Origin of the sequence: Alteromonas sp. CyTr2, from assembly GCF_947311905.1 — a bacterium.
GTDB lineage: Bacteria > Pseudomonadota > Gammaproteobacteria > Enterobacterales > Alteromonadaceae > Alteromonas > Alteromonas macleodii.
In genome coordinates this window covers 1-51673 of record NZ_CAMZMZ010000033.1, presented here as the reverse complement: position 1 = coordinate 51673, position 51673 = coordinate 1, and the positions used below count along the sequence as shown (strand labels likewise).

The 51673-nt window shown below is 43.8% G+C and carries 51 protein-coding genes, 2 pseudogenes and 1 other annotated feature; of the genes and pseudogenes, 25 read left to right on the top strand and 28 right to left on the bottom strand.

All coding sequences use genetic code 11. The features are described 5' to 3' along the window. Window positions 1-126: 126 nt before the first annotated feature. The 4 genes from QME20_RS15595 to QME20_RS15580 form a co-directional block, all read right to left on the bottom strand. Complete coding sequence (locus QME20_RS15595) at window positions 127-780, bottom strand: Slp family lipoprotein (protein WP_014950007.1); 654 nt, start codon at window positions 778-780, stop codon at window positions 127-129. A 343-nt stretch (window positions 781-1123) separates the two neighbouring features. Continuing rightward, entirely contained in the window at window positions 1124-1417 is a 294-nt protein-coding gene (locus tag QME20_RS15590; protein ID WP_014950008.1) for a hypothetical protein, read from the bottom strand. Between the two features lie 128 nt (window positions 1418-1545). After that, window positions 1546-2262 carry a tRNA (adenosine(37)-N6)-threonylcarbamoyltransferase complex dimerization subunit type 1 TsaB gene (tsaB, locus tag QME20_RS15585; RefSeq protein ID WP_281716210.1) on the bottom strand — a complete coding sequence of 239 codons (717 nt, stop codon included), beginning with the start codon at window positions 2260-2262 and terminating at the stop codon, window positions 1546-1548. A 78-nt stretch (window positions 2263-2340) separates the two neighbouring features. After that, entirely contained in the window at window positions 2341-4260 is a 1920-nt protein-coding gene (locus QME20_RS15580) for an ATP-dependent DNA helicase (RefSeq protein ID WP_014950010.1), read from the bottom strand. A gap of 252 nt (window positions 4261-4512) precedes the next feature. Between QME20_RS15580 and QME20_RS15575 the strand changes: the two genes are divergently transcribed. Beyond that, complete coding sequence (locus tag QME20_RS15575; RefSeq protein ID WP_014976932.1) at window positions 4513-4752, top strand: hypothetical protein; 240 nt, start codon at window positions 4513-4515, stop codon at window positions 4750-4752. 157 nt (window positions 4753-4909) lie between these two features. Here QME20_RS15575 and QME20_RS15570 read toward each other — a convergent pair whose 3' ends face one another. Beyond that, the gene (locus QME20_RS15570; RefSeq protein WP_014950012.1) at window positions 4910-5242 is read right to left on the bottom strand and encodes a hypothetical protein; all 333 of its coding nucleotides are present in this window, start codon (window positions 5240-5242) and stop codon (window positions 4910-4912) included. A gap of 103 nt (window positions 5243-5345) precedes the next feature. Beyond that, window positions 5346-6266 carry a cation diffusion facilitator family transporter gene (locus QME20_RS15565; RefSeq protein ID WP_168462831.1) on the bottom strand — a complete coding sequence of 307 codons (921 nt, stop codon included), beginning with the start codon at window positions 6264-6266 and terminating at the stop codon, window positions 5346-5348. 161 nt (window positions 6267-6427) lie between these two features. Between QME20_RS15565 and QME20_RS15560 the strand changes: the two genes are divergently transcribed. From QME20_RS15560 to QME20_RS15545, 4 genes are all read left to right on the top strand, one after another. Next, window positions 6428-7483: an SRPBCC family protein gene (locus QME20_RS15560; RefSeq protein WP_168462830.1), complete on the top strand. Its 1056-nt coding sequence runs from the start codon at window positions 6428-6430 to the stop codon at window positions 7481-7483. 47 nt (window positions 7484-7530) lie between these two features. After that, a complete protein-coding gene (locus tag QME20_RS15555; RefSeq protein WP_187446645.1) occupies window positions 7531-7929 on the top strand; it encodes a GFA family protein in 399 nt (132 codons plus the stop codon). Window positions 7930-8249: 320 nt separating this feature from the next. Continuing rightward, on the top strand, window positions 8250-8945 hold the full coding sequence (locus QME20_RS15550; protein ID WP_187446644.1) for a calcium-binding protein: 696 nt from the start codon (window positions 8250-8252) through the stop codon (window positions 8943-8945). A gap of 134 nt (window positions 8946-9079) precedes the next feature. Next, on the top strand, window positions 9080-9703 hold the full coding sequence (locus tag QME20_RS15545) for a phosphatase PAP2 family protein (RefSeq protein WP_049587711.1): 624 nt from the start codon (window positions 9080-9082) through the stop codon (window positions 9701-9703). 340 nt (window positions 9704-10043) lie between these two features. Here the strand turns inward: QME20_RS15545 and QME20_RS15540 are convergent, their stop codons facing one another. Then, window positions 10044-10931, bottom strand: a complete 888-nt coding sequence (locus QME20_RS15540; protein ID WP_187446642.1) for a hypothetical protein — start codon at window positions 10929-10931, stop codon at window positions 10044-10046. An 828-nt stretch (window positions 10932-11759) separates the two neighbouring features. Here QME20_RS15540 and QME20_RS15535 point away from each other — a divergent pair. The 4 genes from QME20_RS15535 to QME20_RS15520 all read left to right on the top strand — a co-directional run bounded on the left by QME20_RS15535 (window position 11760) and on the right by QME20_RS15520 (window position 13828). Continuing rightward, window positions 11760-12302, top strand: coding sequence for a DUF6624 domain-containing protein (locus tag QME20_RS15535; RefSeq protein WP_071959937.1), 543 nt, complete (start codon window positions 11760-11762; stop codon window positions 12300-12302). Between the two features lie 121 nt (window positions 12303-12423). Beyond that, a complete protein-coding gene (locus QME20_RS15530; protein WP_159578111.1) occupies window positions 12424-12735 on the top strand; it encodes a hypothetical protein in 312 nt (103 codons plus the stop codon). A 179-nt stretch (window positions 12736-12914) separates the two neighbouring features. Beyond that, window positions 12915-13220, top strand: coding sequence for a hypothetical protein (locus QME20_RS15525; RefSeq protein ID WP_187446640.1), 306 nt, complete (start codon window positions 12915-12917; stop codon window positions 13218-13220). Window positions 13221-13270: 50 nt separating this feature from the next. Further along, a complete protein-coding gene (locus QME20_RS15520; RefSeq protein WP_236552046.1) occupies window positions 13271-13828 on the top strand; it encodes a DinB family protein in 558 nt (185 codons plus the stop codon). A 249-nt stretch (window positions 13829-14077) separates the two neighbouring features. On the opposite strand, the gene QME20_RS15515 is transcribed toward QME20_RS15520, so the two are convergent. The 3 genes from QME20_RS15515 to QME20_RS15505 all read right to left on the bottom strand — a co-directional run bounded on the left by QME20_RS15515 (window position 14078) and on the right by QME20_RS15505 (window position 16708). Then, window positions 14078-14296, bottom strand: coding sequence for a hypothetical protein (locus QME20_RS15515; RefSeq protein ID WP_049588654.1), 219 nt, complete (start codon window positions 14294-14296; stop codon window positions 14078-14080). 85 nt (window positions 14297-14381) lie between these two features. After that, window positions 14382-15686 carry an alpha-amylase family glycosyl hydrolase gene (locus tag QME20_RS15510; protein WP_281716209.1) on the bottom strand — a complete coding sequence of 435 codons (1305 nt, stop codon included), beginning with the start codon at window positions 15684-15686 and terminating at the stop codon, window positions 14382-14384. Between the two features lie 113 nt (window positions 15687-15799). Beyond that, window positions 15800-16708: a sulfite exporter TauE/SafE family protein gene (locus QME20_RS15505; RefSeq protein WP_281716208.1), complete on the bottom strand. Its 909-nt coding sequence runs from the start codon at window positions 16706-16708 to the stop codon at window positions 15800-15802. Window positions 16709-16860: 152 nt separating this feature from the next. Here QME20_RS15505 and QME20_RS15500 point away from each other — a divergent pair, with 152 nt between their 5' ends. From QME20_RS15500 to QME20_RS15485, 4 genes are all read left to right on the top strand, one after another. Next, entirely contained in the window at window positions 16861-17343 is a 483-nt protein-coding gene (locus QME20_RS15500) for a DUF2244 domain-containing protein (RefSeq protein WP_014950020.1), read from the top strand. A 116-nt stretch (window positions 17344-17459) separates the two neighbouring features. Further along, window positions 17460-17729, top strand: coding sequence for a DUF6482 family protein (locus QME20_RS15495; protein WP_257721543.1), 270 nt, complete (start codon window positions 17460-17462; stop codon window positions 17727-17729). A 180-nt stretch (window positions 17730-17909) separates the two neighbouring features. Next, entirely contained in the window at window positions 17910-18482 is a 573-nt protein-coding gene (locus tag QME20_RS15490) for a YSC84-related protein (RefSeq protein WP_014950022.1), read from the top strand. Between the two features lie 373 nt (window positions 18483-18855). Further along, entirely contained in the window at window positions 18856-19152 is a 297-nt protein-coding gene (locus QME20_RS15485) for a hypothetical protein (RefSeq protein WP_336246532.1), read from the top strand. A 15-nt stretch (window positions 19153-19167) separates the two neighbouring features. Here the strand turns inward: QME20_RS15485 and QME20_RS15480 are convergent, their stop codons facing one another. After that, window positions 19168-19407 (bottom strand): hypothetical protein, encoded by a 240-nt coding sequence (locus tag QME20_RS15480; protein WP_014950026.1) that lies wholly within the window; start codon window positions 19405-19407, stop codon window positions 19168-19170. A gap of 230 nt (window positions 19408-19637) precedes the next feature. Then, window positions 19638-19756, top strand: a sequence feature (His leader region). Window positions 19757-19806: 50 nt separating this feature from the next. Between QME20_RS15480 and hisG the strand changes: the two genes are divergently transcribed. Genes hisG through hisIE form a run of 8 tightly spaced genes read left to right on the top strand, consistent with a single transcriptional unit; the run spans window position 19807 to window position 26947 of the window. After that, window positions 19807-20709, top strand: coding sequence for an ATP phosphoribosyltransferase (gene hisG / locus QME20_RS15475; protein WP_014950027.1), 903 nt, complete (start codon window positions 19807-19809; stop codon window positions 20707-20709). Between the two features lie 13 nt (window positions 20710-20722). Then, entirely contained in the window at window positions 20723-22027 is a 1305-nt protein-coding gene (hisD, locus tag QME20_RS15470) for a histidinol dehydrogenase (protein WP_187446638.1), read from the top strand. After that, window positions 22027-23106, top strand: a complete 1080-nt coding sequence (gene hisC, locus QME20_RS15465; protein WP_049588647.1) for a histidinol-phosphate transaminase — start codon at window positions 22027-22029, stop codon at window positions 23104-23106. Before hisD ends, hisC begins: the two co-directional genes overlap by 1 nt. Continuing rightward, entirely contained in the window at window positions 23103-24173 is a 1071-nt protein-coding gene (gene hisB, locus QME20_RS15460) for a bifunctional histidinol-phosphatase/imidazoleglycerol-phosphate dehydratase HisB (RefSeq protein ID WP_049588646.1), read from the top strand. Before hisC ends, hisB begins: the two co-directional genes overlap by 4 nt. Further along, a complete protein-coding gene (gene hisH, locus QME20_RS15455; RefSeq protein WP_239219142.1) occupies window positions 24173-24802 on the top strand; it encodes an imidazole glycerol phosphate synthase subunit HisH in 630 nt (209 codons plus the stop codon). Before hisB ends, hisH begins: the two co-directional genes overlap by 1 nt. Then, on the top strand, window positions 24802-25539 hold the full coding sequence (gene hisA / locus QME20_RS15450) for a 1-(5-phosphoribosyl)-5-[(5-phosphoribosylamino)methylideneamino]imidazole-4-carboxamide isomerase (RefSeq protein WP_049588644.1): 738 nt from the start codon (window positions 24802-24804) through the stop codon (window positions 25537-25539). Before hisH ends, hisA begins: the two co-directional genes overlap by 1 nt. Then, on the top strand, window positions 25521-26333 hold the full coding sequence (hisF, locus tag QME20_RS15445; protein ID WP_039222819.1) for an imidazole glycerol phosphate synthase subunit HisF: 813 nt from the start codon (window positions 25521-25523) through the stop codon (window positions 26331-26333). The genes hisA and hisF overlap by 19 nt, the downstream gene beginning before the upstream one ends. Next, window positions 26330-26947 (top strand): bifunctional phosphoribosyl-AMP cyclohydrolase/phosphoribosyl-ATP diphosphatase HisIE, encoded by a 618-nt coding sequence (hisIE, locus tag QME20_RS15440; RefSeq protein ID WP_015067587.1) that lies wholly within the window; start codon window positions 26330-26332, stop codon window positions 26945-26947. Before hisF ends, hisIE begins: the two co-directional genes overlap by 4 nt. 157 nt (window positions 26948-27104) lie before the next feature. Here hisIE and QME20_RS15435 read toward each other — a convergent pair whose 3' ends face one another. The 3 genes from QME20_RS15435 to QME20_RS15425 all read right to left on the bottom strand — a co-directional run bounded on the left by QME20_RS15435 (window position 27105) and on the right by QME20_RS15425 (window position 32076). Beyond that, entirely contained in the window at window positions 27105-27965 is an 861-nt protein-coding gene (locus tag QME20_RS15435; protein ID WP_281716207.1) for an alpha/beta hydrolase-fold protein, read from the bottom strand. A gap of 91 nt (window positions 27966-28056) precedes the next feature. Further along, window positions 28057-28902 (bottom strand): formate/nitrite transporter family protein, encoded by an 846-nt coding sequence (locus QME20_RS15430; protein WP_039225192.1) that lies wholly within the window; start codon window positions 28900-28902, stop codon window positions 28057-28059. 258 nt (window positions 28903-29160) lie between these two features. Beyond that, a complete protein-coding gene (locus QME20_RS15425; protein ID WP_348648757.1) occupies window positions 29161-32076 on the bottom strand; it encodes a pitrilysin family protein in 2916 nt (971 codons plus the stop codon). A 330-nt stretch (window positions 32077-32406) separates the two neighbouring features. Here QME20_RS15425 and lepB point away from each other — a divergent pair, with 330 nt between their 5' ends. Together lepB and QME20_RS15415 are read left to right on the top strand one after the other, a co-directional pair. Next, window positions 32407-33060 carry a signal peptidase I gene (lepB, locus tag QME20_RS15420; RefSeq protein WP_281716205.1) on the top strand — a complete coding sequence of 218 codons (654 nt, stop codon included), beginning with the start codon at window positions 32407-32409 and terminating at the stop codon, window positions 33058-33060. Between the two features lie 444 nt (window positions 33061-33504). Next, a pseudogene (locus QME20_RS15415) lies at window positions 33505-36099 on the top strand (TonB-dependent receptor). Window positions 36100-36618: 519 nt separating this feature from the next. On the opposite strand, the gene QME20_RS15410 reads toward QME20_RS15415, so the two are convergent. The 6 genes from QME20_RS15410 to QME20_RS15385 all read right to left on the bottom strand — a co-directional run bounded on the left by QME20_RS15410 (window position 36619) and on the right by QME20_RS15385 (window position 42794). Next, on the bottom strand, window positions 36619-37014 hold the full coding sequence (locus QME20_RS15410; RefSeq protein WP_014976958.1) for an MAPEG family protein: 396 nt from the start codon (window positions 37012-37014) through the stop codon (window positions 36619-36621). Window positions 37015-37161: 147 nt separating this feature from the next. Beyond that, complete coding sequence (gene adk / locus QME20_RS15405) at window positions 37162-37806, bottom strand: adenylate kinase (protein ID WP_281716204.1); 645 nt, start codon at window positions 37804-37806, stop codon at window positions 37162-37164. Between the two features lie 338 nt (window positions 37807-38144). Next, window positions 38145-40067 (bottom strand): molecular chaperone HtpG, encoded by a 1923-nt coding sequence (gene htpG, locus QME20_RS15400; protein ID WP_014950044.1) that lies wholly within the window; start codon window positions 40065-40067, stop codon window positions 38145-38147. Window positions 40068-40307: 240 nt separating this feature from the next. Then, window positions 40308-40907 (bottom strand): recombination mediator RecR, encoded by a 600-nt coding sequence (recR, locus tag QME20_RS15395; protein ID WP_014950045.1) that lies wholly within the window; start codon window positions 40905-40907, stop codon window positions 40308-40310. 5 nt (window positions 40908-40912) lie between these two features. Beyond that, complete coding sequence (locus QME20_RS15390) at window positions 40913-41860, bottom strand: hypothetical protein (protein WP_014950046.1); 948 nt, start codon at window positions 41858-41860, stop codon at window positions 40913-40915. Window positions 41861-42101: 241 nt separating this feature from the next. After that, window positions 42102-42794 (bottom strand): hypothetical protein, encoded by a 693-nt coding sequence (locus tag QME20_RS15385; RefSeq protein ID WP_231514306.1) that lies wholly within the window; start codon window positions 42792-42794, stop codon window positions 42102-42104. 267 nt (window positions 42795-43061) lie between these two features. Between QME20_RS15385 and QME20_RS15380 the strand changes: the two genes are divergently transcribed. Next, complete coding sequence (locus QME20_RS15380) at window positions 43062-43850, top strand: ferredoxin--NADP reductase (RefSeq protein WP_049588633.1); 789 nt, start codon at window positions 43062-43064, stop codon at window positions 43848-43850. A 136-nt stretch (window positions 43851-43986) separates the two neighbouring features. Here QME20_RS15380 and QME20_RS15375 read toward each other — a convergent pair whose 3' ends face one another. The 7 genes from QME20_RS15375 to QME20_RS15345 all read right to left on the bottom strand — a co-directional run bounded on the left by QME20_RS15375 (window position 43987) and on the right by QME20_RS15345 (window position 50446). Beyond that, a complete protein-coding gene (locus tag QME20_RS15375; protein ID WP_014950049.1) occupies window positions 43987-44313 on the bottom strand; it encodes a YbaB/EbfC family nucleoid-associated protein in 327 nt (108 codons plus the stop codon). A 38-nt stretch (window positions 44314-44351) separates the two neighbouring features. After that, entirely contained in the window at window positions 44352-47426 is a 3075-nt protein-coding gene (gene dnaX, locus QME20_RS15370) for a DNA polymerase III subunit gamma/tau (RefSeq protein ID WP_049588632.1), read from the bottom strand. 41 nt (window positions 47427-47467) lie between these two features. After that, window positions 47468-48004, bottom strand: a complete 537-nt coding sequence (gene apt / locus QME20_RS15365; RefSeq protein ID WP_014950051.1) for an adenine phosphoribosyltransferase — start codon at window positions 48002-48004, stop codon at window positions 47468-47470. Between the two features lie 22 nt (window positions 48005-48026). After that, the gene (locus QME20_RS15360; protein ID WP_256253717.1) at window positions 48027-48149 is read right to left on the bottom strand and encodes a hypothetical protein; all 123 of its coding nucleotides are present in this window, start codon (window positions 48147-48149) and stop codon (window positions 48027-48029) included. A 153-nt stretch (window positions 48150-48302) separates the two neighbouring features. Then, window positions 48303-49067: a putative DNA-binding domain-containing protein gene (locus QME20_RS15355; RefSeq protein WP_049588631.1), complete on the bottom strand. Its 765-nt coding sequence runs from the start codon at window positions 49065-49067 to the stop codon at window positions 48303-48305. After that, window positions 49064-49915: a DUF692 domain-containing protein gene (locus tag QME20_RS15350; RefSeq protein ID WP_049588630.1), complete on the bottom strand. Its 852-nt coding sequence runs from the start codon at window positions 49913-49915 to the stop codon at window positions 49064-49066. The genes QME20_RS15355 and QME20_RS15350 overlap by 4 nt, the downstream gene beginning before the upstream one ends. A 150-nt stretch (window positions 49916-50065) precedes the next feature. Next, window positions 50066-50446, bottom strand: a complete 381-nt coding sequence (locus QME20_RS15345) for a hypothetical protein (protein WP_049588657.1) — start codon at window positions 50444-50446, stop codon at window positions 50066-50068. A gap of 47 nt (window positions 50447-50493) precedes the next feature. On the opposite strand from QME20_RS15345, the pseudogene QME20_RS15340 reads away from it, so the two are divergent. Then, window positions 50494-50850, top strand: a pseudogene (locus QME20_RS15340) (transcriptional regulator); the annotation flags it as partial. Between the two features lie 212 nt (window positions 50851-51062). Here the strand turns inward: QME20_RS15340 and QME20_RS15335 are convergent. Beyond that, window positions 51063-51590 (bottom strand): hypothetical protein, encoded by a 528-nt coding sequence (locus QME20_RS15335; RefSeq protein ID WP_231514307.1) that lies wholly within the window; start codon window positions 51588-51590, stop codon window positions 51063-51065. Between the last annotated feature and the right edge of the window lie 83 nt (window positions 51591-51673).

The window sequence follows — 51673 nt, the reverse complement described above, 5'->3', positions numbered from 1 at the left end:
TGTGCGCTTAGGCCTTTGATTACTTGAAGTTGTCATAAAGAAATCCTCTTTATGTCAACGTATTTTAGGACGGGACATAAAAATAAAAAAAGGCGGCAATATTATGCCGCCTCCATGATGAGATTTTTACTTCGCTTTATCCTGCCTTGCGGGCTGTATCGTTGCCTTTGTCTTGCTTCGTGTAGACTTAGATTTAGAAGGAAGCGTGGCCTTGCTCGGCGCATTTTCGTAACGAATTACGCGCGTTCGATTAAAATGCGGATACATCCAAGGGCCATTGAAGCGATAAAAGGGTGAATACCAACCTGTGTGGTAATTGAAGAAGTAAGTATTTACATCATAAACCTCTTGCTTCCTCCACATGTGGTAGTCATCGGCAATGATCGTCGGATAAATGTAGGGCTGCTCACCCACCATGCCCGCAGTTGGAGCGGTAACTGTACCTAAAAACGTTGCCGCACGCCCTTCTTCAAAAACAATTGGGTCGACGAAGCCATCAATTTGTACTTTGAATCGACCCGACGTCTCTCCATTTGTTGAAGGCTTGCCATAATGATTTAGCGGAAAATGAGCGAGTTCAATGAACGTTTTGTTGGGCTTATTTTCAACACCAACAATCATTCCTCCCCATCTGGCCTTTTGGCCTTGCGCGTTCGCCCCCGACGTGACCGCTTTCGAATAGCTAACTAGCTGCGTTCCTTCAGGCACTTCTATGCTATCTGGGACTATTGTGCAGCCCGCAAATAAAAAGACTGTAAGTAAAACTAAATACCGAGACATCGACGAGCTCCTATAAATCCTAGAAAATGCTGCGTTTGAATAAAAGTCAGTCTACAAGCACTGGGTTGTTTAAAAAATACAGTGAAATTTCGATTACAACCCGCCTCTACTTTCATGTATCTCTTTATGAGAAAAAGAAAAACCGAATACCAACAACCAAACATTAGCATTTATACGAATGGACAACCACTGCCGTTCAAACACTATGTCGCTTAAATGAGATAGATCATCCCAACCAACAATTTGTAGAGTATATACGGTAGGCTTTTGTTCAAAATACACAGCGGGTTTTAACAATTTGTTAAATTTATCTACGGTGTGAATTATGGTGCTTGGAATTGAACTACGCGTAGATGTCCACGCCGAACATAGATTGAATAGACTCGCGTTGCTGCTGCTTTTCAAAGCTTGTGTATGACGCTATGGCATTTTGAGAATACGTGTTGCCATCTTCACGAATGAATTGTTGGTACGCTTTGGCGTTATCCGTTCCCTGTTCGTCGGGCGCAACAACAATCGCCCTAGCAGACGATTCGCTTTGCCCTTTACTTTGCTGTTCAGGGTCTTTGTTAATTTTAGCGACACGGCCTTGCGAAGGTTCGGAAGACGGTACAGCGAAATTATTATTGATAATCATACAGAGTTAACTTAGGCAAGAATCATACCATTGGGAAGCGAGCTTTAACCTTAAGACTCGCTCCTCTTTTCCCGTTGCTCGATTTATTTATTGTTAGTAATGGGCGCCCAATATTTGGCGGCGTGTCGTTACTCTCTGCCAGGTAATTTTTTCCACGTAACTTTATCGCGCAGATATACAGGTTCTACATTCACAGCGTCAGATACTTCGCCTTTACTATGTGCATCTATTGCAAGTTTAAGCATGTATTGCGCGTTTGGAAGTGTGATGTCAGACGCTACCTCACCACATACTTCAGACTTCCAGTTATCAAGCTCCTCGTAGGCAGACCAGCCGGTGCCAGCTGCAATTACAGTCGCGCCGTTTTCTTCTCTAAGTACATTTAGCTGTTCAATAGCCAATTCGGGCGGACAAACTTGCTCTTCAGTGCAAAGTACAAGCCCATTTTGCGACTGAGAGTAAACCGCGAAGTACACTTCACCCATACGCGCATCAGACGCGACGGCAATCAATGCATCTTTATGCTGAGTATTAGACGCTACTTCAAACGCCATAGCTTCAAGCGTACTCACGCCCGCTACTTTTAAGCCTGTCCCTAACGCTAAACCTTGAATCATTCCCGTCGCTATGCGAACACCGGTAAAGCTGCCTGGGCCTCGACCAAAAGCCAGTAAATCTAGGTCGCCCAGCGAAACCTTTGCTTCTTTTAACACCTCATCGACCATGGGAAGAAGTCGCTGACTATGCTGCTGTGGGCATATCTCGAAACGCGTTATGACGGTGTCTTTGAATTGAAGCGCAACCGAACAAGCTTCGGTTGCGGTATCTATAGCTAAAATGTTCATGTTTATCTCTTATTTCATATAAGCTGAAAACGGGGCTAATGGCGTAATACACGCCTACCGCTTTTTCAGTGCTTTAACTTAGGCTTCATCAATGCCGGCTAAAAATTTTTCCACTTCGTCCAAGCTTCTTGTTCTTTTCATATCTGGCAAGCTTCCGACGAAGGTTTTGGCGTAAGGCTTCGTCACTAATCGATTGTCACATATAACCAGCACGCCTTTATCTGAAGGATCTCGGATGAGTCTTCCCGCGCCCTGCTTTAACGTAATAACAGCTTGGGGAATTTGAATAACACCAAACGGGTTTGCTCCACGTTTTTTTACATCTTCCATACGGGCTTGAAGCAGCGGGTCATCAGGTGACGCAAAGGGCAGCTTATCAATCATCACGCAAACCAAGTCGTTGCCGCGCACGTCTACTCCTTCCCAAAACGCGCCTGTGCCCATTAATACCGCTTTTTCATCTGCAAGGTACGCATCCAGCAATGCTTGCTTGGTGGTAGTCCCTTGCACCAGTAGCGGATTATCTATCTCATCTTCTAGCTTCTGCGCAATTTCTCGAAGCATAGCGTGACTAGTAAACAACAAGAAACATCTCCCGCGACTTGCTTTGATTAGCCGTTTGGCTGTTTCTAGCAAAGTTTCGCGCATAGCGTAGCTGTTTGGTTCTGGTAAATAGCGGGGCACGCACAGCATGGCCTGTTCGGGGTAATTAAACGGGCTATCTAATCCTAACGTTTCTGCGTCTTCTAAGCCCATGCGGCGCTGAAAGTGATCAAAACCGCCGTTTACCATTAGGGTTGCCGAGGTAAAAATCCACCCGCGCGGCGGCGATGATACGAATCGTCTGAATTTAGCGGCAATTGATAAGGGCGTTAAATGCATAATGAGATGGCGCTGAGTAGTTTCATACCACAAACTTACATTTTCTTGCTTATTGTCGCTTAACGCATCTAACTGCTCTCTTGCAGCCACAACACGTTCGTACATGTTGTCTAAATCTTTATCGCGGCCAATATGGAGTTTACACACTTCATGCAGTACACCTAGCGCTTCGGCCAGCTTGCCCACCTGCATGCGCACGTCGTCACGGTCTAACGCCTCAGCCCAGTTGCCGCGTTCAGCCGTATCCGGGAACAATAGCCGTAAATCAGAGGCAATCATCCTGCATTTGTCAGCCGCTTTATCTAGCTGCCCAGCATCTTTTAGCACTGTTCTGAACAATAGCGTGATATCTTTCGCAATATCGTGAATTTGTCTTGTCGAAAGTGACTCGCCAAAGTAATCGCTGGCAATATCGGGAATTTGATGAGCCTCATCAAAAATAATCGCATCAGCTTCTGGAATAAGTTCGCCAAACCCTGTGTCTTTCAATGCCATATCAGCAAAGAAAAGGTGGTGGTTCACCACAATAATATCAGCATCCAGCGCCTTTCTGCGCGCTTTTACCAAGTAGCAATCTTCATAATCTGGGCAATCGCGGCCCAAGCAGTTATCCACTGTAGAGGTAACCAGCGGTAAAACACGGGCATCTTCGGGAAGGGTTTTAAGCTCCCCCATATCACCTGTTTTCGTAGTACTAGACCAACGTTTCACTTCTGAAAGCTGACCCAATACCTCTTTTTCAACGAGCGTAGAGTTGCCGCTGTGCTGCGCTACACGGTGTAGACAAAGATAGTTTGAACGGCCTTTTAACAGTGCAGTTTTTCGCTTGCTGCCTAAGGCCTTTTTTACCAGCGGTAAGTCGCGGTGAAATAGCTGCTCTTGTAAGTTTTTAGTCCCTGTAGAAACAATGGCTTTTCCGTCGCTCAACAATGCCGGAGCGAGATAAGCGAAAGTCTTTCCCGTTCCTGTACCGGCCTCTACTATTAAACTACCTGTGGTATCAATAGCGCGCTTAACCGCCTTTGCCATTTCAGTTTGAGCTTCGCGAGGTACAAACCCCTTGATAGCACCTGCAAGGAGGCCATCTGAAGAGAATACGTTATTTATTGTGGGCATGGTTTAAGCGCTGTCATTACTTTTCTACTTTAGGCCGCGCATTATGCCAAAAAGCCTATGGAATGCCCATTAAAGGTTTGCATTTTAGCGTCAGCATTTGCTACCTGACGCCTTTTAGAGTCAAAACAATTGTTAAATTTTTGATGAAAAGAATTTGTCTTCTAGAACAAAAAAATTAGCTTTTTAATCTTAACACTTAGGCGCAATATCCAGCTCGTAAATGTTTATACTCAACTATTAAACGAGGTAATTATGAAAGGTTTACGCTTTATAGGTTTAGGCTTAGTAGGTTTAAGCGCAATGGCGTTCTCTGTAATTGCAGCTGCATCAGACGAAGCACCTGCAGAGCTGGTAGCGGAATTAACCCAGTTCTGTAAAGAAATCGCTGAAGAAGAAGGCACAAAAGGCAAGTCGGAAGACGTATTTGTATTAGAGTGCGTAAATGATGAGCTAGAAGCTGAAGGTTACCAGAAACTGAAATCTTTAAACTGATCTATTAAGGTGAGTTACTGATTCACTTTAACTGAATGAATGATAAAGCCTCGCCAGAAATGGCGGGGCTTTTTTGTGCTCTGCTTTTGAAGTGCCTTTTCGAGTTCCCTAGCATTGTATATAGCAATGCATGCAAAGGTGGCTTTAGTTGAACGCATCAGCGTTCGAAAAATGCATCAACCAAATCGGCGAGCGACTCCTCTAGCTCTTCTTCGAAAGCATCGATATCAATACCAAAGCTATCCATATATTTAGCCGCATTGTCACGGGAAAGCACGGCATTTTTTATCTGAAATTCAAGCTCGGGCAGTGTCTTGTCGTAGCGGGGCTTAATGGTCCATCGCAAACAATGACCATGGTTGTCTTTTAGCCTTTTTTTGGCAAATACACAAAACTCTTCAACGTAGTCAGCACCTTGCGGCCCAAGACATCCCGGTTCTATGCGGTACATTACCAGCAGCTTTTTATATAGCGGAAGTCGCGTTTCCATCACATCTTCATTTAGCTTAAAGACTTGATTATCGGAAAATTTGGAGAATTTTGCCAGCCACGCAAGGGGTGAATACGAGAAATATCATATTCACCCTATATCATTACTCTGCTAGTTCAGGATCTTTGATGAACAAGATGTCCATGATAATTGCTGGGTCCCACTCGCGCATCTCTGCTTCGCATTTCAGTCGAATTTCATCTAACTCACTGATCGTTGCAAACGAGAATGCATCATCCACAATAATATGGACTAGCAGATAAACATCCCTACCCCGCTTACTAATTCGCACCTCCACATGCTCATACGGTACGTCAGCCAACGTTTTTTTGAATTTTTTCTCGATTACCGCCGAGATAGCTTCAGGCGGCGCTTTATTGATTACCTCATTAAGGCTTTCACGCAGGATCTTAAACGGCACCGGCAACATTGCTGAGCCAAGAATAATCAATAAAATGGGATCAACGTACGGCGACAGCGCTCTATATTCAGTCAACTCCAACGCGTAGGCCAGGATAAAAGCGAACAAAATGGAGGCACTTAGCACACCGTCTATCATCCAAGTGTGAGAATCCACTTTTACTAAGTCGGACAGCAAATGCTTGCCTTTTACACGCATGTAGAAAGAGATACTAAAACAGCCCAACGTTGCTACCACACCGTAGACCATACCAATACCATACTCAGCTGCATGCCCACCTGCTAATAAACTCTGAACAGAGCTCGCGACGGCATACACACACGTAGCAATAATAATAAGCGACTTAAACATGTTTAACGTAGGCTCAATTGCCGTGTAACCAAAGTGAAATCGGTCATCATCAGGACGTTGAACCAAGTTAGCTACTTTTAGCGTTAGCATTGACATAACAAAAGCAATTAATGAGTAAGCAGCATCAAATAAAATAGCGCCAGAGCTGGTTAAAATGGCAAAACCAAGCGCAATAACGACAAATGCACCGGCAATATAAAAAGAAAGCGTTAATAGACGCTTTTCTTCAAGGTGATGGAAGCCAATGTCCATGAAAATCACTTCGAAATTAAGGTGCGCGGATTCTACTCCGATATTTTAAAAAAAATAGTGCTTTAAATAAAATATTGCTATTTTTTTAAGCAATTCAGTGATACATAGCGCCTATATTATTTCGACTCAACGCACTGCGTTTTTAGCACCCGTTTTAAACTATGAAAATCGTTACCCATCCTTCTATAAAAAGTTACTTTGATGCTGATGAAAGCCGGCAGGAAGTCGAGCAAGCATTCTCTCGAGGGCTTGCTTATGCGGGCCATTCCCTAATGGTGCCAGAGAAGTTTAGCTATCAAGTACTGCCTCACTTTAACGACCGTTATGCGTTGTTTAATCAAGGTGAGAATTATGAACTTATATCCAATATTTGCTTACATCGACAAGCTCAACTTCTTGAAGGGCAAGGCAGGGCACGCAGCATAGTTTGTAAACTCCACTGCTGGGGCTATGACAATACAGGCCAGCTTAAAGGTGCGCCCCACTTTAAGGATGCCCCTAGCGGTCAGTTGAAAAAGGAATCACTGTCAGTGTGGAACGGTCTTCTATTTCGAGGGCGATCTCCTAATATGGACTTATCTGCCCTTGGGCTTGAGGACTATCTCGACTTTACCGATTACTTTTACGCCGGTTCTGAAACGTCGGAATATCAATTTAACTGGAAGACATTTATCGAAATCTATCTAGAGAACTATCACGTGTACTCCATGCACCCTGGGCTTCGCCAGTTTGTTAAACCCGATGATTTAGAATGGTCGTTTGGCGATGATTTTTCAGTTCAAAAAGTTGGGCTAGGCGACCAGCTTACCAAGCGCACAACACCGCGTTACAGAGAGTTCCAAGACGCATTATTGGCACGATTCGGGCAAACACTTCCTCGCTTTGGCGCAATATGGTGCTTTTTGTACCCTAATATTATGATTGAGTGGTACCCAGATATTATTGTCGTCAGCACGATTTACCCCAAGGGTGCCGGCGCATGTGTAAACCACGTTGAATTTTATTATCCCGAAGCACTTTATAAAGATATGCCAGACTACTTTGCAGCGGAAAAAGCGGCCTATATGGAAACAGCGGTAGAAGATGAAGAAGCCTGCCTATTGCTAGAAAAAGGTCGACGAGCACTTTATTTATCAGGCGAAGAAGAACACGGTCCCATAGAACCGTTTTTAGAAGCAGGCGTGGCGCATTTTTACGATTGGCTTGCTAAACAGTAGCAGTCTTGGTGCTTTAAATAGTGGTATTTCACAAAAAAGGAGTTTTGATGAACAATTACAAAGGGTCTTGTTTGTGCGGGTCGGTAACTTTTAAAATTGAGGGTGATTTTGACAGTTTTTATCTGTGCCACTGCAAACATTGTCAAAAGGATACAGGTTCGGCCTTCGCAGCCAACCTGTTTTCAAGTTCGGCTATATTAACTTGGGCATCGGGTGTTGACGCTGTAGTCAACTTCACGCTCGAGAACACGCGTCATAGCAAAAGTTTCTGTAAAATTTGTGGTTCAGCCCTTCCGTGTACTCAACTCGGTGACATTCTAGCCGTACCCGCTGGGTGTCTGGATACAAAACTACTGATTAAACCTACTGCACATATCTTCGGCGTAAGCAAAGCTGCGTGGGAAGAAAGCTTAGAAACCATCACAAAATTTGAACGTTTACCGTAACAAACATTGAATACTCATTCGAAACCTAATGGCTTTATACTAAACAAAGTTCGCTGCTTGAATAACGGCAGGTCGATTGTTGCTCGCATTCAAAACATTCTCCGCTTAACGTGTTCCGTTTTTGTCAAAAATAGCGAGTAACTTTTTCAGAAAATTCTATAGATCTCACAATTCCGCCTGTCGTCACCCAACCTTTCAAAAAACATAAACCAATGATCTAAAAACATTTTATTGAAATGGCATATGCTGTGAATAACTCCATGTGAATACTCTCCTCCGTTTTTAAGCAGTATGGAGGCCGAAAAACCAAGGAGTTAGATATGAAAAAATTAACAATTGCTACACTAATCAGCGCCGCACTTTCTACTGCCGCGTTTGCCGGCAATGGTATCGAAAAAATAGACACCACATTTGCCGATTTGGATAACGATGACAACGGCTATATTTCACGAGAAGAAGCTGACGACGATGAGATTTATGCGCACTTTTCCAAAATTGATACCAATTCAGACATGCAGCTTTCAATTAAAGAGTTCAATGCTCATGTAACGAAGCACCCTCAACATTTCGATGACGACGTGCTTGCAACGGTAAAATCGATGAAAGAGAGTATGGGTACAGAAGGTACAATGGAAACGGAAGTTAAAGTTGATACTGATGTCGATGAAGTGGTTGCCGCGACGAAAGACAAAAGGCTGACTCACGAACTACGAGCTAAGACTGAGTTGAAGGCTAACGGAAACTTAGAAAAGACAAACGTTGACAAAGTCGCTGAAGATACTGTTGTTCACGATAATACGGTTATCGCAGATGAAGCGGTCATTGCGCGCAGTAAATTTGAGATGATGGACGCTAACAGCGACGGTAAGCTTACTAAAGCTGAAGCCTCGCGAAGTGGTGTAACACGTGATTTTGATAATATTGACGCAAATGACGATGAATTAATTACGCGTACGGAATTTAAGCGTTATCAGAGTAAGTTTGAAAGTAACTCAAGTGATAGTTCTGAAGAGTAATGACTAAGTGATGTTAGGGCCGCACGTGCGGCTCTTTTTCTACGTTTACAGCATGTTTTGGCCACGTGGCTTCAATGTTGTACACGGCAAGAACTTTCCTCAATAGTCCATCACTTTATCTAAGAGGGATTTTTATGTTAGCTTCCACAGGAATTAAAGGCCTACTTGCGTATCGAGCACTGCGAAAAATGAACAAGCCCAGCGCTAATACAACGCAAAATAAAGAGAACTTTATAACATCAAGCACTTTGAGCAAGGCGACAACACCTCCATCTGTCGTCGCCATTACGGGTTCTGCTTACGCGCTATCTAAGATGACGCATGCACCAAAGGTGCAGCGCTTTCTTTTAAAGTCGACGTTATCAGCTTCAGTGGCGGGATTATTTAACGCAGGGCTTAAACGTTTGATTGGACGAAAGCGCCCAAGAGCAGAGAGCAGCCCTGAGATAAAAGGCCCCGCATTGAAAGACAAATTTAACTCTATGCCATCAGGACATGCATCAGCAGTAGCCGCAGTGGCTGGTTCAATACCTCGTAGTTCTGGACCTTTATTGTTAGCGTCGGCGGCAGGCCTAGCTGCTACAGCAGTCATAGGAAAGTCGAGGACTAAGCGCGACGCGCATCACTTATCAGATGTTTTGGTGGGAAGTTGTTTGGGCTTTGGCGTGGCCTACGCGGTGTCAAAGCTCGAAAAGCCTGTTGAAGATGAAGTTGAAGGTCTTAAGCAAAGCTCTCATCTGCCGAATCGATTTAAATAACGCTAATCACGGAAATACGAGCTACGGTGTGCCTCCTTTCTTTATAGGAAGTGACACACCTATATTAGATGTAGTGCTCATATCTGATCTCACAGTTTCGATGGATAGGTTTAGACTCAATCTAACAGGCAGCTATGAGCGTGAAGCGGACGTCTGACATAACTCAGTTAGATAACCGCGTCAGGGGCAATGGAGTCTGTCGAGATAGCCACAAAAACTCACTTTCACTCGTCCGATAAAAGCTTTCCTTTTACGGACTGCCCATATTTTTACTTAATTTGAGTCCAACGTAGCGGTGTAATGAAGTTGGCAGAGTTATGTTCGAAGCATTGTAAGGCGTTTATCGCAAGAGCTTTACCTGAGTTACATCATAATCGCGAGCAAGCCATAAAGTGTCGTTAAATTTATCGAAGAGTGTCAACCACTTCTTATCAATGTTTCCCAGTACCCGCTTGGGGGTTAAGTTTAGAACAAATGCTTTATCACCCGATAGAGAATAAAAATGAATGCTATAGGGACTGAAGATTGTTTTAACCATCAGGTGTTGTTTATCTGAAGAAAAGCTCCCATGGCCGTGTTCAGTCGAAGTCACGTTAGAGATACCATCATCATTGATCACCGTTAGGTGCGTTGATCGCGTAGGGCACGGCTCTCTTTTGTGCCATAGTGATGGGCAATTAATGGCGAGCACAAGAGGCCTTTTATCAAAACAGATGTCACTACATTCGTGATACCAAGCTGTGTTGAACGGAAAAGCATACAATGGGGAATAATGAGCAAGGTTGTTATTTAAACTTATTTTTGAAATAAACCGTCCTCGTCTTTTATAAAAGAAATCTTCGAAAATTACGTGGATTGTACCAGTGTGTTCATCCATGTGAGCTTTTACCGGTGACGTTGAACGGTTTGCAGCATCCATTGGAAACGGTTCGGCGAAAGGATATGTTTGAAAGTGACTATCTGAGAGCGTATAGGTAACAACATTATCGGGGAATACACAGCCGAATCCAGATGTAGTTTTAAACAAGGCAGCACATGAGAGTTCTTCTAAGTCATACGATATCGTGTAGGAAAGAGGAACAAAGTTACCTTCTTGCAACGCAATAAATTGATACCCACTATCTTGGCTCCAACTCAAGGCCACGCAGCGTTCTTCAGGCAATGCCACGATGTCTATGACTGTCATTTGTAAATCATATTGATGAGTGATAGTTGATTTGGCTGCCATAGCTATTCCTTTAGATGCTTGTTCGCATAAATTGACCTGATATAAGACAAATTAGCTCTACACATTACCCTATGTTACAGGTGGCTTTCAGAGTGGGCTAGCGTGTTAAAGTTAAACGGAGGAATTATTTTGGTTTTACGTAATATATTAGTCGTCATCTTTACCTGTAGATGGGAGATTAGTACAGGAAAACTGTGATTGGTGTGCCAGTACTCTCGTCATGAAATAGCTTATTACTCCAGTTCGTTCCACCTCATGATGATATTCAATATACGATGAGTGAAAATATATAAAACGCATCAATTAGGAGGTTCGCAAGCTCCCTGAGACAATAACACGTGGGCTCAGTCGCTTCGCTCCAATTTTAGCCCACGTGTTATTGCCCCTAAGCGGGGCGTTAGGCGTCATTTACTCACAGCAATAAATGGTGATTCGGATGTGACATTACAGCATCAAGGTTGTTTCGCTAGGTTGTCTTTACAGCTTGCTTTTTTGATAGTTTCAACGGCTTTAGCAACGCGCTTTTCATCAATATCGCAACGCAAATATTCAACATCACCAGCTTTCTAAACTCGCTCTTTTATCCAGCAATGTCGTTAACATCTGGCATTTCGCACAGGGTTGTTTTATCTTAAATTCAATAATTTAAATAAGTGGTCTTATCGGCTAGTGGTAGCAGCAAAGCTGCGTGCGTTCATTTGTACGCCTAACAAAACGCTGTTGGCACTCCCTTCGGTCGCTGGGACACATTCATGCGGGGCGGCTTCGCCATTATGCCCCACATGCCTGCGCCCCTTATTTAAAAGTTAAGTCTCACGGAGGAGTAATATGAAAAATTTATATCTCATTGTCTTTATATGCCTAACAAGTAACTTTTCATTTGCTAAAGATGATTACTTCAGTCTGCGTCAAGAACTAAATCAGATGATGGAACTGGATCAAAGTACATTACACGGAAAAACTGATAGGGATTTCGAAAAACTTCGCATAGAGCAAGCTAATAGAATCGAAGAAATTGTTACTGAATTTGGCTGGCCCACTATCGATATGGTCGGAAAAGATGCTTCGCAGGCAGCATGGATAATTGTTCAACATGCCGACTACAACAAAGAGTTTCAAGACAAAATGCTTAAAATCATGCGCCCTTTAGCGTTAGAAGGAAAGATTAATCCTGCTAACTACGCATACCTTTATGATAGGACTCATCGCCCACAGCTTTACGGAACCCAAGGCAAATGTGATGGCACTGATTTCACACCATTTCCTATTCAGGACATTGAAGATATTGATAATAGAAGGCGTGAAATGAAAATGACTACAGCTCAAGCCTATTGGAATATGGCATCAGAGAGAATGTGTGGTCGTAAGTGAGACTTAACAACGCGCTTAAGTCACTCCCTGCCGTCGCTGGGACACATACGCGGGGCCGCTTCGCGATTATAGCACCACATATGTGCCCCATAGCTTAATTTTAGGCCTATAGAGGTAAAACATGATTTCAGAGGCAGATTGGAAACACTTCAAACAAGTTAAGGCAGATGCATTAGATAAATGCTGCCAGCAAGTTTTGGACGATGTGCGTAAAGGAATCGATGATCCCGAACTTTCAAATCATGCAAAATATCTTTATTTGTATAAATTGATGGAAAACAGCGACAAACGTATCGTCAACATATTCGATTACAATGCAAGGTCTAAAGCTATGCTGCAACTTGCATTAATGAAATCAGACGGCCTTCTAGAAGCTAAACAAATTAGCGGCTTCTCAGATGAGTTACAAAGTTTTATTAATAGCCGTGACTAACTTATCAGCACGGCCTAACAAACAAATTATGGCACTCGCTGTCGCTCGCTGGGACGCAAACACGTGCGCGGCTTCGCCATATTAGTAAGTTATGTGCTATTTGTAGCAAGAATTTTCGTAAAAAGCGCTTAATCAAAAAAAACTTATTTTTAGATGAGTAAAACAAGGATATTAACTCAATGAAAAAGAAAATTTTTATAATTTCAATGTTGTGCTCTTCGAGCGCTTTAGCAAAAAATGCTGTAATAGAGGAAGTACTAGCAGTTGAGGATGAGTCAGTTTCTACAGTGTTACTTCAATCGTGCGACGTTGAAATAGCTAGCGCCAATAATGACGAACTTAGAAACAAATCTAAAACGAAAAGATTATTACAAGTAAAAGCCGCTAATAATGTCTATTATGCTCCAAGTATTGCATTATTTGAAAGAGATCAAGGTAACTGCGAATTAGTAATTAAAGGCTTGTTACATAAAGAGACTTCGTGACAACCTAACAATGTCAAATTTTGTAAAACGCTGGTCATTTGGGGAAGCACATGACAATCGCAAGCAGCGGACGAATGTCTTCGAAAAGCAATTTCATATTAATGGCTGAATACAATAAATGGATGAACGCATCTATTTATTCTGCTGCGTCGAATTTAGGCTCAGAGGAACTTGCCAAGGATAGAGGGGCTTTCTTTGATTCTATCATTGGTACACTCAATCATATTTTGGTGGCAGATATAATTTGGCTTAAACGTTTTGCCACTCATTCTAAAACTTTTACTGCATTAGATTCGTTAGCATCGAAGCCTAAGCCTGAAAAACTAGACTCACTTTTGTTCTCAGAGCTCGCCCTGCTTAAACAAGAAAGAGTAAGTCTGGACAACACAATCTTGAATTTTGTTAATCAGCTTTCCGAGGGCATTTTAGCAAGTAACCTAAACTATCAAAATATGAGAGGCGTCTCGCATTCAAAATGCTTCGCACATCTACTGCTGCACTTCTTTAACCATCAAACTCATCATCGTGGACAGGTTTCTACACTGTTGTCACAACTTAGTGTAGATTTAGGCGTCACGGATTTGCTGGTTAAAATACCCAACGCTTAAAGGGTATAACAAGCCACTAAAGGCGCTCGCGCTGATCGCTGGGGCGCTAATACATGGGCTGCGTCACTTCGATCCTAATTTAAGCCCATGTATTATCGCCCCTTAGTGGGGTGTTACCACCGTCCGCTTCTGGCACATATGCGACTCTCAGATTTGATTGAGTCCTATTATTCGAATCTGACAGATCAAGTTGAGACTGATTCACATCAGAATCACATTAGATTCACATTAGATGAATTAAGTAAGCACCTAACTTTCGGGTATAGACTTGATCACTTCCTCGATTTCACTGTTACCACTCAAGCGTGCGAGATCGATAAGATAACCTTTTTCTAGCTTATTCAAAGTATGCCCTTCAAGTCGCGTCTTGACCTCTTTTACATCACCATTGGCAATGGATGTTTTCAGCGCAGCGTGATTATTTAACGAGCGGTCTTCGCTTTTTTCAGTTGGATCATTCGTAGTCATAGTTAGTCCTTAATCTTTACTCAGTAAAAAATGAAAAATCTTATATACCTTTTGTAGTTAAACACTACGCCAAACGATCAACGCTTCAAGCTACCCAAATTTCAAACTGCCAAGGTTCAAGCTCACAGACAGAACCAGCTTCAAAATTTCGCTTCTCCTCATGCTGCCATTGTGTATATTCGTCTTGAAACAATGGTTCTTCAAAGGTCACCTCTAGATACTCATTTGAAAAATTAATCACAACGAACACTTTTTCACTTTCACTACAACGTACAAAGCTAAATACCTTATCCATCTTAGAGTTTGGCACCTGTATCATTCTTGCCCCGTACTCTCCGTTCCCTAGCACGGCTTTGGACTTTTTAAGAGCAATTAGCTTGCGGTACAAGTTGCCTATTTCATGTTCTTGCCAGTGTATAGGATCGTGCTCAAAGAACGCTAAACGCTTGGTTTCACCAGCTTCTTGTCCGTTGTGAATGAGCGGCATACCTTCACCTACCACAGACAACGCAATGCAGGCTTCAAGCGCATCACCAAATTGTTCGCGCTGAGTGCCATCCCAGGCATTTTTGTCATGATTACTAACGAAGGTCATTCTGTAAGCGGAGTGAGGCCAGCTGCGTTCGTTCCACGAATAATACTTGCGCAACCTATCCAGCGAACATTGTCCGTGTGCGAGTTCGTGTAGCGTCTCGTTCCAACTCCATGCGTATGTCATATTGAACGCATTTTCGTGAAGATCTCGATTCTCCCATTCAGCCAACATGAAGACTGGTCTGATTGCGCTTAGCGTTTGCACTGCTTGCTGCCAAAAATCGTTGGGGACATACCCCGCTACATCACAGCGAAACCCATCAATGTCAAACTTTTCAACCCAATAACACAACGCGTTAATCATGTATTTGCGAAGGCCAACGTGTTCATAATCAAACTCTATGATATCGCTCCAATCCCACCACGGAGATGGACGAAAATCTCCTTTGTAGTCTTTGGCGTACCACTCGGGGTGCTGTTCAACCAAAGGATTATCCCACGCACTGTGATTTGGCACCCAGTCTATGATGACTTTTAGCGAAAGCTTGTGCGCTTCATCCACCAGCGCTTTGAAATCCTCTTCGCTACCAAATTCAGGGTTAATGGCCAGATAGTCTTTTACTGCATAGGGACTTCCAAGCTCTCCCTTTTTATTCTTTTCACCAATAGGGTGTACAGGCATAAGCCAAACAATATCAGCGCCAAGTGATTTAATGTGGGATAACCCCTTTCTCACTCCTTCAAAATTACCTTGCTCTGAAAACTGTCGTGTGTTGACCTGATAAATAACAGCGTGAGATGACCATTCTGGCTGAAGCACGTTATATCGTTTCTTAGGAACAGGATTGATATCCATATTATCTTTCCTTATCGAGATTAGCGTTTAGAAGAAGAATCTGGTTCTGCGTCGAGTTACTTTAGGCTTCAAATTGCAGCGAGCTGGGCCTTTAACTGCCGCAAGCTCGTGGCTTAAAGAATAGGTAAACTTGTAACACCTAAAATTAGTACCCAAATACCGAAAAAAAGTTTTAGACGCTGAACCGAAAATGCTAAAACAACAAACTTTGCAATCGTTCCACCGACTATTGCACCAGCCCCAGCAAACAAAACAACCTGCCATACCACAGACTCGCTTATAAAAGCGTGATACGGCAATGCAGACCACACAGTAAAAGCCGACAAGATAACCGCGCTGGCAATAGACAAAGTTACATTAAACCCTCGAATTATGAGGTAAACAGCGACTAACTCTCCTACTCCTACCGAAAGCCACGCGGTGATAATGCCGCCTAAAAAACCAATGAAAGGTAAAAGCAAAAGATCTTTCGTATGTAAGTCTTTTTTGAAATGGGTACGCTTCATTAGCGGAATAGAAGCAAATATTGCGATTGCTAATAGAATAGAAAAACTACCAAAAGCGATGTGAAGGTTATTGACCCCACCCCACAAATGCTCTAGAAGCCGTGTACTTTGAGAAGAATACTGAGCGAATCCTATGCCGCATATTGACGAGGGAACCGTTAACATCAGTACACTGGGTAATGCCTTCCAATACTGATCATACTTGTGTTGGTGTTTATAATACGCGGCCCAAGCTAGTGCCCCCGCGGTCATACCACAGCATTGGATGGCGAAACTCGTTGCCACAACGCTTTGCGCAGAAAATGACAGGTAGTTAAAAAACGGAACGAAAACCACGCCACCGCCAGCTCCAGTGGCGTTCGCAAATATAGCACCAATAACGCCAAGAACGCTGAAAAGCCCGAACTCTTTAACAAGCTCAATAGGGGCTGGTTGCGCTAGCAAACTGCCGATCCATAAAAATAAAAGTACTATCAACGCTGTTTTGCCAGCGTTTTGCTTGATGAGAGAAATCACATACGTCCTTAAGGCAGATAATACGGCAAGTTACACGGCATGACTTTTCTAAGTACGCAGCCAACTAGCACCTGTACAATTTTCAAACTATTGTTATCCCACTACGTATAAGGTTTTACTTACACAGATATCATATACAGCATTTTAAAAACATGGTTGAAGTATCTACATTTGAGCACCAGGTGCAACTGCATCTTTCGCCAAACCGCTCAGCAACATGGCAACAGACAAAGCACCTTATTGCAGCTTTTGCCCTTTTTATCAGCTCGATAGCTATTGCTTGGTCACTGGCCGGTGCGTGGGTCATATTACCTTTTGCAGGATTGGAGGTCGGGTTACTGGCACTGATTATGTATTTGGTTTCTAAAGCAACATACCGCTGGGAGACGCTCTTAATTTCATCAAACAGCATTCAAGTCACTAGCTCGAACGGTATCAGCATAGAATTCTTCCGCCCTGATACGTCCTTGTACTATAAAAAAGACTTGAGCTTAAAATGTGCGCCACAGCTTGTGCTACAAGCCCCTCTGCAGCAATTTGAAGTGGGATCATTTTTAAATTTAGAAGACAAAGAGCGTGTTCATGAATGTATGCAAAAGGCGGGGATCGCAGTATGTTCGAATAAGTGGTGGTAATTCGTGTTGCTTTGAAATGCAACCAATGCGTAAGGCTCCTTATCGTGCATGACACAAAATTAATGATCATTGTGGCTATTTTCGACTAATTAGATACAAGACGCAGCTATAACGAGTTGCGACCTAATGAGGGTTACACTATGAACTTATACATCGAGTCACTAGAAGGCGGCAATTACCTCGCATCAACCGGTATGGGCGCCTCACGCACCTTGGTTCGCGACAACAAGTCACAACCTAAAACGTTTCACTGTTTGAACGAGATTAGGGAGCATTTTGACTCTCAAGCCTTTGAGAAAGTTTGGCTCCGTCAAAGCACACCGTATGAAGAAATGGTTGGTCAAACCGATCATCCCGGTGCGTTAGAGCTTGAAATTGAGTGGTAGCGACTTGCAGGTGTACTAGCAAGTAAGACCAATAGTTTTCAATGTTCCATGCACCACTTAGCACGTTTTTTGCGTACAACTAATGTGACGTAAATTAAAACGGTATTTTATTGAATTAGAAACAGTAAGAATGGTCTTCTTCTGTAGTTAATAAAATACCTACATGCTAAGGAGAATTGCATGAAAATAAGTAAGTTAGCTATTAAATCTGTGTTTGTGGCTGCCGTGTTAGCCTTGACGGCGTGCGCTTCGATGGGCGACGGAACTGTTGCTGAAAAGCGACAAGCTATTTTAGATATGCAAGATAACGCGCTTGCCCGCCTTTATTCTGAAAAGCCCGATACGCGCTCTCAGGTAAAAGACGCTGCCGGCTACGCCGTATTTACCAATGCTAACATCAACGTATTCTTTGTGGCGGCGGGCACAGGCTATGGTGTTGTAAACAATAATGTAACCGGCGCAAAAACATATATGAATATGGCCGAAGGTGGCGTAGGCCTTGGCTTAGGCGCAAAAGATTACCGAATTGTTATGGTTTTCCACACACAAAAAGCGATGAATCACTTTATTGAAAATGGATGGACCGTAGGTGGTAACGCGGATGTAGCAGCGAAAGCCGGTAACAAAGGTGCATCTGCAGAAGGCGAAGGCTACTTGGGTAACGTCACAGTGTATACTATGACTGAAAGCGGCCTTACATTACAGGCCACTGTTAAAGGCACGAAATTTTGGGTAGATAAAGAACTAAACTAATTCTGCCCTAACTATTCCTAACCATATTAGCGATTAGCGCTCCAACACACCGAAGGCCTCTTGAATGCAAGAGGCCTTTTTATTTTTTCTGCACAACTGCCCGCTACCGCTCTAAACCTTTACAATAAAAATATCCCGCGGCTCAAGACTAATATCGCAAAGACTCGCCAATCCAGGAAAATGCTTAGCACTTTTCAATCCTTTATCTGCGTAATATTGCGCAGTGTACACATCGGCTGATGTAAGTATTATTGGACATCCAAACGCCAGAAGCATTATTGCAAGCTGCCATACAGACTTTTTTATACTAACCATAACGCTTTCCATTCTAGGTATATAAAACCACGTGGTTTTGCGGTGTTGATTTTTTTCGCTGTTTAGTGAGCGATTACTTGAAAATGCAATGGAATTAAAAGAAGACCACAACCCTGAACTGCGTTTGTTGGGTATTGTTGTTAATCAATTCAATAGCCAAGCAAAGCTTCCAAGAGAGTTAATTGAGACACTTAAGCAGCAAGATTTGCCAGTGTTAGAAAGTTATATAAGTGCCACGGTAAAAGTGAAAGAGTCTCACTCTAAGCGAATGCCGCTGCCTTTCTACTTACCTAAGCACAAAGTGACGAATCAAATTGCAGCTTTATTTGAAGAACTCAATGCGAGCAAAACCTAACGCTAACAAGTTTCGCTAAACATCAATATCAATATGCTTAAGCCCCCCCTCGCTGTTACCTCGCTCTTTATCTTTCGAGTTTTCAGCTGATTTTTCGATAATCTCAGTCCGCTTCACGTCTTGAAACTGATCGCGCTCTTCTTCACTAAAGTGCTCGGACTTTTTGGTTTTTTGCACTTTCTTCACGCGGTCGTCCGTCTCAATCGGCACTTTTGTGTTGCGAGGCAAAATGGGAAACAGTAGATCGTTGCTCATACGCCCTCCAGAAGTTTGCATTTGTCTCTATAACTTATCGGCAACGAGTTGCCTAAAATTACGGTTCAAAACTAATTCATAACGAATTGTTTTATTATATACACATTAAATTAGAGTTAGTGTGCCAAAAGAGTTCACTTTAACCTTGCAAATCCTAATTCAAAACGCTAATGTTTCAGCCGTTCGAAATTAGGAATTAAAATTTTTAAAATGATTAACTGCGCGACGAAACATCACCATCACCACAAAGCATAACCTTTCAGGTTCGTGCTGGAAGGTCTATGTATCCTTCCAGTGGCGCAGATAAAACAAATTCTCGACCCTCGGAAGGAAACTTCCGGGGGTTTTTCGTTTTAGGCGCAATCAAAAGTTAAAACACAACGTGTAAGGAACGTTTCAATGAGTAACAGCAAAAGACTTCGAATTGCCGTACAGAAATCAGGTCGATTGAGCGATGACAGCATTGCCCTACTGAAAGCTATAGGCATTAAACTCAATATTCGTGATCGCCTGCTGATTGCGCATTCTACGAACCAGCCTATTGATTTGCTTCGCGTGCGTGACGACGATATTCCAGGTCTTGTTATGGATGGTGTAGTAGACCTAGGCTTTATTGGCGAAAATGAGCTAGAAGAGAAAATGCTAGAGCGTAAAGCTGCGGGCAAGCCATTCGAATATGAAGTACTGCGTCGTCTAGACTACGGCGGCTGCCGCCTGTCTATTGCGGTACCTAATGAGATGGATTATCAAGGAATCCAGTCGCTAGAAGGCAAAAAAGTAGCAACAACTTACCCCTACCTACTTGAGCGCTACTTCAAAGAACAGGGCATAAATGCAAAGGCTGTAATGCTACAAGGTTCTGTGGAAGTGGCCCCACGAGCAGGTGTAGCTGACGCTATCTGTGACCTTGTATCTACCGGTGCAACCCTTGAAGCTAACGGTCTTGTTGAAAAAGACGTTATTTTCCGCAGTAAAGCGGTACTTATTAAGCGCGCTGATGGCGAGCTTAGCGACGAGAAAGAAACACTGGTTAACCGACTAATGCCACGTGTTGATGGCGTATTACTAGCAAAAGAAAGCAAGTACATCATGCTACACGCACCAAAAGCGTATTTAGAGCAGGTGAAAAGCCTACTTCCAGGTGCTGAAAATCCTACGGTTCTACCACTTGCTGGAAATGAAGAACAAGTTGCTATCCACGTTGTTTCTACAGAGACCTTGTTCTGGGAAACCATGGAGAAACTTAAAGCCCTTGGTTGTAGCTCTATTCTTGTAATGCCAATCGAAAAAATGATGGGCTAAAAGGCAGGCAATTATGATTACTTGGTCATCTCTTTCGGTAAATGAGAAAAAACAGGCGCTAGCCCGCCCGGCTATGGCCAATAGCCAACAGTTAAAGCAGACCGTGGGCGACATTATCGCCCGCGTTGAAAAAGAAGGCGATGAGGCAGTACTTGATTACACACGTAAATTTGACTGCCCAGACTTAACTAGCCTTGTCCTTTCACAAGAAAACATTGATGCTCTTGCTGCGAAGGTAACGCCAGATGTAGCAAGTGCTATCGATACTGCGTTCAACAACATAAAAATGTTTCACGAAGCGCAAATGCCTAGTGATATCGCGCTAACCACAACGCCTGGTGTTAAATGCGAGCTGCGCTTCACCGCCCTTGATGCAGTGGGTCTTTATATTCCAGGCGGCAGCGCTCCACTTCCATCAACCGTATTGATGCTAGGCGTACCTGCATTGGTGGCGGGCTGCGAAAATAAGCTACTTTGTACTCCACCAAACAAAGAACAGCTTATCGCGCCTGAAATTGCGTATGCGGCCAGAAAATGCGGCATCGACAAGATCTTCTTGTGTGGTGGTGCCCAAGCAATCGCCGCTATGGCCTTGGGAACAGACAGCGTTCCTCAAGTAGATAAGATTTTTGGCCCGGGTAACAGCTTTGTGACTGAAGCTAAACAGCAAGTAAGCCAACGTGCTGATGGTGCTGCTATTGATATGCCGGCCGGCCCATCAGAAGTGTTGGTACTTGCTGATGAGTTCGCAAACCCTGAGTTTGTAGCGGCCGACCTGCTTTCCCAAGCCGAGCACGGTCCAGACTCGCAGGCTATTTTGGTGTCTAACAGCGCTACACTTATTGAAGAAGCAAAAGCCGCGGTTGAACGTCAATTAGCAACCCTATCTCGCGCTGAGATTGCCCGCCCTGCTATGGAAAATGCGCGTTATATTTTGGCTGATTCCATTGAGCAAGCCATTGAAGCAAGTAACGCCTACGCTGCTGAGCACTTAATTGTACAAATAGAGAATGCCCGTGATTATTTGCCAAAAATTAAATACGCAGGCTCTATATTCCTAGGCCCGTGGTCACCAGAATCTGCAGGTGATTACGCGTCGGGCACTAACCACGTACTGCCAACCTATGGCTATGCTAAGAATTACTCTAGCCTTGGATTATTAGACTTTATGCGTCGCTACACTATTCAAGAACTAAGCGCAGACGGCATGCGTAATTTAGGCCCTGCGATTATGGCACTTGCAGCTGCCGAGGGCTTGGATGCACACGAACAGGCCGTTGCACTTCGCATGCAGGCACTTAAGCAAGGAGACGCCTAATGTCGGCACTTATCGATAACCTAATTAACGAAAATTTAGTGCCGCTAAAGCCGTATGAATCGGCTCGTCGCTTGTTTTCAGGTGGTCAAGACTGGCTTAATGCCAACGAGTCACCTTATGCCAACGAATACAGCGTAGATAGCAGCAACTTTAACCGCTATCCGTCATGTCAGCCCGAAGCGGTAGTCAGTGGTTACGCAAACTACGCCGGGCTCGACAAATCGCAGCTTATTGTTACCCGCGGCGCAGATGAAGGCATTGAGTTACTTATTCGCACCTTCTGCACGCCGGGTAAAGACAGCATTCTGATATGCCCGCCTACCTACGGTATGTATGCAATCAGTGCTGAAACCTGTGATGTGGGCGTTAAGAAAGTGCCGCTTAACGACGACTTTAGCCTTAACGTGAATGCTGTATGCGCTGAAGATGACGTTAACGTGATTTTCATCTGTGCGCCCAACAATCCAACCGGTACGCCAGTTGCTCGTGAAGACATTAAAACCGTGCTCAATCACTTTGCCGATAAAGCACTGGTTGTTGTAGATGAAGCGTATATTGAGTTCGATGCCGACAATACGTGGGCAAATGAGATTAACAACTATCCAAACTTGGTGGTACTTCGTACGCTGTCTAAAGCGTTTGCTCTTGCCGGTCTTCGCTGTGGTTTTACACTTGCTCAGGCACCCGTCATCCAAGCACTACTTAAAGTGATAGCGCCCTATCCCATTCCAGAGCCAGTAGCGCAGATTGCTGCACAAGCATTGTCGGCTGAATCGCTAACGTTACTTGAGCTTCAGGTGGCTACCATTAACCGGGAAAAAGAGGCCCTAGCCGAAGCGCTGAATTCTATCGAAGGCTTTGAATTAGTGGGTGATAGACGAGCAAACTTTATCTTATTCCGCTACGCAAAAGCGCAAGCCCTAATGCAGTACTTGGTAAGCCAAGGCATGCTTATTCGCGATCAATCAAAACAGCTTAACTTACAAAACTGTTTACGCGTAAGCATAGGCACTGAAGAGCAAAACCAGCGTTTAATGCAGCTAATTAACGAATTTAAAAATAATGAGGACGCGGCATGAGTCAGCAAGCCATTTTATTTATTGACCGCGACGGTACACTTGTAGAAGAGCCGCCAATAGATAAGCAATTAGATAGTTTAGAGAAGCTTGTTTTCGAGCCAAACGTTATTCCTGTGCTACTTAAACTAAAGGCAGCTGGGTTTAAACTCGTGATGGTAAGTAACCAAGACGGCTTGGGTACAGTCAGTTTCCCGCAAGAAGACTTCGACAAACCACACAATGCCATGATGGCCATTTTCGAAAGCCAGGGTGTAGTGTTTGACGACGTGCTTATTTGCCCGCACTTCGATGCTGATAACTGCACATGCCGTAAACCAAAGCTTGGCTTAGTACAAGAATACCTACAGCAAGGCAAAGTGGACTTCACTCGTTCGTTTGTTATTGGTGACAGAATTACCGATGTACAGCTTGCTGAAAACATGGGTATTCGCAGCTTTCAGTACAACCGTGAAAGCTTAAACTGGAACGATATTCAGAAAAGCTTACTTGCGTCGTCACGTATTGCAGAGGTGGTACGTACCACCTCTGAAACCGACATTCGCGTGCGTGTAGATCTTGATTCGCAGGCTAAGTCGACAATTCAAACCGGCATGGGCTTTTTTGACCACATGCTAGACCAAATTGCTACCCACGGTGGCTTCGAGCTAAACCTGACTACCGATGGCGATTTGCACATTGACGATCACCACAGTGTAGAAGACACCGCCCTTGCCCTTGGCGAAGCGCTTAAAAAGGCTCTGGGCGACAAACGCGGTATAGGTCGCTTTGGTTTCGCGTTGCCAATGGATGAGTGTCGTGCGGAATGTATTATGGACATTTCAAACCGCCCACACCTTAAGTTTGACGCTGAATTTAGCCGCGACCAGGTAGGTGAAATGGCCACCGAAATGGTGCCGCACTTCTTCTACTCGCTTGCACAAAGCATGGGACTATCGCTGCACCTTTCCACCAGCGAAGGTAATGCACACCACCAGGTAGAAAGCCTGTTTAAAGTATTTGGCCGTGCGCTACGTCAAGCCATTACGCGCCAAGGTGATGCACTACCAAGTAGTAAAGGAGCCCTGTAATGTCAGTGGTAAACCCCAGGCAGCGACAAAAAATAGTTATAGTAAATACCGGCTGCGCGAACATTTCATCAGTACGCTTTGCCCTTGAGCGCTTAGGCGTTGAAGTGGACGTATCTGACGATGTAAACGTGATAAAAAACGCTGATAAAGTGTTCTTACCCGGCGTAGGAACAGCGGCAGCAGCGATGGCAAGCATTAAGCAAAAAGCGCTAGTGGAAACCCTGCAGTCGCTTACCCAACCTGTGCTAGGCGTATGTTTAGGCATGCAACTTATGGTTGAAACCAGCGCTGAAGGTGGTTTTCAAGGTACAGGCAACATCGACTGTTTGAACCTAATGCCAGGTCATGTGGCTCGCATGGAATCAAAAGGCGTGCGCTTACCTCATATGGGTTGGAACACAGTCTCTCATAAAGAAGAAAGTTTATTTAAGGGCATCCCACAAGATACCTACTTTTACTTTGTGCACAGTTTTGCCGTTCCTGAATACGAGCACACGCTTGCAAGCTGCACTTATGGTAATACGTTTTCAGCAGCTATAAATAAAGACAACTTTTACGGGGTGCAATTTCACCCAGAGCGTTCTGGCGAGGCCGGAGCACAATTACTGACTAACTTTGTGAACCTATAATGATTATTCCAGCGATTGATCTTATTGACGGACGCGTAGTACGCCTTTATCAAGGCGACTACGAGCAGAAAACCCAATACGAACTGGACCCAGTAGACGTGGTTCACGACTATGCCGACCAAGGTGCAACCTGGCTGCACATTGTTGACCTAACAGGCGCTAAAGACACCAGTAAACGTCAGCTTTCACTAATTAAGTCTATGGTCGATACCAAGCGCATGAAGTTTCAAGCCGGCGGCGGTATTCGTAGTGAAGAAGAAGTAGCGCAATTACTAGAAACGGGCGTAAGCCGCGTAGTGATTGGTTCTTTGGCGGTAAAACAACCCGAGCTTGTGAAGTCTTGGGTAGAAAAATACGGCCCAGAGCACATTGTATTGGCCCTTGATATCAATATTAGCGACAGCGGTGAAAAGCTTATTGCTACCCACGGCTGGCAAGAGAATTCTGGCGTAGCCCTTGAAGGCTTGCTTGAAGACTTCGCTACAGTAGGCGCAAAGCATGTGCTGTGTACCGACATTAGCCGCGACGGCACGCTACAAGGTGCGAACACTGAGCTGTATCAAGAAATGGCAGCCCGTTTCCCACACGTTAGCTGGCAAGCGTCTGGCGGTATTGGCAGCATCGCTGATATCGAAGCGCTAAAACCCACAAACGTTGGTGGCGTAATTTTAGGCCGCGCACTACTTGAAGGTAAATTCACGGTGAAGGAGGCTATTGCATGCTGGCAAAGCGCATAATTCCCTGTTTGGATGTACGCGACGGCAAAGTCGTTAAAGGCGTTCAGTTTAGAAATCATGAAATTATTGGTGATATTGTGCCTCTTGCCGAGCAATACGCAAAAGCGGGGGCCGACGAGTTGGTATTTTACGATATCACCGCAAGTTCTGATGCCCGCGTGGTAGACAAAAGCTGGGTAAGCCGTATAGCACAGGTTATTGATATCCCGTTTTGCGTAGCGGGCGGCATTAAGAGCATTGAAGACGCCGGGCGCATTTTGGAAATGGGTGCAGATAAGATTTCGATTAACTCCCCTGCCCTTAATAACCCAGATCTAATTAACCAGCTACACGACGTATACGGTCAACAGTGCGTCGTGATTGGTATCGACAGCTTTTACAACGAAGCAACCGACCAATACGAAGTGTACAAATTCACTGGTGATGAAGCGCGAACGCAAAAAAGCCAGTGGCAAACCATCGATTGGATTAAAGAAGTTCAGTCGCGCGGTGCGGGTGAAATTGTTCTGAACTGCATGAACCAAGACGGCGTGCGCAAAGGCTACGATGTGAAGCAGCTAAAAGCCGTGCGCGATATCTGTGAAGTGCCGCTAATTGCGTCGGGTGGCGCAGGTGAAATTGCCCACTTTACGGATGTGTTTCAACAGGCTGACGTAGATGGCGCGCTTGCAGCATCAGTATTTCACAAGGGCATCATCAATATTGATGAGTTGAAAGCAGAGTTGACCAGCAATGGCGTTGCCATGCGTAAGCGTCACGGATTAACGGCGCAAGCAGAAGGAGTAAACCCGTGATCATTACTAACGAAAACAGCAATAAATTAGCTTGGGACAAAATGGACAACCTACTACCCGCCATTGTGCAAGACGCACTGTCTGGCAAGGTATTAATGCAGGGCTACATGGACCAAGACGCATTGGCGAAAACCCTTGAAACGGGCAAAGTGACATTCTTCAGCCGTTCAAAACAGCGTCTTTGGACCAAGGGTGAAACATCTGGTAACACGCTAGATTTAGTGAGCGTTGCTTGTGACTGCGATCAAGATTCACTGTTGGTACTTGCCAACCCTAACGGCCCGACATGCCACACTGGTGTTGAAAGCTGTTGGTTCGACGGCAACACTCCAGCCTTTACGTTTCTTGCAGATTTAGAGCGTGTATTGGCTGCCCGTAAAGACGCTGACCCTAAAAGTAGCTATACCGCTAGCCTCTACAACAAAGGCATTAAGCGCATAGCGCAGAAGGTGGGCGAAGAAGGTGTAGAAACCGCATTGGCGGCTACTGTGCACGACAAAGAAGAGCTTAAAAACGAAGCCGCTGACTTGTTGTACCACTTAACGGTACTGCTTCAGGCGAGCGATATGTCGCTAAACGATGCACTTGATGTGTTGCGTGAGCGCCACAAGTAATCCGTTGTAAAACTCGTTTATTATTCAAAATGCCCTTCTCGTTTTCTACGCGAAGGGCATTTTTGTATCGCAGAGCTTTGCACTTCATTGCAATTAACATTGTTTAGCCTGCCTAAAAATTGAGCATAAAATAATCCATCAGTTAAAGAAAACGCGACTAGCGCGGCGTTCCCAATATCCAATCGATCCCTTGGATAGCAACGGTGGGAAACACGGTCGCATGTGACGCACCGCCGATAACATGCAATTGTAGTGTTATGTTTTGATCTGCCTTAGCGATGATTTTACTTGCCAATGCTTTGCTCCCCGCAACCATATCTTGACCCTCGCCAAACTCAGGCGTTTCTAAGCTTCCCACACCAATGTAAACACGCTTGGGCGATTGAGTTTCAGCCATTTCTAAGGTTAGTAAGTAATCGTCATTAAACCACACTGAAGGGCTAACAAGCACATAGTTAGAAAAGGTTTCAGGGGATTGCATGAGCACGTAGCCGCCAAATAGCCCGCCTAATGAATGCCCAATAAAAGTCCGTCGATTGGCGTCTACTCGATATGTAGATTCAATAAATGTTAATACATCTCGTCTAATAAATGACAGATACTCAGCAGCAAGACCGGTTTCCAGTTTCCAACTATTGGCTATGGCAGGAGTGTAGTCCCTTACTCTACTCTCTACGCCTTGTGATTCTAGGGAATAAGACAACCCCACTATGACCGCTTCTTCCATTTGGCCTACGTTTACTGGCATTCGTATAGAGCCTACGATAATAGGAAAACTGTAAGGCGCATCTGTTGTGTATATTACGGGGTAATCCTTGGAAGGAGATGCGTTATAGCTTTTTGGCAACTGTACAAATAACGTATATTTACGTGCAGTTTCCGTATCTTCTATTGTCACCATTTTGCTTCTAGGTAACGAAACAGACGCTTCAAAAATGATAGGTTTAATGATTGATTCAGCAAAAGCACATGAAAATGCACTTCCGACAAGAATTATTGCTGTTAGAAAGCGAAGCACCGTAACCCCTTAGTGGCTTAAACGGCATGTTATAACGCAGCTAATTTCAATTAACCACTGTTTGCACACCAAGGGTCACTTTTTGACTTCTCTATTTCTCGATTTCCCTTACCACTTGGCCATAAGCCAGCAGCGCGAACAGTCCCGTTCCGCCCACAATATTTCCTAGTAATGTTGCACCAATTAGTGAGAGTGTTTCAAGAACGCTTATTTTATTTTGCAGTGCTAACAAGAAAAGTTCTGTTGAACCGGCTATCACGTGCGTAAAATTTCCTATAGCAATTAAGTAAGTAAAAATAACTATCATCAATATTTGAGAATGCTTAACCGAAGGCTTCATCCATACAATAGCGGCAATGATAAACCCGGACGTAATGCCGTATGAGAAAGCGTCTGATGGTGATAGCTTGGCATAATGTTCAGAAATAGCGGTCATCCCTTCAACCAGCTCTGGTGGAACAGATTGCAGCGAAAAGCTGAAAAACGCAGCCAAAAAGGTGCCGAACATATTGGCGGTGAAAACGATGAACCACAGGCGCGCAATGCAAAAGCCCATATTGAACGAAGGTTTACTCAACAAGGGTAGAATGACCGAAAGCGTATTTTCGGTAAACAATTGAAGTCGACCAACAATCACCAGCACGAAACCAACCGTATAGCCCAGGTTTTCGATAACAAACTGATTGGGAGAGTTTGCAAAGAGGTGATGCAAAATTCCTTCAGCAAGAATTGAAATCGAGATGCCAATGCCTGCCGCCACACCAGACCACCACAATGACATCATAGGACGCTGAAGTTCTTCTAACCCTTCCCTGTGGACAATGGCATACAAAGAAACAGAATTTAAGCTCTGATTATCTCGTACATCTTTTTCTTCAGTATGACTAAGGGCAACGTCTTGCTCTCTATGCCCAGACTCCTTCACTTTTTCTGTCACTCTTGTCTCCTGCAACTCTTTGCTTAACTAGGACGTTTGCCTCAATTACATAGTATTTGGTCTACGACACAGCTACTTAACAGGCATCACCAGACCACCCTATTCGGTTACGTGGATTAAGCACGTTTTTGGTCACAATAATTTTGCCTATTTCAGATCTAGCACTCATTTTAATAAAAAAGCCCGCATGAACGCTGTTCACACGGGCTTTGATCTTATTAACGGCCGTTATAATGCTCGCAAAACGTAAACCATGAACTAAGGGTTCAACAATATCGGCAGCCCTAACCCAAGCGCTTCTAAACGCTCAAACTGGGTATCTTTGTCTCCAACTATCAAATAAATCATTTTATCAGGATGCACATATTTACCGTATAGGCGCTTTATCTCATCCACGGTTAACGCTTTCACCTCAGCTTCTTGCTGTAAAACGTAATCATTGGGCAAGCCAAAATCGCTGATTTCGCTAACCATATTCAGTTTAGCGCCTAACGTCTCAAACGCCCTTGCACCAGATTTAAGTGTGAATCCTTTCGTAACGCCTAGATCTTCATCTGAATAGTTTGTGCCAAACGCTGCTAATATATCCATGATAGCTTGCGTTGCTTCTAAGGTAACGTTCGACCTTACGGCGCTTCGTATGGTGAATTCACCCGTATATTGATCGCTAGAGAACGACGAACGAATGCCATAGGTGTAGCCTTTGTTTTCACGTAGTTCCTGCATAAGCTGTGAGGCGAAACCGCCCCCGCCTAAACGATAATTCATCACACTGACTTTATAAGCATCATCATGAGTAACATTCGGGGCGGAATGGCCGAAATAAAGCACTGACTGTTTAGCCCCAGGAACGTCATAGAAAAAGAGTTGGGCGCTTTCTGGCAGCTTGGGCTCTGGTACCTTCGCAAAAGTAACATCTTTTGGTAACCATCGCGCATTAAGTGGCGCTAGGCTTTTTACAACGTCCTGTTGTTTGATGTCTCCCACAACATGGAACTTTGCCAATGACGGTGTGAAGTATTTCTCGTAATACTTTTTAACATCTTCGAGCGTTGTGTCATCTACAGTTTGCTTATCACCAAGAACCGTTTGAGCAAACGGATGCGCCTTTCCGTAAAGCAGTGTTTTAAACTCGACCGATGCAATGGCATTAGGGTTCGCTTTTATTTGTTCAATCTGGTTGATTGTATCGTCTTTAGCTAATTCAAACTCTTGTTCATCAAAGCGAGGAGAAAGTATCACTTCAGTGACAAGCTGCATTAAGTCACTGTAGTGCTTAGACAAGACCGTTCCGCTAATAGTAATGTCAGTTTCAGAAGCACTGGCCTCCAGAGAAGCGCCTAAAAGCTCAATTTCCTGTTCCAGCTGCTCGGGTGTTTTTTCCGCCGTACCTTTAAGCAAAGTTGCGGCAAGTAAATTGGCGGTTCCTGTTTTACCTTCTGAGTCTAGAAGCATGCCACCATCTAGCTTTAACTCAAACGCGACCAATGGCACTTCGTCATTAGCAATACCCGTTATTTTGATGCCAGACGACAGTGTATTTTGCCAAACCTTAGGTGGTGTAATTTCTATTGATTCACCATAAGCAGGCTCTTTCGTGCGATCAAACGATGACGGAGTACGTTCGTATTCAGCCGCAACTGACGCATCAAAGCTCTCTTCCGCCCCCGCGACAATTTGCTCCTCCACTACATTAGCTTCAGTAGAGCCGCTTAACACCAACTCTTGCTGTCCCTTAGGTACAAAGCTAGTGGCGACAAACGGTTTATCCTTGATATAGGTGCTATAAACACGCATTACATCTTGTTGTGAAACGCCCAGAATTTTCTGAACATCTTGGCTGATAAATTCAGCTCCGCCCGCAAAGATTTCGTATTGCGCCAATTGAAAACCTTTACCTAAGACACTTGAAAGTCCTTGATAAAATTCTGTTTCTTGACCTGCTTTTATGCGCGCCAAATCCTTGGAAGAAATCCCGTCTTTCTCAAAGCGGGCGAACGCTTCATTAACTCCATCTGCAACAGTGTTTAAGTTCACGCCATTAAATGCCATTACCTGCAGCTGTAGCTGTCCAGCGATCTCAGCATCATAGCCATAAAGATAAACATCACTGGTGAGCTTCTTCTCGTCAACAAGCACCTTGTTCAGCGGAGCATTTTTGCCTTGGCTTAAGTACTGAGAAAGTACTTGAAGTGGATAATAGTCATCGTGATATTCAGATACGGTTGGCCACACCATAGTTAAAAGTGGCGCTTGTGCAAAATTATCTATATGGAATCGTTTTTTAGTCTCATTGAGCTTCGCAGGTTGAGGCGGTAATTTATTGATTTGCTCTCCCGCAGGAATTTCATCGAAATACTTTTTAACCCACGCTTTAGTTTGATTTACGTCAATATCACCCGCGATGGTAAGCACCACATTATTAGGTACATACCATTTTTTGAAAAACTCTTTCACGTCAGCAAGCGTTGCGTTTTGCAGATCATCTAACGACCCAATCACTTGCCAACTATAAGGATGCCCTTCAGGGTAAAGGTTTTTATCAATCACATATTGATTGTGACCATAAGGACGATTATCCACACTCTGGCGCTTTTCGTTTTTCACCACCTGCTTTTCTTTGGCGAGCACAGGGTCTGTTACGGTATTAATGAAAAATCCCAACTTATCGGCTTCAGCCCAGATCATTTTTTCTAAAGCATCAATGGGTACAGTTTGGAAGTAATTGGTACTATCACGACTCGTCGAGCCATTTGCACCTGAGCCGCCAATTTTCGCACTGAGTTTATCAAGACCGCCTTTTCCCAAGTTCTCTGATTCGAGAAAAAGTAAGTGTTCAAACAAGTGCGCAAAGCCTGTTCGCCCTTCTTTTTCTCTGGCTGAACCCACATGCGCAGTGAGGGCGACTGCAGCAACGGGATCAGACCTGTCAACGTGCAGTACAACGGTAAGCCCGTTATCCAGAGTAAAACGCTCGTAGTCCACGTTGAACAGTGACGTATTTAGGGAAGCAGTACTATTATCTGCATTAGTGGTTGTTTCGCTGGTTATATCGGAAGCAGTTCGTACATTTTGTGGATCATTGGTGTTATGCGTACACCCTGTCGAAACTGCACTTAATGTTATTACAGCAATTGCAGTGTACATTCTTGTTCGTTTGAATGTTTCAAGCATTATGTATGTTCTTTGCCAGTCAAAAATGTAACAAGTACCACAAGTGCACCACCAGTGCCATGACATTCCTTTTTCAGACATTTTAAGCATGCCTAAACGGGCGGCGTTCATCTTTTACAGAGTGCAATATAAACATATGATTGATATGAGTTTTATTGCTTTTTTTCAACGCTCAATACCCTGTAGCTAGAGCAACCTTAATTAGCTACCGACATAGTTCGTTACATTTTCCACACCTCAATTTTGAACAAATTAGGTAATTTACAATCTACATCTATTACACAAGCCATGTCGTGATAAAACTTTGATCTAACGAGCAATCTACGAAAAGTGAGAACCGAAGCCGTGTTAAATCTAAAACAGAGCGTTAAGAACAACCTGCCTTTCATTTTATTTATGGTTTTGCTTTTCTCGTTTCGAAGCAGTGTTGCTGATTGGTATTATGTCCCTACAGGCTCTATGGAGCCCACCATTCAAGTAGGCGACCGCGTAGTGGTTGATAAATCAGCCTACACGCTAGAACTGCCGTTCACAGACGTTGTTGTCGCGAAAACTGGTAACATCAATCGCGGTGACATTGTAATCATTGACAGTAATGCAGCTGATACAAGACTCATTAAACGTGTGGTTGCCATTGAAGGTGATAAGGTCAAATTAGAAAACAACGTTCTTTTTATCAATGGTGAAAAAGCAACGTTAAGCGTCAAAGGTCACAATCTTTATTCCGAGCATATTTTAGGTCAAACACGAACCATAGCGCTTAACCCATTACCTAGCCTTGCGAAAAACTTTAATTTGATCACTGTGCCCAGAGATCACGTGCTAGCAATGGGGGATAATAGGAACAATAGCGTTGATTCTCGTTATTATGGCTTCATTCCAATTGAAGAAATTCAGGGCAAAGCCAACGCTGTTGCATTTTCGTTAGATACAAAGAATATGTATCTACCTCGAAAAGAAAGGTTTTTCACTTCTCTTTATTAGATGTCGAGGATAAATTCTCTTTACATTAGCGCTAATAGACCTTTACCTATGCTCAATTTTCAATCACTCGATTACTTGTCAAATTAGCTGCATTTGCCATCAAAAGTTATCTACACGAAAAAGTAGGCACTATTTTTAATACCCAAAATACGACTATTTGTGCGTTTCTGTTTCTTATCAGAACGCATGGGCTTTATTCCACTTTTTTATTTATTCTTGTCGTAGAAGCATTGTCCCAGGGCTTTTACGCTTCACAATAATGCCCTATTCCCTCATTTCAAATTCACATTAGTAATACTCGGTTTACACACTTCGTAACCAAGTGTCACATCTTTTGCATTTTATGCTATTGCAACATAAGCATCAGGAGTGCTATTCATAAATCTGCAACAACGTAATGTTGCAGAAACACACAACAAGTAAAATGGAAATAAGGAAATAACAATGAAACAAGGTCGTAAAGTAAGTGCAATTGCAGTTGGATTAGCACTTTCAGGATTAACCTCTCTATCTCCTGCGTATGCACAGCAAGCTGACGAAGAAGCAGCCAACCTTGAACGAATTGCAGTCACCGGTTCTCGTATCAAACGTACAGATATGTAAGGCCCTTCACCTATTCAATCAATAGATGCAACAATGATTGAAGGCATGGGCTATGAAAACCTTCAACAGCTACTCGAGCGTATGCCGGCCACAGGTGCGGGTACCTTCTCGACACGCAATAACAGCCAAGACTCTACAGCCAATGGCGCGGCAGCGGTATCCCTTAGAGGTATGGGGCCAGATGCAACGCTTGTTCTAATAAACGGACGTCGCGTGGCAATTAGCGCCTTTGCTGAAAGTATCACTAACTCATTCGTTGATATTAACTCTATTCCTGTATCCGCCATCGAACGTATCGATATCTTAAAAGACGGCGCCTCTGCGATTTACGGCTCAGACGCTGTTGCAGGTGTAGTAAACGTAGTACTGAAGAAAGACTACGAAGGTCTAGAGATTAATGCAGGTTATGGTGGTACAACAGGCCCAAGCTATGATGAGACCACCGCCAGTATTCTATGGGGCTCTCAAAGCGAAAAAAGCAGTGCTACAGTTATCATCGACTATTTCAACAACAGCACGCTCGGCGCTGACGAAATGGGTCGTTACGGTACAGCCAACCAATCTCCTTATGGCGGTATGGACTTCCGTTCGTCACGAGGTTACCCAGGCTACTTCTACGTAGACGGCGTTAAAACTATCGACCCTGACTGTCCGGAAGACAGCGCAACGGCGTCTGGCAGCTGCCTATTCGATTATGGCCCATTCGGTTTAACCATACCGGCTTCTGAGCGCGTAGGCTTTATTGGTCAGTTCGACTATAAAATTGGCGACGAAACCACAGCATTTATGGAAGTTGCAATGCAGCACAATACGTCTGAAGCGGGCGGTGCAGCAACACCTCTTGATGAAGATGCCGGTTTAACCGTTCCGGGTACTCATCCTGATAACCCGTTTGGACAAGACATTGAAATTGGTCGCTACCGCCCTGTTGATGCAGGTGCCCGTCGCTGGGATATCGAATCTGACACCCTTCGTTTAGTAGCAGGCCTTCGTGGTACGTTCAATGATTATGACTGGGAAGCATCTATACAAAAAGGACGTAGCCGTTCAGAGCAAAGCGGTGATCAATCACAAGGCTGGGTTCGCGTTGACTGGCTTCAGGAACAAATTAACCTTGGTAACTACAACCCGTTTGGTGGCGTTACTAACCCACAAAGTGTAATTGATGATATTACTACTAGCCTTGTGCGCCGTGGTGAATCTCGAATGACCAGCGTTGACGCTCACATTACCGGTGAAGCATTCAGCTTCGGCGACGATGTTGTCATGATGGCAGCAGGTGTTGAATATCGCGAAGAGCAAGTATCTGACGTTCCTGATGTTCAGTTCCAGCGCGGATTAATCTTCGGTACTGAATCGGTTTCTGCCTCAGCTGAACGCGACCAGTATGCTGCATACTTAGAGCTTTCTATACCTTTAGCTGAACAGCTTGAGCTTCAACTAGCTGGTCGTTACGATCATTATAGCGACTTTGGTAGTACAACTAACCCTAAAATCGCATTACGATGGGCGCCAAGTGATGAAGTAACCGTGCGCGGTTCATGGGCTCAGGGCTTTAGAGCACCGTCTCTTGCACAAGTTGGCCTTGGCCCGTCACAGAAAAGTGTTTTCTTCGTAGACAAATATCGATGTGATGCAACAGGTCAAGATTGTGAATCGTTGGATTACAATATCGAGTTTGCGGGTAACCCTAACTTGGATGCAGAAGAGTCAGAATCTTGGAACGTAGGTGTTATCTACGCACCTATTCAAGAATTAGGCCTGAGCATTGATGTATGGAGTATTACGCAGGATAACAAAATTGATGAGCAGCAATTCGGTTTAGTTTACGACGCAGAATGTAATAACCAAGACAGCACGATTTGTGTACGCTTAGATCCACAGCCAGGCGAGTCATTAGGTGTAATTCAAAAGATTTTCAACACCTACCAAAACGTATCATCTCAAGAAGCGTCTGGTGTTGACTTCAGCGCTAACTATAGCATGGAACTGCAAGAGTTCGGTAACGTACGCTTTAACCTTGATTGGTCTTACATGAACGAATTCGAAAAAGACGGTCTTGAGTACACTGGCGAATATGGCTATCCAGAACATCGTTGGTTGTTCGGTACAACCTGGTCTAAAGGTGCGTTCGATGCCAACTTGAACATTAGCTTTATTGGCGAATTTGAAGATACGCCTGACATTGATTTCGACGGTGTGTTGGACTTTGAAGAAAATACCTCGAGAACGGTTGATTCTCAAATGTTGGTAGACTTGCAGTTTGGTTACAACTACAGCGATAACCTTCGCCTTGTAATTGGTTCAAACAACTTGCTTGACGAAGAGCCTCCATTTGCTATTGGAGATGGTGATGGCGACTTATACGGCTATGTAGGCGGCGTGCACAACCCGCGTGGCCGCTTCGTATACTCTAAACTAACTTACCGCTTCTAAAAGCCTGTAAGACGAAAAAGCGCTCAACAGCATTGCTTCACAATGGCATGCCTTGAGCGCTTTTTTTTCATTCATGTATTAACGTGTGTTTAGAAAAAAAGATATTCAAAGAGCACCGTAGTGAGCCATGCGAGAGTCACAGGCAATACAATCATCACATAGACCATAACCTCAGACCCCACCTTTTCGGCGCGCCATGCCTCCATCATCTTCACTTTAAACCTACGCTTCAGTAAGTAGGTGTAAAAAACTAGAAATACCAAAATTATAAGAATCTTTAGCATTTAGACTCCAACCGAATTGGTTAAACGGCCAAACAGGACAAAACGCTTAGGTGGCAAAAGTTCCGTCAAGTCGATTCGTTGCGGTTATTCCTCTGTGCAGAGACTATACCTTGGCAGTACACACAGCGAACCTGTTCTCAATGCCTGAATTAGCTCAACCTAATTGGAAATGAGGTAAAAAAAATGCCAGCTAAGCTGGCATTTTTTCTATATGTATTTACTTCTTTTGCTACGCTTACAATCCGAAATGAATGAGCACCAAATTACCTATTGCTGCACACAGCATAGCAAGGAAAGTCAGGATCATACCCGCGAAGCGCTGCCAGCTAACGCCTGAGTGGCGACCTAAGCCATAGGCATGTAATACACGGCCAAATAACAGTGCGCTCCCCAATGCGTGAACAGCCCACACTTGGCCAGTATTGGCTTCAAAACACGCTATCATAATAAGGGTGATGGGTACGTACTCGCTAAAGTTGCCATGTGCTCTTGTCAAACGACTCAGGTCTTCGTGACCACCATCGCCAATTCCCACTTGGTGGCGACGTCTGGCGCCAATGACTAAAAACGACAAATACAGGTAGCAAATACCCAGTAAGCTGGCGTAAAACGCCGTGATTGGCAAAACCATGGTCTACTCCACATGTTCTAGTTATATCGCGCTGTATTAATCAGCGCTTAATTCAACATTCATGGTTGTCATTAAACGTTATCCGCTAATAAGTTACAAGCAACAAAAAAGGCCGCCTAAGCGACCTTTTGTTGACGTTGTTGGCAATTAACCTAAACGTTCAGCAAGTTCAGCACTCACTTCTTCAACTGGGCGCGTACCGTCAAGCTTGTGGTACTCACAGTTTCCAGCTTCCGCTTCAGCGCTGTAGTAGTTCACAAGCGGCTTTGTTTGCTCATGGTAAATCGCAAGACGCTTGCGCACTGTTTCTTCTTTGTCGTCATCACGAACGATTAAGTCATCGCCTGTTTCATTGTCTTTTCCTTCCACCTTTGGTGGGTTGTAAACAACGTGGTAAACGCGACCTGATGCAGGGTGTACACGACGGCCACCCATACGTTCTACAATTATGTCGTCAGGAACGTCAAACTCGATGCAATGATCAACATTGACACCTGCTTCTTTCATTGCGTCAGCCTGAGGAATAGTGCGAGGGAAACCGTCTAACAAGAAACCGTCTTTACAGTCATCTTGTTCAATACGCTCTTTCACTAGGCCAATAATAATCTCATCAGATACTAGTTTGCCTTCATCCATTACACGCTTTGCTTCAAGGCCTAGCTCTGTACCTGCTTTAATTGCAGCACGAAGCATGTCGCCCGTTGAAATTTGTGGAATGCCATATTTGCCCATTAAAAACTGAGCTTGTGTGCCCTTACCCGCGCCAGGAGCGCCGAGAAGAATGATTCGCATGAGTGCGTTCTCCGCTTATGATTTTTAAACTTTTTACTTCGGGCACTTTACACATTCAACACTGGGGTGACAAGTGTAAGCAGTACCGTAAAGTTAATCTTAAGACTAATGGCGAATATATGTTCAGCTTATAGGCACTTTTGTAAATTTGCGCCTACACCCATTTAGTAACTCATCTTATTTAAGATGAATAAGCTAACTCTTAATATGATTAACTTGAAATTTTAGACCGCCAAAATATAGCACAATAAAATGGCCAAACTTACTTTTGTTAGTCGTAGAAATAAAAAAACGGGCATTACGCCCGTTTTTAAATGTAAACCTAATGGTTTATTGCTTTATTTCGCTAACTTCATTAGTAACGTGTTCAAGTTCTGTACAAAACTAGATGGGTCTTTCAAGCTACCCTGTTCTGACAATGCAGCTTGATCAAACAATACGCCTACCCACTGATTAAACAGCTCTTCATCTTGGGTATCTGCCAGCAGCTTCACCAAGCTATGCTCAGGGTTAAGTTCAAAGTGATACTTCACGTCTGGCACGGTCTGCCCTGCTGCCTGCATAAGCTTCATCATTTGCGTAGTCATGCCATTGTCGTCTGCTACGATGACTGCAGGTGAGTCTGTTAAGCGATGGGTAAATTTAACGTCTACGACCTTATCGCCAAGTGCTGTTTTAGCTCGCTCAAGAACACCTTCAACTTGCTTTTCTGCTTCTTCTTGCGCCTTCTTAGACTCTTCGTCTTCTAAGTCGCCTAAATCTAAGTTTCCTTTCGCAATTGAGACAAACTGCTTCTCGTTAAACTCAGTAAGGTGAGACATTAACCATTCGTCAATGCGCTCGCCCATCAATAGCACTTCAATTCCTTTCTTGCGGAAAATCTCAAGGTGAGGACTAGACTTGGCAGCTTGCAAGCTATCTGCTGTCACATAGTAAATCTTATCCTGGCCTTCTTTCATTCGCTCAATATAGTCAGCTAATGATACGGTTTGTGCATCAGACTCACCGTGTGTAGAAGAGAAGCGTAGCAAGCCAGCAATTTTCTCGCGGTTACTGAAATCTTCAGCCGGCCCTTCTTTTAACACGTTGCCGAATTCATTCCAGAACGACTGATATTTTTCATTGTCGTTCTTCGCCATTTTTTCAAGCATCTGTAATACGCGCTTAGTACAACCTTGGCGTAGCGCTTGCGTTATCTTATTGTCCTGTAGAATTTCACGAGACACGTTAAGCGGAAGATCATTGCTGTCTAGCAAACCTTTAACAAAACGTAGATAAGTAGGCATGAACTGTTCGGCGTCGTCCATAATGAAAACGCGTTGAACGTAAAGCTTAAGACCATGACTTTGGTCGCGATTCCACATATCAAACGGCGCTTTAGAAGGGATATACAATAAACTTGTATATTCTGTTTTACCCTCTACTTTGTTATGCGCCCATGCAAGAGGATCAGCAAAGTCATGAGAGATATGCTTGTAGAATTCGTTATACTCGTCATCAGTAATCTCAGACTTTTCACGAGTCCAAAGAGCGGTGGCTTTGTTTACAACTTCCCATTCACCAGGCTGGCCTTCAATTTTTTCGCCATCAGGGCCTTCACTTTCAGGCACTTCATCTTTCCACATCTGCACAGGAATACTGATGTGATCAGAATACTTACTTACGATAGAGCGTAAACGCCATGCATCAGCAAATTCTTTTTCGTCTTCGCGTAGGTGAAGCGTAATCTCGGTGCCGCGTGTAGGCTTGTTGATTTCGGCAATAGTGAATTCACCTTCACCGTCTGAAATCCACTCAACACCTTGCGATGCATCTGCTCCAGCAGCACGAGTTCGCACCGTTACTTTGTCAGCTACGATGAACGCAGAGTAAAAGCCAACACCAAACTGGCCAATGAGTTGTGAGTCTTTAGCGCTATCGCCAGAAAGTTTGCTAAAGAAGTCTTTAGTGCCTGACTTAGCAATTGTACCCAAGTTCGCAATGACTTCATCGCGAGTCATACCAATACCGTTATCGGTAATGGTGACGGTATTTGCTTCTTTATCGACGCTAAGCTTTACGTTTAACTCGCCATCGTTTTCGTAAAGACTGTCATTTTCTAGCGCACGAAAGCGTAACTTATCCGCAGCATCTGCCGCGTTTGACACTAACTCACGTAGAAAAATTTCTTTGTTTGAATACAAAGAGTGAATCATCAGATGAAGAAGCTGTTTTACTTCTGTTTGAAAACCGTGGGTTTCTTTGTGGGCTGCTTCAGCCATAATCCAATATCTCCTCGTTGAATGGATCACGTTTGATGTTAAACAGGTAAGGTCGCTCAACGCACTTTTCAACGTTTAGAACGAAAATTTATTTTTTATAAGGAGATTTATCTTCAATAAAGTTTGATGTTGAGTATTTTGTGGGCGAGCGATAAGAGAGAACGTGACGTAGGCCCGCCAGATGCGGACCCACGTTGAGTGTTTTAATTACTAAGAATGGGTATACCCCAATTTACAGTACTATAGTTTGCGGCGACCCGAAAATGCGTGGGTGAGAGTATTACCATCAATATACTCGAGCTCTCCCCCAACCGGCACGCCGTGGGCAATTCGAGACGCATCAACGTTATGGCTTGCACAAAGTTGAGCGATATAATGTGCCGTGGCCTCCCCCTCTACAGTCGGGTTTGTGGCGAGGATAACTTCATTTATCCCACCTGCGGCAAGACGAGCCTCAAGCTCAGTAAGACCAATTTCTTCTGGCCCAACGCCGTCAATAGGAGACAAATGACCCATAAGCACAAAATACTGCCCCTTGTAACTTAAGGTTTGTTCGATTGCTAGTACGTCTTGTGGGCTTTCAACAATGCATAACAAGCCACTTGCTTCTCTTTCAGGGTGACGACAAATGTCACATAGCTCGTCTTCAGTAAATGTTCTGCAGCGCTTACAATGATGAATATGCTCCATGGCATTGTGTAATACGTTGCTTAAATCAATTGCCCCAGTGCGATTACGCTCTAATAGGTGGAATGCCATACGCTGAGCGCTCTTGTTGCCAACGCCGGGAAGACACGTTAGTGCCTGAATTAATTCTGAGAGTAGCGGACTGAACTTCATAGTATTTACTGCTTTGGTGCTTTTTCTTTTTGATTCGAGCTTTCGCGGTATTTAATCACGTTCCGCTTTGCTTGGTCGAGCTTAACTTCATAAATGTTGCCCCCAAATAACCCCTTGTACTCTTCATCGGTGAAAACCAGCGTGTTGTCGTCATAAAACGTCACTGCCTCTTTTTGTGTGACTACGCCTAAATCAATACGCGACACATCGCCACTGAAGAAGTTATCGCCTTCAAAATTTTCAAATAACCACAGGCTTGTTGAATCTAACAGCACCAGTTTAGTCCTATCAGGGCTTATTGCAGCCGATGTGATCCAGCATAACTTTTCAAGGGTGGTACAGGTTTTAAATTCGCCGATGAGCTGTGCGTCAAAGTTAGCGGCATGATCCCCCACCTTATACAACTTGGTGATGCCATCGAAGGGTTTTGTTCTATTTTTTGTAAACAGGTAGAGGTTACGCTTGTACTCTACAAACGCTTCCAAATCGTAGTTCTTGTCTTTCGGTTTTACTTTTCCTTTTCCCATTTCCGGGTAAGTAAACTTAATGATTTCTGCTTCTGTGGTATCGGTTTTTATGTCAATGGGGTTTTCAATTTTATAAATCGTTAACCAGCGTCGCTTGTTGTCATTGTTGCCGAAGTCTCCCAAAAAGAAATGACCGAAACTGTTTTGTGTCATGTCTTCCCAGTCGACGTTTTTGGCATTTGTAACTGTAACTTCCCTCTCAATAGTTCCATCTTTATTGAGCATATAAAGGATGGGTCCATCGCCACTGTCGTTAATGGCCCAAAGCCTTTTGTATTTATCGTATTCTATACCTGAAATTTCCTTAAGCTTCGGGTCGACCGTTACTGTTTTCATTTTAAACAGGTCGTGAATACTCATAAAAAACAACACAGTTGCGATGGGTAGTAAAATAACCGTGGTGATAACTAAGCCTTTCCTTAGCACTACTAAAACCTCTATTTTAACGAGTTAACTTTCGCGATTAGCGGTTAACTGAACACGTTGAGTTTTCTGAAAGATAAAAAACGCAATGATACAACGATCATTCAACTATTTGGGACACTTTTTCTACGGAACAACGGTTAAATGAGATTTTACAGTTAATGTCGATGAGTTGGGCATGCGCTCAATATTTGTAAGCTGTGTATCAGCCCATAATTATCAACGTATCATGCTGAAAACAAGCCTAACCTTTATCAGTAAGTAGACGTTGACGTCCATCTTTATTGAATACGGTTTCATCGTGCTTTATGAATTTTTCAATGATTGACTGCTCATGGTCAGTAAATGCAGTTTCAAAATTTTGGTGACCAACGCTCACTGTAGCTTTTTGCCCATTTGCTAACTTTTCGTTAGCCAGCGCTAACTGACTAATGAAATCATTTAACGATATCCGATTGTATGTAAAGATCCCGGGCTTACTCAATGATGCAGGTGTGAGTAAGTCATCATGTTCAAGCATAAAGGCGTGTTTGAAAATTGCTTGAGACTTTGTGAAGCAGGCAGTAGGGCTGCGCAGAGTAGCAGCTTCTGGAAGCGCTTTAATACGGACGCTCTGACCATTGTCTGCGGTTTGCCAAGTTACACCACACACACTAACACTAAATGCATCCACCTGATTAGCAGTTTCCTTTCGCGCTAGCGTTGAGACGGTATCCAATGCTTGAAGCTCAGCAAGAACTTGAGGTAAAGACGTCATTGAGAGCTTTTCAATTGTTATCTTTCCCGTGTTGGACTGATAAGTAACCTTCAGCGTGTTCTCTAGATAGTAGACTTGGCCTGTGTCCTTCCAAAGGGATACAGCGGTATTATTGATAGACGGGTTTTCGACGGCACAATCGCGTTGGGCCTGAAAGCGTTTTAACATTTTTGCTAACACAGCGTCCTCCCTCATTTCGAACTGCCACATTCTATTATTTGTGTTCCTTTGCTATGCGCAAGCTAAATGACTGAATGTGACAGTGTTTTAATGTTACGGAAGAAAGGCCTGGTTGAACTATTGCTAAAAATACTTATTTAAAACTGATAGCACGTTAGATTTTACGTGCGTATACCGACACCACAAACGTTAATGATAACTATTATCATATTGTAAAGTGTGCGAGAATGGCAGCATGGCTTGATGACTAAGTAAGTAGGAAAACGAATGCGAAATCTTATAAACGCAACCGTAACCCAAGTTCACCATTGGAATGACACTCTGTTTAGTTTCAAAACAACGAGAGAATCATCTTTTCGTTTTGAAAGTGGTCAATTCGTTATGATTGGTCTTGAAGTAGATGGTAGGCCACTGATGAGGGCCTACAGCATCGCAAGCCCAAATTATGATGAGGAATTGGAATTTTTTAGTATTAAGGTGCCAGATGGTGCGCTTACTTCTCGCCTTCAAAATATAGAACCTGGTGACCAGGTAATGATTAATGTTAGGCCTACAGGTACGCTCGTGCCTGGTTTCTTGTTACCCGGAAAACATCTTTATTTGCTCAGCACTGGTACAGGTCTAGCACCATTTATGAGTATTATCAGAGATCCTTTCATTTATGAAAGCTTTGAAAAAATTATATTAGTTCACGGAACGCGGTGGCGCTCTGAACTTGCCTATCAAGACGAAATTGAGCACCAACTTCCTAACAACCCTTATTTCGGTGACGAAGTGCGTGAGAAACTCATTTACTATCCTACTGTCACGAGAGAAAGTTATGAGAAAAACGGTATCGCTCACGAAGGACGGATAACGAAGCTAATTGAAAGCGGAAAGTTGATGGATGATATAGGTATGCCTGAATTAGACACTGAAAATGACAGATTCATGCTATGTGGCAACGACAACATGCTACAAGACCTTATGTCTATGCTAGACGACAAGGGCTTCTCGAAAGCTAACTCGCGTCGTCAGGGGCATTATGTAATTGAACAAGCATTTATAGAAAAGTAATGCGCAACGCATTTGCCTGACCATCGGCAACATTTTAAGTTTTCAATAAAAATCGCCGGCGTGTTGCCGGCGACTTTCTATGATTTCACTCGCAAAATACTTGCAAGCTGTATCGCTTCTAGCTTTACATAATTATTTAAAACGGCATTTTGAAGCCAGGAGGTAATGGCATTCCGCCAGTTACATCACCCATCTTCTCTTTGCTAGTTTCTTGAACTCGACGTACCGCGTCGTTAAATGCTGCAGCAACCAAATCTTCAACCATATCTTTGTCGTCGTCCATCAATGACTCATCAATGTCTACACGACGCACGTTGTGGTTGCACGTCATGGTTACTTTAACCATGCCTGCACCCGCTTCACCTGTTACTTCAATTTTGGCTAGGTCGTCTTGTGCTTTTTGCATGCGCTCTTGCATTTGCTGCGCCTGCTTCATGATATTGCCCATTCCACCTTTAAACATAATTTTTGTCTCGCTTCGTTTTGGTGTTAATAATTCTGCTATCGCGCTTTAACCGAATCGGTTAGCACTGACGCATCGAAAGTCGATAGCAATGCTTGAATTGTATCGTCGGTTTTAATCACCGAGTGTGCATGCGCATGGCGCATGGCATGAATCTCTTGTTGCAACGCAAAAGGTGTAGATGCTGGTTCACCTAACGTGATATTTACTTCAACGTTTTCACCCAACCCATGATGGATTGCATCAACCAATTGCTTTTTCGCACTATCATTTAATAAATGCGTCTGACTATGGTCAATTTCAAGGGACACTTGATTGCCCGCTCGAGAAAATGATGCGTGCAGCACCAATTGTTTGAGTAGACCAGCAACTGGCATTTGCTCAACTAGATTGCTCCATTCGTCAATTTGGCTAGCGTGAGTTAATTTGCTTCCGTCATTTAAGTACGCTTTTAACTGCCCGTCATAGGTACTGCTCAGCGGCGTATCAAAATTTAGAGCATCCCGTGCAAAAGACCGATCTCCCGCACTTTCCATTTGCTCTGGGGAATTGCCGTAATTGGAGCTGCTATCTGAGGGAGCTTCAACATAGTCAGCACCTTCAACGTGTTGAGATGGTTGATTATCGTAATCAGTAGCCCAAGGTGGCATATCCTCAACCGGTGTTTCCGAGTTTGATTGCGCCTCAGATTCGTCATTTGAAAAAGGCATATCCTCTTCAAATTCATCAAGCGAGAAATCGCTCGTGTTGTTTGAGCTAGAATGACTCTTTTCTGACTCGCTAGTATGCATAGTGTCAGAAGAATGCGCGTGAGTATTACCTAAAGACGAGCCTGAATTTGTACTTTCCAGTTGAGGAGTGTCACCGCGCGCAACACTATTATCTTTATGTTCTGAGCCGCTATCTATACGCTCCGGGGTGTTCTCTCTAAGCTCTGGGCTACTATTTAGAGGCTCAGGGCTATGGTCTTGCAGCTCACGGCTGTCTTCATGCCCAACGGGGTTTAAATCACCACTCTTGATTTCGTTATCAGCGTTAGCCTGCCCTGCACTATTATCGCTACCCTTGTTAACTCCATGTGCAGTTTGTGCAGTACTCAACGCCTCGGCTTTACTTCTGGTAAAGCGCGCTTGAATATCACTTGCACTTTCGGTCTTAGCATTTGCTGCGCTGGTACTTTTTGACTCTGCGTCTTGTGCTTTTCTTTGCTTTAACTTTTGACGAAGTGCCAACATATCAGCCGTAGAGGTAAGCTGCTCTTCAGCGGTTAATGAGGACGGTTCGTTCTCGTGCGCCAACGACTCGCTGTTTTTATCAGAGCCTTTGGCGTTATGAGAGCCCTCAGCGTTATGAAAACCCTCAGCGCTTTGAAAACCTTCAAAACCTAAGGAACCATCATCTTCTGACGGAGGTGGCATATCGTCCATGTACGCATCTAACGGAGGTCCATCGAAATATTGCGCTGCTTCGTTATGGGGCGCACTGACTTCACTTGGCGTTGGTTCAAGCTCTGCAGCAACGCTTTCTGTTTGTACCGCTTGTACCGCGGTGTTTTCTACGGGTTGCTCTTCAAAAGACGAAGTTGGAGCTGGCTCTACGGATTCATCATCATATGAAGCATCACGCTCAAGTGCCGTTGTTTGAGTTGTCGTTGCACCTGACTCTGCATGAGGTAGCGCCGCCAGAGTATCACTTCCACTCAACTCGCTTTCATCAGCGGCTGCGTGTTTCTGCTCTTGCTGTGATTCAAATGGAGACGTCGATTGTTCTTGCTGCTCTTTTTCAATTATTGATGTAGCAAGTGAATCTGGGGTAGATGGCGCACCTTCTAACGACTGAGCAGAGGTAGATTCAACCGATAGATGTGAAGGCCTCTCCTTCTGCACATTGGTTGCAGAAGTTTCGCTTAACGGCGCTTCCTTCTGCTTACCGACGTTTCCCGGGCCACCACTGGAAGAAACATGATCTACAGGTAAACTATGCTCACTCCTCCCGTTTTCAATTTCACTTGCCGCGTCGTCGATGGGGGTGTTTGGAGCAAACGACATCATTCGCATCAATGTCATTTCAAACGCACTTTTTCCATCCGCAGCAAACGGTAAGTCTTTTCTTCCTTGCAGTGCAATCTGATAAAGCAGCTGCACTTGCTCAGCTGGAATAGTTTTCGCTAATTGAAATATCGCTTTAGCCGATGTGGTTTCTAGCTTACATGCTTCAGGCACCCATTGCGTTAACGCTATTTGGTGCAGCAGGCTAGCCAATTCGCTGTGTACGTTGTCATAATCGGGGGCTTGCTCTGCGATGTCATTGACCAACTGCAATACATCGGCAGGACTTTTACTTACTACCGCATGAACCACTTTAAGCAACTGGTTCTTGTCCATCAGCCCCAACATATCGGTTACCACCGATGCCAGCACTTGATTTCCACCCTGTGCAATCGCTTGGTCTGTTAAACTCAGCGCATCACGCATACTACCTTGGGCGGCTCTTGCCAAAAGCGTTAGCGCTTGTGGCTCGAAAGGTAGCTGTTCATGCTCTAAAATATGCTGCAGCTGTCCAACAATCTGCTCCCGAGACATGGCTTTCAAGTTAAACTGCAAGCAACGGGATAAGATGGTTATCGGAAGCTTTTGAGGATCAGTGGTCGCCAGTAAGAACTTAACATGTGGAGGTGGCTCTTCCAGCGTTTTTAACAGCGCATTAAAGCTGTGTTTTGAAAGCATGTGTACCTCATCGATAAGGTACACTTTGTAACGCCCGCGAGTAGGTTTGTATTGCACGTTATCAAGAAGCTCGCGAGTATCCTCAACTTTGGTTCTTGATGCAGCGTCAATCTCTAACAAATCAACGTAGTTCCCCTGCTCTATCTCTTTACAGGTGTTACATTGACCGCAAGGATTTGCCCCTTGTCCTTCTTCGCAATTAAGGCTTTTCGAAAAAATACGTGCAATGGTAGTTTTACCTACGCCTCGCGTACCTGTAAACAGATAAGCGTGGTGTAGACGATCGTTATCCAAAGCATTTGAAATGGCAGAGACAACATGTTCCTGACCCACAAGTTCACTGAACTTGCCCGGTCGCCACTTCCTTGCTAGTACCTGATAACTCATTATTACGTATTTCGCCTTTTGCTAGTTATGCTTTATAGCGATTATTCGCCTTCAAACTCACAAATAGAGTAGCTTTCTATATCAAGCGTACTCAATTTCTTCTCGCCACCTAGGTCCGGTAAGTTAATAACAAAACCTGCATGGTTTACTTCACCGCCTAGTGAACGAATTAGTTTCGCAGAAGCGGCTATCGTTCCACCAGTTGCAAGTAAATCGTCAATAAGAAGGACTTTATCACCTGGCTCAATGGCATCTTTATGGATTTCCAATGTATCCATGCCATATTCAAGCTCGTAGCTCTCGCTAACTACTTCACGAGGAAGTTTGTTGGGTTTTCTCACTGGAACAAAACCAATGCCCATTTCGATGGCCAATGGCGCACCAAAAAGGAACCCGCGTGCTTCAGTACCTGCTATCTTGGTAAATCCCATACCTTGATACTTTTCTACAAGTAACGAGATACAGCTACTAAATGCTTTGTGATCTTCTAAAACGCTGGTCACATCTCTAAATAAAATACCTGGCTTTGGATAGTCAGGTACGGTTTTCACTACTGATTTAATATATTCTGCAGTCACAATTATGCCTTGAATGTCTGCGTTATAACCAGAAGGTGAACCAGCCGGCGATGATATGCATCAACGGGAACGCGATTAGAGTTACTAGCGATGCTAGAAAGTACCACTTGTTATAGACTTCTTTGAAATCTGAATTGTCAGCCATTTGCACTACCTAAACAATTTTGTGAACAAAAAAATGGTGCTAAATGTTAATCGAAAGCAAGCCCGATTGACAGCGCTAATATGATCGATCGCTCACTTTCAGACCAGATCCTGGCGAAAGTTTAATATAAAGCAGGTAAATAGTAATGGTTACTTAGGATACTGGAAGCAGTATTCCTTTTTGTAACATGTCAGTGAGGGTCTGGTTCATACCATTTATAAGCACGTTTGAAGGAATTTGGGGAAGTTGTTGGCACAACGACTCAGCTAATTGTTCTATTTCCATCCCCAGTTCATTTTGTTCCAGCGTGTTGACTAAAATAGCCGTCACCGGATTAACATGAGCAAATTGAACGTCAAACTCACGGTCTCTGTAAACAACGTAGAACTGCTGTTCTTCGGCAGGTTGCTCTGGGATATAATCCTCACCAATTAGATGGACTTCGAACTGATATGCCGCCAACGAGGCATACGGTGACACTCTAATGGCGGAAACATTGTTTTCTTGCTGATAGAACTCAACATTATCTTCATTTTTTCTGATACTAACGTCAAGCTCAAGCCACTCATAGTGAGCAAGCTCCGCAGCAAAGTCAGGCAGAGTAAAATCGAAGTTTGGCTCTGTTGAAAGGTACTCAACGAACTCTTTACTTATTTCAGCAAAATAAGGAGAGCGGCATTCGTGCTCAATAAAAAACTGCCGCACAATGCTCTCCCACCCTTTCTCACCATACTGTTTTACTATGATGGATTTTAGAACCGGAAACCCGGTGCTGACGAAGTTGTCGATGTTATTAAAAAACAGGGATTGATAGATTTTCATTCGACGAGCGTGATCGGCGTTGGTACCGCAATATGTTTGAGGATCTTTGATCGCATCAACGAACGTTTTCTGGGTGGCATGGAATGACTGGGTCACGCGACACTTCCTTTAACCTTTGACGCTATGGCAACTTCGCATCTTGCTTGAATTTGCTTAATTCTCTTCACTTCCGCCAGCAATTCGTTTAAGGGGGGAATATTAAAGTCACGCTCTAACAATGTAGGAAATACGCCATGTGTGAGGTAAGCGTATTCCAATAGTTCCCAGACTGGTTCAATGACATCTGCCCCATGTGTATCAACTTTTAAATCTTCAGCTTCATCATAATGACCTGCAATATGTCCATATACAATTTTGTCTGAGGGCAAGCCCTTAATAAACGCCTTTGCATCATATTTGTGGTTAATACTGTTCACGTAAACATTGTTTACGTCGAGAAGCATCTTGCAACCCGATTCATTTAGTATGCTCTTGGTAAATTCAAGCTCATCCATCTCTTGGCCTGGCGCAATGTAATAAGAGACATTTTCTAAGACCAGCGGTCGTTCGATGATATCTTGAACTTGAACAATTCGAGATACTACGTGCTTAATCGCGTCTTCAGTAAAAGGAATTGGCATCAGATCGTACATATGCCCGTTGCCAGAACAAAAGCTTAAGTGCTCGCTATACAATGCAATATTGTTTGCATCTAAAAATCGCTTAACGGTTTTTACAAACTCGACATCTAGTTTGTCGCTACTTCCGATAGACAAAGATAAACCATGAGTTGTAAAGGGAGCTTGCGAAGACGCTTGCTGAAATTGTTCTTGGTACTTCCCACCAAGTGGGATCCAATTTTCAGGGGCTACTTCCCAAAAATCGACTTCAGATGGCAATGTAGGTAAAAGCGCTTTTAGCATTTCCCGACGAAACCCAAGACCTGCGCCACAGATGTTTTTCATATCTTCCCCTTTACCGCATGGGATTGCACAATTGTAACGTACGTTACTAGACAAAAAAGGCCATCATTCGACAGCCATTTTTTTGCTAAGCGTAACTCGTGTAGCCTTCATCATTCTTTTTCAAGCTACACTATGCTTTTTGAATGGCGGTTACATGCTACCGCATTTGCCTTCGCCGCACTTGCCTTCTTTGTCAGCTTTCTTGTCGCCGCCACATTTGCCTTCGCCGCACTTGCCTTCTTTGTCAGCTTTCTTGTCTCCGCCGCACTTACCTTCGCCACACTTGCCTTCTTTTTCAGCTTTCTTGTCGCCGCCACACTTACCTTCGCCGCACTTGCCTTCTTTCTCTGCTTTGTCGCCGCCGCATTTACCTTCGCCACACTTGCCTTCCGCAGCGAATTGGCTGTAACCAGATTCTAATGCTTGCATACCAAATGGATTTACATCTGCTACTGCAACAGTTGACGCCAAAGAGCCAATTACAACTGCACCCAACGCTGTCGCTACTGATGATTTTTTGATTTGTTTCATTGATGTACCCTCAATAATATTAGTCATGTTTAACGTACAGTAAGCACGTGTACTTTAAAAGACCCTGTGGGCCTAAAGGATATTTCACAAAAATTAATTTTTTTACAATTAATTTTTATGACATTGATATTAAAAGGTTTTATATTAACAAAAGTGTATCTGCATACTTTTACAATAAGTTAACAGGAAAAGTTAAGTACAGTACCTACAAAAAGTACAGGGTAAACGCGGTGAAGCAACAATTTTATCTAGGTCAATGGCAAGTCGATGTAACCAGCAATACTCTATCTCTCGGCAAGCTTAAGAGGACTATAGAGCCGAAAACCATGGATGTTCTGCTGCTGTTGTGTCAGCAAAAAGGAGAAGTAGTATCCTCTGACGAGATCGTTGCTCAGTGCTGGCCTAAACATATTTGTTCACTACCTCGAAATTTAGCTTTATATAAAAGCGTATCAGCCGCTTGCAACAGAGAAGTTATGTTCTCATAACAAAGATTTTCATTCGCTGCCACTCCCATATTAACTGTGAGCTTTTTATTTGACACAAGTATGAAGTGCCTGACACTGAGCCGCCCGATTCGTATAGGCAACAGTTGTGCAGCTTGGTAAGGAAAGAGTTATTTATTCGCACTTCGATAGGATTCTAATATTGTAGAGTCACTTATATGTGTAGTAACCAGATTCAAACTATCAACAAGTTCATCTTTGTACCTGCTGTGATTTGAAACTGCAAAATAGGAAGGTATGGTCAACTTGTCTGAAATACTTACCTCAACCAATCGACTACCTAAGGACTCTGTATAAAATTGGTAGGGTTGTTTGTAGCTAATTAGATAAGACGTTCTTCCAACATCAAAAAGGTGAATCGCGTCGCTACTTGTCGGCATATCAAAAAATTCAAAACCTTCTTGCTGAAGTGCCTGTCGAATACCTAAATAGTCATAGCCGCGAATTGCCGAAATTGACTTATCATCCGCAAGTTGTCCGTTATGTAGAAGTACAATAGATAAGTAAACAAATGGAGCGTCTATAAATGTAGCGTTCTGATCTAACGCTGAAGTACCTCTGACATTAATTGTGACATCGACCTTCTCAGTCTTCACACGTTCAAACAAACGGGCCGGAGGCATGCATTCAACTAACACGTGATAATACCAATTGCATTAATTAATTGACCAACTTTATCCACTCTCTCCAACAGAGATTTTTGACTCGTTCAACATCCGCA

Excerpts from the sequence above, each read along its gene's own strand:
- QME20_RS15595 (WP_014950007.1), bottom strand. The coding sequence starts at position 780 with ATGTCTCGGTATTTAGTTTTACTTACAGTCTTTTTATTTGCGGGCTGC.
- QME20_RS15590 (WP_014950008.1), bottom strand. The coding sequence starts at position 1,417 with ATGATTATCAATAATAATTTCGCTGTACCGTCTTCCGAACCTTCGCAA.
- tsaB (WP_281716210.1), bottom strand. The coding sequence starts at position 2,262 with ATGAACATTTTAGCTATAGATACCGCAACCGAAGCTTGTTCGGTTGCG.
- QME20_RS15580 (WP_014950010.1), bottom strand. The coding sequence starts at position 4,260 with ATGCCCACAATAAATAACGTATTCTCTTCAGATGGCCTCCTTGCAGGT.
- QME20_RS15575 (WP_014976932.1), top strand. The coding sequence starts at position 4,513 with ATGAAAGGTTTACGCTTTATAGGTTTAGGCTTAGTAGGTTTAAGCGCA.
- QME20_RS15570 (WP_014950012.1), bottom strand. The coding sequence starts at position 5,242 with ATGGAAACGCGACTTCCGCTATATAAAAAGCTGCTGGTAATGTACCGC.
- QME20_RS15565 (WP_168462831.1), bottom strand. The coding sequence starts at position 6,266 with ATGGACATTGGCTTCCATCACCTTGAAGAAAAGCGTCTATTAACGCTT.
- QME20_RS15560 (WP_168462830.1), top strand. The coding sequence starts at position 6,428 with ATGAAAATCGTTACCCATCCTTCTATAAAAAGTTACTTTGATGCTGAT.
- QME20_RS15555 (WP_187446645.1), top strand. The coding sequence starts at position 7,531 with ATGAACAATTACAAAGGGTCTTGTTTGTGCGGGTCGGTAACTTTTAAA.
- QME20_RS15550 (WP_187446644.1), top strand. The coding sequence starts at position 8,250 with ATGAAAAAATTAACAATTGCTACACTAATCAGCGCCGCACTTTCTACT.
- QME20_RS15545 (WP_049587711.1), top strand. The coding sequence starts at position 9,080 with ATGTTAGCTTCCACAGGAATTAAAGGCCTACTTGCGTATCGAGCACTG.
- QME20_RS15540 (WP_187446642.1), bottom strand. The coding sequence starts at position 10,931 with ATGGCAGCCAAATCAACTATCACTCATCAATATGATTTACAAATGACA.
- QME20_RS15535 (WP_071959937.1), top strand. The coding sequence starts at position 11,760 with ATGAAAAATTTATATCTCATTGTCTTTATATGCCTAACAAGTAACTTT.
- QME20_RS15530 (WP_159578111.1), top strand. The coding sequence starts at position 12,424 with ATGATTTCAGAGGCAGATTGGAAACACTTCAAACAAGTTAAGGCAGAT.
- QME20_RS15525 (WP_187446640.1), top strand. The coding sequence starts at position 12,915 with ATGAAAAAGAAAATTTTTATAATTTCAATGTTGTGCTCTTCGAGCGCT.
- QME20_RS15520 (WP_236552046.1), top strand. The coding sequence starts at position 13,271 with ATGACAATCGCAAGCAGCGGACGAATGTCTTCGAAAAGCAATTTCATA.
- QME20_RS15515 (WP_049588654.1), bottom strand. The coding sequence starts at position 14,296 with ATGACTACGAATGATCCAACTGAAAAAAGCGAAGACCGCTCGTTAAAT.
- QME20_RS15510 (WP_281716209.1), bottom strand. The coding sequence starts at position 15,686 with ATGGATATCAATCCTGTTCCTAAGAAACGATATAACGTGCTTCAGCCA.
- QME20_RS15500 (WP_014950020.1), top strand. The coding sequence starts at position 16,861 with ATGGTTGAAGTATCTACATTTGAGCACCAGGTGCAACTGCATCTTTCG.
- QME20_RS15490 (WP_014950022.1), top strand. The coding sequence starts at position 17,910 with ATGAAAATAAGTAAGTTAGCTATTAAATCTGTGTTTGTGGCTGCCGTG.
- QME20_RS15480 (WP_014950026.1), bottom strand. The coding sequence starts at position 19,407 with ATGAGCAACGATCTACTGTTTCCCATTTTGCCTCGCAACACAAAAGTG.
- hisG (WP_014950027.1), top strand. The coding sequence starts at position 19,807 with ATGAGTAACAGCAAAAGACTTCGAATTGCCGTACAGAAATCAGGTCGA.
- hisD (WP_187446638.1), top strand. The coding sequence starts at position 20,723 with ATGATTACTTGGTCATCTCTTTCGGTAAATGAGAAAAAACAGGCGCTA.
- hisC (WP_049588647.1), top strand. The coding sequence starts at position 22,027 with ATGTCGGCACTTATCGATAACCTAATTAACGAAAATTTAGTGCCGCTA.
- hisB (WP_049588646.1), top strand. The coding sequence starts at position 23,103 with ATGAGTCAGCAAGCCATTTTATTTATTGACCGCGACGGTACACTTGTA.
- hisH (WP_239219142.1), top strand. The coding sequence starts at position 24,173 with ATGTCAGTGGTAAACCCCAGGCAGCGACAAAAAATAGTTATAGTAAAT.
- hisA (WP_049588644.1), top strand. The coding sequence starts at position 24,802 with ATGATTATTCCAGCGATTGATCTTATTGACGGACGCGTAGTACGCCTT.
- hisF (WP_039222819.1), top strand. The coding sequence starts at position 25,521 with ATGCTGGCAAAGCGCATAATTCCCTGTTTGGATGTACGCGACGGCAAA.
- QME20_RS15425 (WP_348648757.1), bottom strand. The coding sequence starts at position 32,076 with ATGCTTGAAACATTCAAACGAACAAGAATGTACACTGCAATTGCTGTA.
- QME20_RS15410 (WP_014976958.1), bottom strand. The coding sequence starts at position 37,014 with ATGGTTTTGCCAATCACGGCGTTTTACGCCAGCTTACTGGGTATTTGC.
- adk (WP_281716204.1), bottom strand. The coding sequence starts at position 37,806 with ATGCGAATCATTCTTCTCGGCGCTCCTGGCGCGGGTAAGGGCACACAA.
- htpG (WP_014950044.1), bottom strand. The coding sequence starts at position 40,067 with ATGGCTGAAGCAGCCCACAAAGAAACCCACGGTTTTCAAACAGAAGTA.
- recR (WP_014950045.1), bottom strand. The coding sequence starts at position 40,907 with ATGAAGTTCAGTCCGCTACTCTCAGAATTAATTCAGGCACTAACGTGT.
- QME20_RS15380 (WP_049588633.1), top strand. The coding sequence starts at position 43,062 with ATGCGAAATCTTATAAACGCAACCGTAACCCAAGTTCACCATTGGAAT.
- QME20_RS15375 (WP_014950049.1), bottom strand. The coding sequence starts at position 44,313 with ATGTTTAAAGGTGGAATGGGCAATATCATGAAGCAGGCGCAGCAAATG.
- dnaX (WP_049588632.1), bottom strand. The coding sequence starts at position 47,426 with ATGAGTTATCAGGTACTAGCAAGGAAGTGGCGACCGGGCAAGTTCAGT.
- QME20_RS15360 (WP_256253717.1), bottom strand. The coding sequence starts at position 48,149 with ATGGCTGACAATTCAGATTTCAAAGAAGTCTATAACAAGTGGTACTTT.
- QME20_RS15350 (WP_049588630.1), bottom strand. The coding sequence starts at position 49,915 with ATGAAAAACATCTGTGGCGCAGGTCTTGGGTTTCGTCGGGAAATGCTA.
- QME20_RS15345 (WP_049588657.1), bottom strand. The coding sequence starts at position 50,446 with ATGAAACAAATCAAAAAATCATCAGTAGCGACAGCGTTGGGTGCAGTT.